At 60.2% G+C, this 56,349-nt stretch carries 56 protein-coding genes and 5 pseudogenes (1 of these 61 only partly in view); 17 read left to right on the top strand and 44 right to left on the bottom strand.

Going from position 1 to position 56,349, the window contains the following annotated elements; genetic code table 11:
• The 15 genes from NKJ37_RS27280 to NKJ37_RS27210 form a co-directional block, all read right to left on the bottom strand.
• Positions 1-58: the beginning of a putative bifunctional diguanylate cyclase/phosphodiesterase gene (locus NKJ37_RS27280; RefSeq protein WP_352775777.1), read on the bottom strand. 1,853 nt of this gene lie to the left of the window's left edge; only the first 58 of its 1,911 coding nucleotides appear in the window; the start codon lies at positions 56-58; its stop codon lies off the left edge, out of view.
• A 294-nt stretch (positions 59-352) separates the two neighbouring features.
• Entirely contained in the window at positions 353-1,534 is a 1,182-nt protein-coding gene (ubiM, locus tag NKJ37_RS27275) for a 5-demethoxyubiquinol-8 5-hydroxylase UbiM (protein WP_352775781.1), read from the bottom strand.
• A gap of 418 nt (positions 1,535-1,952) precedes the next feature.
• Positions 1,953-2,069: a cbb3-type cytochrome oxidase assembly protein CcoS gene (ccoS, locus tag NKJ37_RS27270; RefSeq protein WP_156937847.1), complete on the bottom strand. Its 117-nt coding sequence runs from the start codon at positions 2,067-2,069 to the stop codon at positions 1,953-1,955.
• A gap of 181 nt (positions 2,070-2,250) precedes the next feature.
• A complete protein-coding gene (locus tag NKJ37_RS27265) occupies positions 2,251-2,499 on the bottom strand; it encodes a BON domain-containing protein (RefSeq protein ID WP_023776427.1) in 249 nt (82 codons plus the stop codon).
• Positions 2,468-2,593 (bottom strand): CBS domain-containing protein, encoded by a 126-nt coding sequence (locus NKJ37_RS27260; RefSeq protein WP_245272649.1) that lies wholly within the window; start codon positions 2,591-2,593, stop codon positions 2,468-2,470. The genes NKJ37_RS27265 and NKJ37_RS27260 overlap by 32 nt, the downstream gene beginning before the upstream one ends.
• A 41-nt stretch (positions 2,594-2,634) precedes the next feature.
• Positions 2,635-2,910 carry a CBS domain-containing protein gene (locus NKJ37_RS27255; RefSeq protein WP_245272648.1) on the bottom strand — a complete coding sequence of 92 codons (276 nt, stop codon included), beginning with the start codon at positions 2,908-2,910 and terminating at the stop codon, positions 2,635-2,637.
• Positions 2,911-2,976: 66 nt separating this feature from the next.
• Positions 2,977-3,147 carry a cbb3-type cytochrome oxidase assembly protein CcoS gene (gene ccoS / locus NKJ37_RS27250; RefSeq protein WP_023762793.1) on the bottom strand — a complete coding sequence of 57 codons (171 nt, stop codon included), beginning with the start codon at positions 3,145-3,147 and terminating at the stop codon, positions 2,977-2,979.
• Positions 3,144-5,426: a cation-translocating P-type ATPase gene (locus NKJ37_RS27245; protein ID WP_352775773.1), complete on the bottom strand. Its 2,283-nt coding sequence runs from the start codon at positions 5,424-5,426 to the stop codon at positions 3,144-3,146. Before NKJ37_RS27245 ends, ccoS (NKJ37_RS27250) begins: the two co-directional genes overlap by 4 nt.
• Positions 5,423-5,920 (bottom strand): FixH family protein, encoded by a 498-nt coding sequence (locus NKJ37_RS27240; protein ID WP_352441137.1) that lies wholly within the window; start codon positions 5,918-5,920, stop codon positions 5,423-5,425. Before NKJ37_RS27240 ends, NKJ37_RS27245 begins: the two co-directional genes overlap by 4 nt.
• Positions 5,917-7,476, bottom strand: a complete 1,560-nt coding sequence (gene ccoG / locus NKJ37_RS27235) for a cytochrome c oxidase accessory protein CcoG (protein ID WP_352775770.1) — start codon at positions 7,474-7,476, stop codon at positions 5,917-5,919. Before ccoG ends, NKJ37_RS27240 begins: the two co-directional genes overlap by 4 nt.
• Positions 7,477-7,605: 129 nt before the next feature.
• The gene (gene ccoP, locus NKJ37_RS27230) at positions 7,606-8,469 is read right to left on the bottom strand and encodes a cytochrome-c oxidase, cbb3-type subunit III (RefSeq protein WP_023809313.1); all 864 of its coding nucleotides are present in this window, start codon (positions 8,467-8,469) and stop codon (positions 7,606-7,608) included.
• Between the two features lie 2 nt (positions 8,470-8,471).
• Complete coding sequence (locus NKJ37_RS27225) at positions 8,472-8,621, bottom strand: CcoQ/FixQ family Cbb3-type cytochrome c oxidase assembly chaperone (protein WP_023735812.1); 150 nt, start codon at positions 8,619-8,621, stop codon at positions 8,472-8,474.
• Positions 8,622-8,632: 11 nt separating this feature from the next.
• Positions 8,633-9,364 (bottom strand): cytochrome-c oxidase, cbb3-type subunit II, encoded by a 732-nt coding sequence (ccoO, locus tag NKJ37_RS27220; RefSeq protein ID WP_023735813.1) that lies wholly within the window; start codon positions 9,362-9,364, stop codon positions 8,633-8,635.
• Between the two features lie 11 nt (positions 9,365-9,375).
• Positions 9,376-10,986 (bottom strand): cytochrome-c oxidase, cbb3-type subunit I, encoded by a 1,611-nt coding sequence (gene ccoN, locus NKJ37_RS27215; RefSeq protein WP_352441140.1) that lies wholly within the window; start codon positions 10,984-10,986, stop codon positions 9,376-9,378.
• Between the two features lie 551 nt (positions 10,987-11,537).
• Positions 11,538-12,284 (bottom strand): Crp/Fnr family transcriptional regulator, encoded by a 747-nt coding sequence (locus NKJ37_RS27210; protein WP_352775767.1) that lies wholly within the window; start codon positions 12,282-12,284, stop codon positions 11,538-11,540.
• 154 nt (positions 12,285-12,438) lie between these two features.
• On the opposite strand from NKJ37_RS27210, the gene hemN reads away from it, so the two are divergent.
• Complete coding sequence (gene hemN / locus NKJ37_RS27205; protein ID WP_352441141.1) at positions 12,439-13,788, top strand: oxygen-independent coproporphyrinogen III oxidase; 1,350 nt, start codon at positions 12,439-12,441, stop codon at positions 13,786-13,788.
• 335 nt (positions 13,789-14,123) lie between these two features.
• Here hemN and queE read toward each other — a convergent pair whose 3' ends face one another.
• The 3 genes from queE to queC are packed head-to-tail and all read right to left on the bottom strand — an operon-like array spanning position 14,124 to position 15,909.
• Positions 14,124-14,858 carry a 7-carboxy-7-deazaguanine synthase QueE gene (gene queE / locus NKJ37_RS27200; protein WP_023735817.1) on the bottom strand — a complete coding sequence of 245 codons (735 nt, stop codon included), beginning with the start codon at positions 14,856-14,858 and terminating at the stop codon, positions 14,124-14,126.
• On the bottom strand, positions 14,855-15,211 hold the full coding sequence (gene queD, locus NKJ37_RS27195; protein ID WP_023673552.1) for a 6-carboxytetrahydropterin synthase QueD: 357 nt from the start codon (positions 15,209-15,211) through the stop codon (positions 14,855-14,857). Before queD ends, queE begins: the two co-directional genes overlap by 4 nt.
• On the bottom strand, positions 15,211-15,909 hold the full coding sequence (gene queC / locus NKJ37_RS27190; protein WP_352441142.1) for a 7-cyano-7-deazaguanine synthase QueC: 699 nt from the start codon (positions 15,907-15,909) through the stop codon (positions 15,211-15,213). Before queC ends, queD begins: the two co-directional genes overlap by 1 nt.
• Positions 15,910-16,312: 403 nt before the next feature.
• Between queC and NKJ37_RS27185 the strand changes: the two genes are divergently transcribed.
• A complete protein-coding gene (locus NKJ37_RS27185) occupies positions 16,313-16,702 on the top strand; it encodes a hypothetical protein (RefSeq protein ID WP_352775763.1) in 390 nt (129 codons plus the stop codon).
• Positions 16,703-17,621: 919 nt separating this feature from the next.
• On the opposite strand, the gene NKJ37_RS27180 is transcribed toward NKJ37_RS27185, so the two are convergent.
• From NKJ37_RS27180 to bluB, 5 genes and pseudogenes are all read right to left on the bottom strand, one after another.
• Positions 17,622-17,876, bottom strand: a complete 255-nt coding sequence (locus tag NKJ37_RS27180; RefSeq protein ID WP_023735822.1) for a helix-turn-helix domain-containing protein — start codon at positions 17,874-17,876, stop codon at positions 17,622-17,624.
• A 520-nt stretch (positions 17,877-18,396) separates the two neighbouring features.
• Positions 18,397-20,217, bottom strand: coding sequence for a glutamine--fructose-6-phosphate transaminase (isomerizing) (gene glmS / locus NKJ37_RS27175; protein WP_023809320.1), 1,821 nt, complete (start codon positions 20,215-20,217; stop codon positions 18,397-18,399).
• Positions 20,218-20,499: 282 nt separating this feature from the next.
• Positions 20,500-20,655, bottom strand: coding sequence for a hypothetical protein (locus tag NKJ37_RS27170; RefSeq protein WP_023809321.1), 156 nt, complete (start codon positions 20,653-20,655; stop codon positions 20,500-20,502).
• Positions 20,639-20,815 carry a class I SAM-dependent methyltransferase gene (locus tag NKJ37_RS27165; RefSeq protein WP_023762808.1) on the bottom strand — a complete coding sequence of 59 codons (177 nt, stop codon included), beginning with the start codon at positions 20,813-20,815 and terminating at the stop codon, positions 20,639-20,641. Before NKJ37_RS27165 ends, NKJ37_RS27170 begins: the two co-directional genes overlap by 17 nt.
• Before the next feature lie 315 nt (positions 20,816-21,130).
• Positions 21,131-21,751: pseudogene (gene bluB / locus NKJ37_RS32015) on the bottom strand (5,6-dimethylbenzimidazole synthase).
• Positions 21,752-22,481: 730 nt separating this feature from the next.
• On the opposite strand from bluB, the gene NKJ37_RS27150 reads away from it, so the two are divergent.
• From NKJ37_RS27150 to NKJ37_RS27140, 3 genes are all read left to right on the top strand, one after another.
• Entirely contained in the window at positions 22,482-22,922 is a 441-nt protein-coding gene (locus tag NKJ37_RS27150; protein WP_156934443.1) for a hypothetical protein, read from the top strand.
• Positions 22,919-23,377 (top strand): hypothetical protein, encoded by a 459-nt coding sequence (locus tag NKJ37_RS27145; RefSeq protein WP_023766598.1) that lies wholly within the window; start codon positions 22,919-22,921, stop codon positions 23,375-23,377. Before NKJ37_RS27150 ends, NKJ37_RS27145 begins: the two co-directional genes overlap by 4 nt.
• Positions 23,378-23,831: 454 nt before the next feature.
• Positions 23,832-24,611, top strand: a complete 780-nt coding sequence (locus NKJ37_RS27140; RefSeq protein ID WP_023766597.1) for a Crp/Fnr family transcriptional regulator — start codon at positions 23,832-23,834, stop codon at positions 24,609-24,611.
• A gap of 491 nt (positions 24,612-25,102) precedes the next feature.
• Here NKJ37_RS27140 and NKJ37_RS27135 read toward each other — a convergent pair.
• The 7 genes and pseudogenes from NKJ37_RS27135 to panB all read right to left on the bottom strand — a co-directional run bounded on the left by NKJ37_RS27135 (position 25,103) and on the right by panB (position 30,350).
• Positions 25,103-26,065: pseudogene (locus tag NKJ37_RS27135) on the bottom strand (hypothetical protein).
• A gap of 155 nt (positions 26,066-26,220) precedes the next feature.
• Entirely contained in the window at positions 26,221-26,622 is a 402-nt protein-coding gene (locus tag NKJ37_RS27130; protein WP_245264243.1) for a DUF2285 domain-containing protein, read from the bottom strand.
• A 67-nt stretch (positions 26,623-26,689) separates the two neighbouring features.
• Positions 26,690-27,064 (bottom strand): transcriptional regulator domain-containing protein, encoded by a 375-nt coding sequence (locus tag NKJ37_RS27125; protein ID WP_350314065.1) that lies wholly within the window; start codon positions 27,062-27,064, stop codon positions 26,690-26,692.
• A 22-nt stretch (positions 27,065-27,086) separates the two neighbouring features.
• Positions 27,087-27,719 (bottom strand): acyl-homoserine-lactone synthase, encoded by a 633-nt coding sequence (locus NKJ37_RS27120; protein ID WP_023766595.1) that lies wholly within the window; start codon positions 27,717-27,719, stop codon positions 27,087-27,089.
• Positions 27,720-27,812: 93 nt separating this feature from the next.
• Positions 27,813-28,538 (bottom strand): LuxR family transcriptional regulator, encoded by a 726-nt coding sequence (locus tag NKJ37_RS27115; RefSeq protein WP_023766594.1) that lies wholly within the window; start codon positions 28,536-28,538, stop codon positions 27,813-27,815.
• Positions 28,539-28,630: 92 nt separating this feature from the next.
• Positions 28,631-29,424, bottom strand: a pseudogene (gene panC / locus NKJ37_RS27110) (pantoate--beta-alanine ligase).
• A 65-nt stretch (positions 29,425-29,489) separates the two neighbouring features.
• Positions 29,490-30,350: a 3-methyl-2-oxobutanoate hydroxymethyltransferase gene (gene panB / locus NKJ37_RS27105; protein WP_023766592.1), complete on the bottom strand. Its 861-nt coding sequence runs from the start codon at positions 30,348-30,350 to the stop codon at positions 29,490-29,492.
• Positions 30,351-30,523: 173 nt separating this feature from the next.
• On the opposite strand from panB, the gene NKJ37_RS27100 reads away from it, so the two are divergent.
• From NKJ37_RS27100 to groL, 11 genes are all read left to right on the top strand, one after another.
• Positions 30,524-31,492: an NUDIX hydrolase gene (locus NKJ37_RS27100; RefSeq protein WP_023735838.1), complete on the top strand. Its 969-nt coding sequence runs from the start codon at positions 30,524-30,526 to the stop codon at positions 31,490-31,492.
• A 67-nt stretch (positions 31,493-31,559) separates the two neighbouring features.
• Complete coding sequence (nadA, locus tag NKJ37_RS27095) at positions 31,560-32,534, top strand: quinolinate synthase NadA (protein WP_023766591.1); 975 nt, start codon at positions 31,560-31,562, stop codon at positions 32,532-32,534.
• Positions 32,531-34,072: an L-aspartate oxidase gene (locus NKJ37_RS27090; RefSeq protein ID WP_352775757.1), complete on the top strand. Its 1,542-nt coding sequence runs from the start codon at positions 32,531-32,533 to the stop codon at positions 34,070-34,072. The genes nadA and NKJ37_RS27090 overlap by 4 nt, the downstream gene beginning before the upstream one ends.
• Complete coding sequence (nadC, locus tag NKJ37_RS27085; RefSeq protein ID WP_023766589.1) at positions 34,072-34,926, top strand: carboxylating nicotinate-nucleotide diphosphorylase; 855 nt, start codon at positions 34,072-34,074, stop codon at positions 34,924-34,926. Before NKJ37_RS27090 ends, nadC begins: the two co-directional genes overlap by 1 nt.
• Before the next feature lie 94 nt (positions 34,927-35,020).
• Positions 35,021-36,019 (top strand): biotin synthase BioB, encoded by a 999-nt coding sequence (gene bioB, locus NKJ37_RS27080; RefSeq protein WP_050592767.1) that lies wholly within the window; start codon positions 35,021-35,023, stop codon positions 36,017-36,019.
• Entirely contained in the window at positions 36,016-37,164 is a 1,149-nt protein-coding gene (locus NKJ37_RS27075) for an 8-amino-7-oxononanoate synthase (protein ID WP_352775754.1), read from the top strand. Before bioB ends, NKJ37_RS27075 begins: the two co-directional genes overlap by 4 nt.
• A complete protein-coding gene (gene bioD / locus NKJ37_RS27070) occupies positions 37,161-37,796 on the top strand; it encodes a dethiobiotin synthase (protein WP_023735844.1) in 636 nt (211 codons plus the stop codon). The genes NKJ37_RS27075 and bioD overlap by 4 nt, the downstream gene beginning before the upstream one ends.
• A complete protein-coding gene (locus tag NKJ37_RS27065; protein ID WP_023766586.1) occupies positions 37,796-39,061 on the top strand; it encodes an adenosylmethionine--8-amino-7-oxononanoate transaminase in 1,266 nt (421 codons plus the stop codon). The genes bioD and NKJ37_RS27065 overlap by 1 nt, the downstream gene beginning before the upstream one ends.
• Complete coding sequence (gene bioZ / locus NKJ37_RS27060; RefSeq protein WP_023766585.1) at positions 39,058-40,041, top strand: 3-oxopimeloyl-[acyl-carrier-protein] synthase BioZ; 984 nt, start codon at positions 39,058-39,060, stop codon at positions 40,039-40,041. Before NKJ37_RS27065 ends, bioZ begins: the two co-directional genes overlap by 4 nt.
• Before the next feature lie 430 nt (positions 40,042-40,471).
• Positions 40,472-40,768, top strand: coding sequence for a co-chaperone GroES (gene groES / locus NKJ37_RS27055; RefSeq protein WP_019863563.1), 297 nt, complete (start codon positions 40,472-40,474; stop codon positions 40,766-40,768).
• A gap of 63 nt (positions 40,769-40,831) precedes the next feature.
• On the top strand, positions 40,832-42,499 hold the full coding sequence (gene groL / locus NKJ37_RS27050; RefSeq protein ID WP_023766583.1) for a chaperonin GroEL: 1,668 nt from the start codon (positions 40,832-40,834) through the stop codon (positions 42,497-42,499).
• A gap of 1,035 nt (positions 42,500-43,534) precedes the next feature.
• Here the strand turns inward: groL and NKJ37_RS27040 are convergent.
• The 14 genes and pseudogenes from NKJ37_RS27040 to NKJ37_RS26975 form a co-directional block, all read right to left on the bottom strand.
• On the bottom strand, positions 43,535-43,876 hold the full coding sequence (locus NKJ37_RS27040) for a hypothetical protein (RefSeq protein ID WP_352775784.1): 342 nt from the start codon (positions 43,874-43,876) through the stop codon (positions 43,535-43,537).
• Positions 43,877-43,889: 13 nt separating this feature from the next.
• A pseudogene (locus tag NKJ37_RS27035) lies at positions 43,890-44,045 on the bottom strand (IS6 family transposase); the annotation flags it as partial.
• A gap of 26 nt (positions 44,046-44,071) precedes the next feature.
• Positions 44,072-44,758, bottom strand: coding sequence for a response regulator (locus NKJ37_RS27030; protein WP_023814396.1), 687 nt, complete (start codon positions 44,756-44,758; stop codon positions 44,072-44,074).
• A gap of 720 nt (positions 44,759-45,478) precedes the next feature.
• The gene (virB11, locus tag NKJ37_RS27025; protein WP_023737143.1) at positions 45,479-46,519 is read right to left on the bottom strand and encodes a P-type DNA transfer ATPase VirB11; all 1,041 of its coding nucleotides are present in this window, start codon (positions 46,517-46,519) and stop codon (positions 45,479-45,481) included.
• Complete coding sequence (gene virB10 / locus NKJ37_RS27020) at positions 46,503-47,639, bottom strand: type IV secretion system protein VirB10 (RefSeq protein WP_031249470.1); 1,137 nt, start codon at positions 47,637-47,639, stop codon at positions 46,503-46,505. The genes virB11 and virB10 overlap by 17 nt, the downstream gene beginning before the upstream one ends.
• Positions 47,632-48,516, bottom strand: a complete 885-nt coding sequence (locus NKJ37_RS27015) for a TrbG/VirB9 family P-type conjugative transfer protein (RefSeq protein ID WP_023814399.1) — start codon at positions 48,514-48,516, stop codon at positions 47,632-47,634. The genes virB10 and NKJ37_RS27015 overlap by 8 nt, the downstream gene beginning before the upstream one ends.
• Positions 48,513-49,226 carry a type IV secretion system protein VirB8 gene (locus NKJ37_RS27010; RefSeq protein ID WP_031214019.1) on the bottom strand — a complete coding sequence of 238 codons (714 nt, stop codon included), beginning with the start codon at positions 49,224-49,226 and terminating at the stop codon, positions 48,513-48,515. The genes NKJ37_RS27015 and NKJ37_RS27010 overlap by 4 nt, the downstream gene beginning before the upstream one ends.
• Positions 49,223-49,381 carry a type IV secretion system lipoprotein VirB7 gene (locus tag NKJ37_RS27005; RefSeq protein WP_081731114.1) on the bottom strand — a complete coding sequence of 53 codons (159 nt, stop codon included), beginning with the start codon at positions 49,379-49,381 and terminating at the stop codon, positions 49,223-49,225. Before NKJ37_RS27005 ends, NKJ37_RS27010 begins: the two co-directional genes overlap by 4 nt.
• Before the next feature lie 27 nt (positions 49,382-49,408).
• Positions 49,409-50,296 (bottom strand): type IV secretion system protein, encoded by an 888-nt coding sequence (locus NKJ37_RS27000; protein WP_023737139.1) that lies wholly within the window; start codon positions 50,294-50,296, stop codon positions 49,409-49,411.
• Between the two features lie 55 nt (positions 50,297-50,351).
• Entirely contained in the window at positions 50,352-51,035 is a 684-nt protein-coding gene (locus tag NKJ37_RS26995) for a TrbJ/VirB5 family protein (RefSeq protein ID WP_023737138.1), read from the bottom strand.
• 13 nt (positions 51,036-51,048) lie between these two features.
• Positions 51,049-53,418: a type IV secretion/conjugal transfer ATPase VirB4 gene (gene virB4 / locus NKJ37_RS26990; RefSeq protein ID WP_023737137.1), complete on the bottom strand. Its 2,370-nt coding sequence runs from the start codon at positions 53,416-53,418 to the stop codon at positions 51,049-51,051.
• Positions 53,418-53,744 (bottom strand): type IV secretion system protein VirB3, encoded by a 327-nt coding sequence (locus NKJ37_RS26985; protein ID WP_023679584.1) that lies wholly within the window; start codon positions 53,742-53,744, stop codon positions 53,418-53,420. Before NKJ37_RS26985 ends, virB4 begins: the two co-directional genes overlap by 1 nt.
• Entirely contained in the window at positions 53,744-54,049 is a 306-nt protein-coding gene (gene virB2, locus NKJ37_RS26980) for a pilin major subunit VirB2 (protein WP_023673707.1), read from the bottom strand. Before virB2 ends, NKJ37_RS26985 begins: the two co-directional genes overlap by 1 nt.
• A 74-nt stretch (positions 54,050-54,123) precedes the next feature.
• Positions 54,124-54,909: a type IV secretion system lytic transglycosylase VirB1 gene (locus tag NKJ37_RS26975; protein ID WP_023766572.1), complete on the bottom strand. Its 786-nt coding sequence runs from the start codon at positions 54,907-54,909 to the stop codon at positions 54,124-54,126.
• A 1,291-nt stretch (positions 54,910-56,200) separates the two neighbouring features.
• Between NKJ37_RS26975 and NKJ37_RS26970 the strand changes: the two are divergent.
• Positions 56,201-56,349: pseudogene (locus tag NKJ37_RS26970) on the top strand (DNA-binding response regulator); the annotation flags it as partial.

Below are 56,349 nucleotides of genomic sequence, written 5' to 3'. Positions count from 1 at the left end.
CAAGCTGATCCTGACGGATTTTGGCCTCCAGCGATTCTTCTTCCTTTTGGGGTGCCATGAATGGACCAGCTTGCTTGCGTCGTTGTTCGCGAGGACCAAACCTATGCAAGCCCACTGAAGGACGGGTTAACTACCCAGCGAGGGTAACCAGTGCGCTCACCATGCTTCGGGTCACACCTTTGGCTTAGCATTGCCGAATCATCAAGGCTTCGCCCGCGCGCGTGCCTTGATCCGAATCATGCCATGATCGGCAACGTCACCAGGAGACAGCCTTGCCCCGCGACGACGCGCGCCAGCAAGACAAGGAAGCCTCGCCGAGACAGCGTTCCAGAGCGGCAGCGCTCTGTGCGATTCACCGCCTGAGCATGGCCGAAATGCCATGGCGGACAAAGGGAAGATGTTGGGCAAAGCGGAGCCCAGCATGTCTTGCAAGCCGTGCCGCCGAGTGCTCGCTTGAGTAGAGACCGACAAGCATGTTGGTGGCATGATAGAGCGGCCCCGCCGACAGCCGCAGCCGGCTTTCGTATCTGCCGAGCATGTCGGGATCGGCAATGTCGCGGCGGGCGCGACATGCTGTCAGTATTTTATGAGCGAGTTGCTTCTGGCCGCCGAGGCCGATGTTGAAGCCATGCGCGGTCACCGGGTGCATGCCAATGGCAGCGTCTCCGATCAGTGCCGCACTCGGAGCCGAGAACTTGTGCGCCCAGGTCGTGACCAGCGGATAGGCATGGCGGGTGCTTGCCAGGGTCATCTGCCCGAGGCGTCCTCGACACCGGTTCATCAATTCCATGAGGAACAATTCGTCATCGAGAGCAGACAGTCTGTCGGCCTCGCTTGAGCGCAAAGTCAGAAGCAGCGACGACAGGCCTTCCATGAGCGGCAACATCGCTATGGTCTGATGGTGGTCGAACCATTCGACCGCGATCTGGTGATGGACGCGCTCGTGCCTCACTCGGCAAATCAGCATGGAGTGGCCAAGCGGATGGATGTTGGCGCCAATGCCGAGCAGGTCGCGCATCGCGGACAAACGCGAATCCGCTGCTACGAGCAGCCGAGCGGCCAATTGCCTGCCATCAGAAAGCGTTATGACCGCCTCGTCTTCGCTATTTGTTCCATTGACGACCGAGTTGCCGCACAGCAGCCGGGCATGATCCTGGAAGTGGACAATTTTGAACAGGGCATCGCGGATCCGACAATTTGGGACCAGAAATCCGAGTGGTTCCCCAGATCCGCTGGGAGCATCGAAGCTCAGGGCGAAAGGGCTGGATCCGTTGAGCACGCGCGCGCCATGAAGCGGTGATTTGTCCGATGCGGGGATGGCATCCCAGGCGCCGAGCTCGCGAAGGATTCTCACTGATGCGTGGGTCAGCGCGATCTCGCGACCGTCGAAAGCCGGATTCGCCAGGCTGTCGAGCGACTGCCGTTCAACCACTGCCACCTTGAGTCGGCTCCAGGCGAGCGATGCTGCGAAGGCAAGTCCGACCGGCCCAGCTCCGACGACAATGATGTCGAATGTGTCGACATAGCCGGCCATCAGCGTGCCGCCATAGCGGCTATCTTCGATACGAAGCGCTCTTGAAGCATCGCAATCACCCACGGTTTGTCGCTCATCTCCCCAACTCGATAGACATGCGTTCTCCGTTGGAAGCCTGGTCAATGAAACCATGCCGATGAAGAGATAACGCTGATCTGGATCAACCAGGCTCGACAAACCCGGCAGCGGCGGGTTCACGGTCGAGTGGTCGATTGCCGTGAAAACGTCTGCATGTCTGGGCATTCTGAATGGTCGGCTTCCCAATCGCGTGCCCCTCCTGGCCAAAGGCTCGGCAACGCATTGTGGCTGATCCGTTCTTCGCACGCGCGCCGATATCGTCATGACGCGGGCAATCGCCAGCAAAGATTCGGTCGACTGACGACCAGCATCCGCACAGTCGTTGGCGCCGCCAACCGGTTCAGCCTCGCGGCTCTTCCCGATCGATAAGGACCCGCTCGGCGGAGCCGGAGAGATCTTCGTATTGGCCGCTCTTCAAGATCCACAGGAAGCCCCGGTCCAAGCCCCACCAAAACAGGCAGCGGCCACCGCATTTCCGTCAGGACGGGCGTCTTGCTGCCGACAGCGTGCTCTCCGACCATAACGCGCTAGACGCCGAAGGAACTCGCCGACGGCCTCATGTCCAAGTGATGTGGGAAGGGAGCAGAACCAAAGGGACTCTGCTTGGCGTCCCCGCTTTTTTCGCAGCTATGAAACCATCACTGAGAACGGATCCGTACTGAGGAGGAGGCGGTCCTTGACTTGCCCGACGCGGCAACCTTCTCAGCCGCAACGATCGCTGCCTTCCGCTGACGCTCGTCGACAATCGCCCCCTTCAGTTCGACAAGGCCGTCGCTGACCCTCACATCGATCAAGTCACCACCGCTCCAGGTTTGTGGCTGCAGTTCGGCAAGGATAGCCTTGCGGATCAGTTCGTCATCGGGTGGCGTGGTTCCCTGTTTCGGCATGGCGGATCAGGACAAGCAGCAAATCAGTTCGCGTGATGATGCCGACGACCCTTTCCCGATCGACAATCGGGACATTGTTGATGCGGTGTTGCATCATGAGGTCGACAGGAGGCGCCCAGATGAGGTGTGTGGTCATCACCTGATGGATGATCCGTCCATTCGAGCGCACACATAGTCATTGGCGGTTGTGCCCGGGCCAAGATCAAGCTCCAGCCAGCGCGGACGCACACGCTGGGTTCCGAGTTCCTCTCGGCGCAAGAAGTCGCTTTTGCTTACAATGCCAACCAAGGTGCCGTCGCTGGTCGTTACCGGCAGGCAGCTGACTTTGCTTGAAAGCATGACCGCTTCGGCGATCGTCGCGTTCGCATGCGTCGTGATGACTGGCTTTGTCATTAAGGATTCGGCTTGCATCCTCACCCTCCTGATCTTTCGTCGGACGACGATAGGACATCCCGACCCGCGGCGCGTTGATCTGAGTCACTTGGAACGAGTGGCATTCTCCGCGCCGTCGTCGCTGTCGATGAGAATGCGCTCCGCCGCGCCATCGAGATCCTCGTACTGGCCGCTTCTCAACGCCCAAAGGAAGCCGGACAGGCCGAGTGCGCCAAGGAATAGCGCTACGGGGATGAGGTAGACGAGCGTCGTCATGACGATTGAGCCAAGGCGCCGGCCCGCGCGGGCCTGTCTTGCCGCGCAAATACGGACGACGCACCCGTTGCGAAGCCTTGCAGACGCATGGCATTTCCAACCACGAGCAATGACGAGGCTGACATCGCGACCGCGGCGATAAGAGGCGTAACATCGCCCAGAATGGCGATCGGAACGGCAACAGCATTATAAACGATCGCAATTGTTATGTTCTGTCGGATCAGGCTTCCCGCCTCGCGCGATACGTCAACAGCCAGCGGGACCGCCAAGAGGCTTTCGCGCAGGAAAACGAAGTCGGCTGCATTGCGGCCAATGTCGGCGGCGGTGGCGGGTGCGATCGAGACATGCGCAGCGCTCAGCGCCGGCGTATCGTTGAGCCCCTCGCCAACCATCAGAACCTTGTGCCCGTCCCTCGCCAGCGTCTCGATGCGTTCAACCTTGCCGGACGGCAGCAGGCAGGGAACGAAATCATCGACACCAAGCCCGTCCGCAACCTCGGCGCAGGCTTTCGCGGTGTCGCCCGACAGCATCTCCACGCACATACCAGCGTTGTGCAGTTGATCGATGGCTGCCCTGGCGTCGACGCGCAGCGCATCCTCGAAATCGAAGGTCGCGACAATGATCCCGTCTTTGGTCAGAACCGTCCCGCCATAGCCATGTCTGCCTTCGCGGCCGGTGCGGGCTTTCCATCCTCCGCGTCGACCCAGCCGCCAGGTGCTACCGGTCGCTGTGGCTTCGATCCCGAAACCCGGGTGCTCGGTGACGGCATCGAATTTGTGCTGCCCGCCAAGGCGGGCAAAACCGGCTATGGCCTTTGAAAACGGGTGACGCGAGTGCGCAGCCATGTCTCCCGCGATTGCCAGCATGGCCGGATCAATCGAGTCCGCATTGACCAGCCGGGGCTGGCCGAGGGTGAGCGTTCCGGTCTTGTCGAACACCGCTCTATCAATCGTCGCCAGGCGCTCCATGGCCGAACCGTCCTTGACCATGATGCCGTTCTCGAACAGGCGCCGCGCCGCGACCACCTGGACGATCGGTACGGCGAGGCCGAGCGCGCACGGGCATGTGATGATGAGAACGGCAATGGCGATGGTTATCGCCCGGTGCCAGTCACCGGTCGCCGCCATCCAGCCAAGGAACGTCGCGAAGGCTGTGAGATGAACCACCGGGGCATAGAGCGCTGAAACACGATCGGCGATCCGGCGATAATGCGCGCGGCCGCCCTCTGCGGCTTCCATGAGCCGAACCATTTCCGCCAGAAACGAATCTTTCGCGGCGGCTGTCGCCTCGATCGTCAGCGGGCCGGTTAGGTTGAGGATACCGGCCTGAACGGCTTCGCCTGCTGCAACGCTTCGAGGCGTGCTCTCGCCGGAAACCAACGAGCAGTCCAGATCCGAGGCCCCTTGAATGATCTTGCCGTCGACGGGGATTCTCTCGCCGGCTGCGATCAGCAACTGCATTCCTGGTTCGATCTCGCTAACCGGCAGGTAGTCGCGCGCACCGTCGGCGCGCAGCACCATGGCGCCACGCGCGGCCAGCTGCGACAGGCCTTTCACGGCGGTCCGGGCGCGCTCCCGCATGACGTGATCCAGCGTGCGGCCGATCAACAGGAAGAACAGCAGCGACACCGACGCGTCGAAATAGGCGTGGTCGCCATGGGTGATCGTCTCGTAAAGGCTCATGGCGTAGGCAAGCGACACGCCGACCGCGATCGGCACGTCCATGTTCATGCGACCGTGACGCAAGGCATTCCAGGCCGAGCGGAAGAAGATGCCGCCGGCGAAGGCGAGCGCGGGGATGGCGATCAGTGCCGAGACCCAGTGGAACAGGTCGCGTGTCGCGCCTTCGGCACCGGACCAGACCGAGACCGAAAGCAGCATGATGTTGCCCGCCGCAAAACCCGCAACCGCGACGGCACGGATCAACTCCGAAAGCGTCTTGTCCTTGTCGTCGATCTCCGGGTCGAACAGATGCGCCTGGTAGCCCAGCTGCCCTAACGCGGCGACGAATGGTGGAACGTCGTCGCCTCGCCAGCGGACCGATACCCGCTTCGTTGACAGGTTGACGCGAACGGCCTCGACGTGATCGAGTTTTCCCAACGCCGTCTCGATCGCCTGGATGCAGGCACCGCAGCGAACGGCCGGTATCGAAAGGTCGGTCTGACGAAGATCATCGCCAAGCGATCGGCTCGCCAGCCTGATTTCCTGGCTGGATGGCAGGACCGAGGTGGCGCTGACCAAATCCAGCGCCATTTCGGCGCCCGGCGCGCAGCAGCTCACTTCAGCGCTCCATGGGAAATCATGATCCTGCGCACGTCGCGATATGGTCTTGCCAGACCGGCATCGGCGTCGATTTCGACGATCCAGACACCGTCCTTCGGCATATGCTGGGCGGCGAATTCCTGACCCGAGGCGAGGACGAGCTTGATGGATTCATCCTCTTTTTCGTAAGCGGGATGGCGAAACAGCGCCTTCACGCCATGCAAGGGAACCGGTTTGCCGGCGGCGTCGATGAGGCCGTAGCGGACTTCACCCGATGCGATGGTCAGCTTGCCGGTCCAGCCGAGGGCTGCCTGCGCCCGCCCTTCCTCGGCCTTCCTGTTGAACTGCTGGCTCGCCACATAGGTGTTTTCGACGACCAGGCCGGTCCAGCTCGTGTTGGCAAGCGTCGCCATGGTCAGATTGACCGCGATGACCACACCGAAAAAGGCCAGGATGATGGCCAACATGTGCCTGCCGGTGAATTCGCGGGTTTTTTGTGTTCTGGCGCTCATCTGGCAGTCTCCGGCGCGTTGAAGGTGGCGGTGTACTCGTTCGACTCGAAGCTGGCTCTGTCCTCGACGCGGAACTTGAAGGTCTGTGCCGGAGCGCGGATCTGGTCCGCCGGCTGGCGAACGAAGACCCTCAGCATTTTCAGGCGATCGGGTTCGACCGGGATGGCGAAGGAGCGGCCTGCCGGGATGTCGTCGCCGACGACGACCATGTCAGCGCCTTCAAGGCCCTGCATGGTTACGACGATCGTCCTCGGCTCGGGGATCATGTTGAGCAGCTTGACGGTGTAGCCGTTGCGGATCGAGCCGTCGGAGAGCGTCACGAATTGTGGATTGCGGTCGTGCAGGACATTGATTTCGAGCCGGTCGCGCGTCAGCAGCGAGTAGAGGAGGCCCAGGCCGATCAGCGACCACATAGCCATGTAGACATAGGTGCGTGGCCGAAAGATCTTGCGGATGTGGAAATGCGCCACTCTGTCCGAAAACAGGCCGTCATCCGTCCTGACCAGCGCCGGATTGACTGAGCTGGACCCGCCTGCAGTCGCCAGCATCATGTTGGCGTTGTAGTCGGAGAGCGTCGCATAGGCGATCAGCCCACGCTCCTTGCCGAGCTTGTCCATGACGCCGTCACAGGCGTCGATGCAGAGCGCGCAGGTAAGGCATTCGAGCTGCTGGCCATCGCGAATGTCGATCCCCATCGGACAGACAGCGACGCAGGCATTGCAGTCAACGCAATCGCCGACCGGCTGCCCTGCGGCCTGGACCTTCTTGGCATGGCGTGTGCGCGGTTCGCCCCGCCAGTCATTGTAGGTGACGGTGAGCGAACTTTCATCGAGCATGGCTGCCTGGATGCGCGGCCATGGGCACATATAGGTGCAGACCTGCTCGCGCATCAGCCCGCCGAACGTGTAGGTCGTCGCCGTTAGCACGGCGACGGTGATGTAGGCGACGGGGGCTGCGGTGCCGGTGAAGAGTTCGCCGAGCAGCGCTGGCGCGTCGGCGAAATAAAAGATCCAGGCGCCGCCCGTCAGCGCGCCTATGATCAGCCAGATGGCGTGTTTCGATACCCGCAGCACGAGTTTGCGGGGGGTCCAGAGACCGGCATCAAGCTTGATACGAGCGTTGCGGTCGCCCTCTATCGCGCGCTCGACGACCAGGAACAGGTCGACCCATACGGTCTGCGGGCATGTGTAGCCACACCAGGCACGGCCGACAGTCGACGTGATCAGGAAAAGACCGACGCCGGCCATGACCAGAAGGCCGGCGACATAGTAGAATTCCTGCGGCCATATCTCGATGAAGAAGAAATAGAAACGCCGGTTGGCGACATCGAGCAGCACGGCCTGGTCCGGGCTAAACGAGCCCCGATCGCAGCGCAGCCACGGCGTCAGATAGTAGATGCCGAGCGTGACCGCCATCACCAGCCATTTGAACTGGCGAAAGCTGCCCGAGGCCCGCTTCGGGAAGATCTTCTTGCGCGCAGCGTACATTGGCTGACGCACCTTGGCGGAGTTGACCGGCGTGGGTTCGATCCTTTCTATTTGCGTGTTATCAAGCACGAGAAGCTCCAGTCACCAGCGACGATTTCGCCGGAAACCGACTCATCGGTTCTGGATGATGCCGAGGCCCGGCTTGCGCCGGGCCTCGTCGCTTGGCGGGAGGGGGAGGACGAGAATAGGCTTCTGCTCCTATTCTCCGCCGCCAAGCGAATGGATGTAGACCGCCAGTTCCTTGACCTTGGTCTCGCCGAGGCGCGCGCCCCAGGCCGGCATCACGCCCTGTTTCGGCGCGGTGACCTGGGCGGCGATGGCCGCTTCGCCTGACCCGTAGAGCCAGATGGCGTCGGTCAGATCTGGAGCGCCGAGTTCCTTGTTGCCTTTTGCATTGTCGCCGTGACAGGCCACGCAATTTTCGGCGAAGACCTTGGCGCCGGGCGCGACCAACGATTGATCGCCGACAGTGCCGGACAGGCTGGCAACGTAGGTGCTGACCTGTTTGATCTGATCGGCGGTGATGATGTCGCCAAAGGCCGGCATTTCCGACAGGCGCGTAGCCGGGTCGGAGGCGAAGCGGATGCCATGAGCGATCGTCTGCTGGATCTGGTCCACCTCGCCGCCCCACAGCCAGTCGTCGTCATTTAGGTTCGGAAAGCCCTTGGACCCCTGGGCGCCGGAACCGTGGCACTGCACGCAATTGACCTTGAACGCGGCGGCGCCGGCAGCGACGGCGAATTCGCGCAGCGTGTCATCCGCAGCAATCTCCGAAACACTTTTCGACTCTATTGCGGCGACATATTTGCCCTTTGCCGCTTCGGCCGCGGACAACTCGTTCTTGACTTCGTTGCGGCTGGAATAGCCAAGTACGCCCTTTGTCGCGGAGTGCAACAGCGGCCATGCCGGGTAGGCAATTGTGTAACCGATCGCCCAGACTATGGTCATGTAGAAGGTGATGACCCACCAGCGCGGGAGCGGGTTGTTGAGCTCGCGAATGCCGTCCCACTCATGACCGGTCGTCGAGATGCCGGAAACCTCGTCAATGTGATCGCTGCTCATGATCAGTCCTCCTTCAGAGGAATTTGAGCTGCTTCGCCGGCTTGCCTGCGGCTGCCGGGGCGAAGTGCAAAGGCAACGGATCCGATGAAGAAAAGAGCGATGGCAAGCAGGCCCCAGCTGTCAGCAAACTCCCGCATGAAATTGTACGTCATCGCAATTGTCCTCAGCGGTAGCCGGCGGTCTCATCGTAGTTCTTGAAATCGACAAGCGTGCCGAGCATCTGGAGATAAGAAACCAGGGCGTCCATTTCGGTGACTTGCTGCGGATCACCGTCGAAATCGCCGATCCTGGCCTTGGGGTAGCGGGCCTCGAGGCCGGACGTGTCGGCATTGGGATCAGCCTGCGCCATCAAATCAGCATTGGCGTTAGCGACCATGTCGTCGGAGTAGGGAACGCCGACGCGCCTGTTGGCAACCAGATGCGTCGAGAAATCCTTCACCGCGATCGGCGTATCCTTCAGAAAGCCATAGCTCGGCATGATGGATTCCGGCACCACGGAACGAGGGTCCGTGAGGTGCTCGACATGCCAAAGATTTGAGTAGCGATCGCCAACCCGAGCGAGGTCCGGTCCGGTGCGCTTCGATCCCCACTGGAAGGGATGATCATACATCGACTCGGCCGCCAGGCTGTAATGCCCATAGCGCTCGACCTCGTCACGGAACGGGCGGATCATCTGGCTATGGCAGAGATAGCATCCCTCACGCACATAGATGTTGCGCCCGACGAGTTCGAGCGGCGAGTAGGGCCGCATGCCTTCGACCTTCTCGATCGTGTTGTCGAGATAGAAGAGCGGCGCGATCTCGACGATGCCGCCGATTGTCACGACCAGCAGCGACCCGAGGAGAAGAAGTGTAGCGTTCTTCTCGATGACCGCGTGTCTGTTCATCAACCTCATTTTCTGTCTCATCATCGCGCAAGCTGGAGGGCGGGAACGGAGCCGGGCATCGGATCCTCCTCGCGCCGGTAGCCAAGGATGGTCATGGCGATGTTCCACGCCATGATCAGGGCGCCGGAAAGGTACATGGCTCCGCCGATGGCGCGCATGATGTAGTAGGGGTGCATGGCGGCCACGGTTTCGGCGAAGGAGTAGACCAGGAAGCCCTGCTCGTCGTATTCGCGCCACATCAGGCCCTGCATGATGCCGGACACCCACATGACCGACGCGTAGACAACGATGCCAAGCGTCGCCAGCCAGAAGTGCCAGGTAACGAGGCGCAGCGAGTAGAGCCGTTCACGGTTCCACAGCTTCGGCACCATGTAATAAAGCGCGCCGAACGAGATCATGCCGACCCAGCCGAGTGCGCCCGAATGGACGTGTCCGATGGTCCAGTCGGTATAGTGCGACAGCGAGTTGACCGTCTTGATCGACATCATCGGGCCCTCGAAGGTGGACATGCCGTAGAAGGCGATGGCCATCACCATCATGCGGATGATCGGATCGGTGCGGAGCTTGTCCCAGGCGCCCGACAGCGTCATCAGGCCATTGATCATGCCGCCCCATGACGGCATCCACAGCATGATCGAGAACACCATGCCGAGCGTCTGCGCCCAATCGGGCAAGGCGGTGTAGTGCAAATGATGGGGTCCAGCCCAGATGTAGAGAAAGATGATTGCCCAGAAATGGACGATCGACAGCCGGTAGGAATAGACCGGCCGGTTCGCCTGCTTGGGCACGAAATAATACATCATGCCGAGAAAGCCGGCGGTCAGAAAGAAGCCCACGGCGTTGTGGCCATACCACCATTGCGTCAGAGCGTCCTGGACCCCGGAGAAAGCCGAATAGCTCTTCGAGCCCAGGAAGGAGGCGGGCATGGAGAGGTTGTTGACCACATGCAGCATCGCGATGGTGACGATGAAGGACAGGTAGAACCAGTTAGCGACGTAGATGTGGGGTTCCTTGCGCTTCAGGATCGTGCCGAGGAACAGGATGAGATAGGCGACCCAGACAATGGTCAGCCAGATGTCCACATACCATTCGGGCTCGGCGTATTCGCGGCTCTCGGTGATGCCGAGCAGGTAGCCAGTCGCTGCCATGACGATGAAGAGCTGGTAGCCCCAGAACACGAACCAGCCGAGATCGCCGCCGAACAGCCGGGCGCGGCAGGTGCGTTGCACGACATAGAGAGACGTGCAAAGCAGCGCGTTGCCGCCGAAGGCGAAGACGACTCCCGACGTATGCAGTGGCCGCAAACGGCCAAAGTTGAACCAGGGCTGGATGTTGAGATCGGGATAGGCAAGCTGCAGCGCGATGACCACGCCGACAAGCATGCCGATGACACCCCAGAACATGGTGGCGATGGCGCCATAGCGGATTGGCCCGTCCATGTAAGCGGACGGGTCGATCGGCGCGGCAGGCTTGAACTCAGTGTTGCGCAACAGGATCGCAGTGAAGCCAGCCAAGGCGAAGAACAAGACCCACATATGCTGGCGAAAGGGTTCATCCACCCCAGCGCCAGCGGCCACCAAAGCCGCGAATGCGAACAGGCTTAGAAGCACGATTTCTTTGCCGAATTTCATCGCAAGCCCCGATTTCCAATTCCGGCGGATGCCAAACCGCGGTGCCTTATTGCGCAGCCGTCGCCTGCTCGCCCTGATCCATGTCAGAGCCGCACCATTTTGCTTCGAGCAGCATCGAGTTCGGTGCGATCAGACTGTGTCGAATGTGGAAGTGCAGCACCGGCCGACGGTTTATGGACAGGCCCGGCGTCCCCAGTCGGGGCCCGGGTAGGAGGCGACCGCGGGCGTGTGGGGAAGCGCACCTTCTGTGACGCTGGTAAGCAGGCCGATGCCTTACCGAACGTCGATCGTTTCAATGCCTTGGAACAGCCAGCGCCAGCGTTGCGCTGCCTTCGCGACATTTATAGTTTGGGGAGACGGCGATTTTCGCCTGCGTATGAGGCATATTGACTTCGGCCAAGTGTGGATGCTTCGCCGACGAGCCGAAACGCAACTGGCGTATACGATCGGATGGAGAACGGGCTGTCGCTACGCGATGTCTTCTGAGCCCAACGCGAGCATGCCCTGCCCCGAATGAAGTAAGTGGCGTGGGCCATGCAGCTCCGTGTCATTCAAACGGCTATTGCGCCTCGGCCGCCGCAGCGCCGTTCCAGCCGGCTCATGCTGTCCACGGTGACGCGGCGGTTGTTCTCGATCCGAATCACGCCGTCCATTCTCAGGCTGGTCAGCTGACGGCTCACGGTCTCGTTTGTGATGCCAAGGAAATCAGATATGTCGGCACGCGTCATCGGCAGCTCGAAGCATGCCGACATAGCCGCCGGGTCAACATTGGAGTCGATGTTCCGGGCAATCATGAGGAGAAAGCTCGCCACCTTCTCTGGTGCGGTCTTGCGCCCCAGAGTCACCATCCATTCGCGGGCCTCGTCAAGTTCGTTCAGCGCCTGCTTGAGCAGGCAATGCACAAATTCGGGTGACTGCTTCATCATCCGTTCGATGGCCGCTCTCGGAAACGAGCACAGCGAGACAGCTGTTGCCGCTTCCGCATTGATCGCACTTTTCATCTTGAAGGGCCGTCCCAGAAAATCCGGCGCGAACTGGAGACCGACGATCTGCTGGCGGCCGTCCGAAAGGCTCTTCGTGAGCTTCACCACGCCTGAAAGCACGTTTGAATAACAGTCCACCGCCTCGGCGTCGCCGATCAGTTCGACCCCCGGCTCGATATTGTGCCGCGACGACGTCTTGGCGAGCTGAGCCAAATCGTCTGGCTCGAGCGCGCCACAGACACCGCGGCGCCGTGCCTCGCAAGGCAGGCAAAGAACGGGAATGCCGGAACTGTGAATATCCTGCCGTAATGTCATTCGATCGCTCTACCGGTCCAGTGCGGGCAGGATAGCAATCCACGGTAGAAAAATCCTTGCGGCAGTTTGTCCGTGCTGAAGGTTGATCGAAATCAGGGCTTAGGCTCATCCAAGCATCCACAGTTCGGGCGACGCAAACACGGTGGACCACGACATGCGACAAAAGCTAGCTGCCAGATTTGGCGAGAACGTCCCGCGCTATACCAGTTATCCGACTGCGCCCCATTTCCATGCGGGCGTCGATGCCGTCGTTTACCGAGGCTGGTTGGAGGCGCTCGAAGGTGGTGACGAGATATCGCTTTACCTGCATATTCCCTATTGCGACAGGCTCTGCTGGTTCTGCGCGTGCCATACCAAACAGACCCGCCACTACGAGCCGGTGGCCGCTTATCTGCGCTCGCTGTATGCGGAGATCGCCACGGTTGGCGGCCTTGTTACCGGCAAGGGCCGAGTTCGCGCGGTTCATTTCGGCGGCGGTTCCCCGACGATGCTGGAACCTGAGGATATTGTGGCGCTGGGAAGCGTCCTGCGCAACAGCTTCGCCTTTCTTCCCGGCGCCAAGATCAGCGTTGAAATCGAACCCAATGATATGGACGATGCCCGCCTCGATGCGCTTGCCGAAATCGGCACGACCCGTGCGAGCCTCGGCGTCCAGGACTTCGATCCGAAGGTTCAGAAGGCAATCAACCGCGAGCAGAGCTTTTTGCAGACCAAAGCGGTAGTCGACGGTGTTCGTTCGCGCGGCGTCGAATCGGTCAATCTAGACCTGCTCTACGGCTTGCCGCACCAGACGAGGGAGAGCGTCTCCTCCACCGTCGCGCAGGCGCTGACCTTGGAACCCGACAGGATAGTGCTTTTTGGCTACGCCCATGTGCCGTGGTTCAAGAAACATCAGACCATGATAGACGAGGCATGGCTGCCCGGTCCCGCGGAGAGATTTGCTCAATTGCAACTGGCGGCGCGGGCGATCGTGGACCAGGGGTACGAAGCAATCGGCCTCGACCATTTCGCCAAACCCGGCGATGCCCTGGCCCTTGCCGCCCGCGCCGGAACACTGCACCGGAACTTTCAGGGTTACACCGACGATTGCTGCGAAACCTTGATTGGGCTAGGCCCATCGTCCATCAGCCAGTTTCGGCAGGGCTATGCGCAGAACATGCCTTCGACCAGCGAATATCGATGCACGGTTGATGACGGCGGGCTGGCCGCTGTTCGGGGTATCGCACTTTCCAACGACGACCGCGTTCGCGGCTGGATCATCGAACGTTTGATGTGCGACTTCGCCTTCTCGGCCATCGATCTGGTGGAACGCTTCGGCGAGGCCGGCCAGAGGCTCCTCCTTCAGTCAAGTTCCATGGCCCTCCACGATCCGGTTCGATTGCTTGAACTTGATGGCGACAGATTCGTTGTGCCGGCTGAAAGTCGCCCTTTCGTCCGAAGCATCGCGGCCAGGTTCGACAAATATTTCGAAACTGGAACGGCCAGGCACTCGGCGGCAGTCTGAGCACCGCAGAGGAACGGTCATGGCTCTCACTCGATCGTGAACCGATTGCGATCGTTTTCCACTGTTGACCGGCGACCGTCGGCCGAGACGGTTCGAAGCGGACCAGACGCGTCTTGGCATGGCGACGATGTCGCCCGCTCATGCCCTGCCTGTGAGATCATGGTTGTCGGCGACAGCTCCCTTCGACCTTGCAAGGAGAATGCAAGGTGCCGTGCAAGCGGCTGACAACACTTGGGCCGGTGGCAGAAGTCCGCAAGCACCCCGGCAGCGCGGTCAACGTTGAACCACCCGTTCACCCGAATATGCCGGTGCAGTTCCGGTGGAAAGGGCCTGGCCTAGACGGCTCTCTTGTTACCCCAGAGCATAACGTGCAGCTGCGGTAGCACGCGGGCTTCGAACCATTTGTCGCGGGTCACGCTGTCAACCAGCCACTCCATGCGCTTCAATATTCCGTCAAGGTCGACGGGCGCGTCATCATTTGCCGGGTGTGGCGGCGTGTGATTGCCGGGTTGCAGATAGATCGGAAGTTGCGGAAATTGCGCAGCGGCGTCTTTCGCGTAGGCGTAGTCCCTTTCGTCGAAAACAATGAGCTTGAGCACGATTTGGGGCTTGCCTTGTGCCGCCTGGAGGCACGCCTCGACAGCGGCCCAATCTGTCGTCATTTGGCTTGACGGCGGCTTTGGGCTGAGGATCAGCACGTCAAGGTGCGCAAACCAGTCCCTGGCAAGCGAACCTTGGGTTTCCAGCGCAAAACGGTAACCGTCACCATGGCCTCGGTCGATGAGCGCGCCGAGCGGCTGGATGGCCGGATTGCCGCCTGACAGTGACACCATAAGCGGGCGGCCACCGGAAAGCGCAAGCACATTTTTCCACACCGCGCCGACGGACATCATCTCCCATTCATGGCGGAATTGATTGTCCACAGCATGCAGGCTGTCGCACCAGGAACAGCGAAAGTCACACCCGCCGGTTCTGACGAAGATCGTCGGCAAACCTATGAGCACGCCCTCGCCCTGGATCGTCGGCCCGAAAATCTCGCTAACGCGGATTGCGGGATGCGTATTGGTCATGGCCGGTATTCCGCCCAGGTTTTCGGCGTTTCGCTCACCCGCACGGCCGCGGTTTCGCTCAGGCGTGCCTTGCACCAGTCGTAGAAATGTCTGGCCAGATATTCCGCCGTGACTTGCTCGTGTCCCAGCACGTCGTTGAGATGTCGGTGGTCGAAGCTCTCGTCGATGTAGCGTTTGAATGGCGCCAAATCGTGGTAGTCGCGCACGAAGCCGTGATCGTCCAGTCCATCCGCTGAAAGCTCCACTTCGACGATGTAGTTATGTCCGTGCAGGCGCGCGCATTGGTGATCGGGTGGCAATGAGGTGAGCTGATGCGAGGCTGAGAAGTGGAATTCCTTGGTGATGCGGAACATTACGCGGTGGTCCTTCGCAGCGCTCCGAGCCAGAAGTCGGAGTCCTCGTACTCGGTTGGGTCCGGGTGCCCGGCGATGTGGAACGCCTCACGCCGCTCGACGCAGGTCCCGCACCTCCCGCAATGACGCTCGGCGCCCTTGTAACAGGACCAGGTCTGCGCAAAGGGCGTGCCGTATGTGGCTCCATCCCTAACAATGTCCGCCTTCGTCAGGTTCACATAGGGTGCATAAAGGCGAATCTGCGCGTAGCCGTCGAGCGCGTGGTCCTGCATCATCTGGAAAGCATCGATGAAGGCCGGACGGCAATCGGGATAGACAATATGATCCCCACCATGCACGGCCGTCGCCACCGCGTCAGCGTCTTGCGCTGCGGCGAGGCCGAAGGCAATGGCCAACATGATGGCGTTCCGGTTGGGCACCACCGTTACCTTCATCATATCTTCGGCATAGTGCCCATCGGGCACGTCCACATTGTCGGTCAGCGCGGAGCCGGAAAGGCCGCCGCCGATCTCGTGGATATCGATGATTCGCTGCGGGACGCCCAGGCGCTCCGCGCAAAGGGTGGCGAAGCCCAATTCCTTCCTATGCCGTTGGCCGTAATCGAACGATAGCAGGCCGGTAAGCTGGTGCTCCGCTGCCACCTTGTGAGCAAGAGTAACGGAATCCAATCCGCCGGAGCAGACGACGAGAGTCTTCATCGTTGGGTCCTTGTTTTAACCGGGTAGGCTGCGACCGGAGATTTCTCTGCGTTCCAGTACTTCAGGAAAACCATTTTGTGAAGTGAACGGAGACCAGTTTCGTGCGCTTGCGTGCGGTGCGCAAAACGCCCTCGCGGTGAGCTGGAAGGACACGGACTGGTGAGACGTCACGCTTCAGCGGAATGCTCAAGCGAACGCTGCTCGCGGACAAAGTTCTCGACGAGCAGAGCCTGGCGGTTCCGAGCGCCGAGGGACGCCACTGCAACGGTTGCAGGGTACAAGGAGCCCGGATGGCTTGCCGCAAAGATGACCGGCAAACCCTGAATAACCGGTGATGAGCCGACATCTGTGAACAAGCGGTGTGGTCGATTGCAATCACCCATGTCTTGCGCACAGGTACCTTATGTCAGTGGATGAACTGAACTTGATGGTTTTACAGATGGCAGTCGAAAGCGTCCGCTCGCTCTCGTTGAGCTTCGCTGAAAAAGCCGCCGAGATAGCCACCAGGAGCCGCGGCATCCTGCTTTTCGACGTGCGGATCGACGGTGACGCGCAGGTCCAGCGGGTCGCAGCCATCCGATATCACGGCGGCCAATTCGGCGTGCTGGCGTTGGATGTACACGGCCTAGTTACCCACTATTGCATCGTTAACGGTATGTTCTCACATTACATTGCGTCCTTGGAGAGCTGGCACGGGATGCCCCTGTCGATGCAGGCCAAGATGGATGCCAACGGCAATGCCCGTCTCTTCGTAGCCGCGTTGCGGGATGCCGGACATATGCTGGGCACCTAGCATTGGGCGAGAATGCATCTGTGAATTTTGCATGTGCGTCACTGCGATGGCGCCGGCATGATCGTCATGCTCCAAAACGGCTGCGGCCCCCGCGAAGCGGTCGCCGCGATGATGGTGATCAACGGCGTTGCATCGATGCGAGCGTAGACAGAGGTCTCCTCCTGGCATCGAGCGCATGCAAGGAGCTACGCAAGCGCAGCTGCATCAAGTATTTTGAAGGGACGACCTCATGCATGGAGCTTGCGCTGCATACGGGCGGCGCGAGCCGCGTTGCCATCCAGCAGAGAGGGTGCTTGCGGTACTCTCAATGACCCGAGATCGCAAATGGACGTGGGTAAGCACCAGAACTGCAACACCCATGGTGGTCCGCTGGACTCGCTGGAGGAAGCACAAGGTGTCGGCGGGCAGAGCGCAGCGAGTGCCTACCTCGATCTTTCTAGAAGCGCGCCGGCAGCCTGGGCGGGGGGGCTTGGGGTTAGACTGCCGGCGCACGCCACTCACGAAGAGCGGCCCCTTTTCGTGGTTCGAACACCCATAGTCAACCCGGAAACGTGAGGATGCCCGCCATGTTATTTTCAGAGCGGCGCGATGCCGGCCAGTTGGCCGATTCAGCCTAGGAGTAGCCACTCTCGTAGGCCGAGTTGATGCTCAAGCGCCAGCATCGCCTCGCCGAACCACCAAGAGTTCGCCGTTACAATCCTTCGTCGCGAGCCGATGCCCTCGTGCACGTTTCGTAGCACTCCGGGCGGCTACATCGCCTTGTTGTTCGCGAGCCCATGTGAAGGGTTCCTGCATCGGAAAGTTGACGAGATTCTCTTGGCGGTACTGCGCCAGAGGCATCCCAACGGAATCAGCGTCTACAATCAGCCGCAAGCTTCACATCACAAGAGCGGTAGTCCACCCATTGCGGATCATCCGATCAGGCGGCGTCCGAAATGTGCGACTCTGCCTCAAGGATTCCCACAGGTATGGAAAGCGATCTCGCTATCCGATCCCGATATCCCTTGTTGTACCTCAGACCTCGCTCGATGTTTTGAATTTCCTCAGCGGCAAGCCCGCTCGCGACCGTCAGGTCCTCGATCGAATACCCAAGGTGCTCACGATAAGCGCGGACGATGTGGGTCCCCTGCGACATAGCCGTCAAGACTGGTTCGGGAATGCGCGAATCGTTCATAAACATCTCCAAGAACATGGGAGCTCCCTCGGGAGATACCCCCCCGGCGGCGCAGACCAAGCAAATCAAAAAATGGACGTCCATTCAGCCGGACCGGCCTCATCCATGGAATGGGCCGCCTGAATTAGGAGCTGGGTCGGAATATGGCGGCTCACCTCCTTCTAATCAAGAAAGCCAACGGCGAGAATTATTCGCGAAGGATCGCAGGTCGGATGCGCTACAGCCGATCAGGCCATCTCAGGAGGGGGCCATGGAACTCTGAACACCAACTCGAACTCCCGGTACGGACACTGCTTCCTTCGGCCAATCTCCACCGGCGGGGGAGCGAAAGACCCACTCTTGAAAGCCCCCGGCTGCGTGCTGACGTCGGCTCTAGGAAGCTCGATCGCCCTGTGCCCCGATCGACCGGCCGAAAAAAGGGATTCCAAATTCCAGCAAACACTGGTCATCTGGTTTTCATCCGGATCCAGACAAAGGGTAGCTTTCCATCGAGAGCTTCGCCATCTGTACAGGTTCACAATCATTCGACCGTGACCGATTTTGCGAGATTGCGCGGCTGGTCTACATCTGTCCCCATGAAGAGCGCCGTGTGGTAGGCAAGAAGCTGTATCGGCAGCGAGAAGATCATTGGCGCGATAATCTCGTCGACTACCGGCAGCACGAGCGTGTGCATGGTGTCGAGTTTCGATGCGGCTGCCCCATTTTTATCGGTGATGAGTATAATCCGCCCTCCACGGGCAGCCACTTCCTGCATGTTGGAGACGGTCTTGTCGAAAAAGCGGTCATGGGGCGCGATGACGATCACCGGCATGTTCTCATCTATCAATGCGATTGGCCCGTGCTTCAATTCACCCGCTGCATAGCCTTCGGCATGGATGTAGGAAATCTCCTTGAGCTTCAGCGCTCCTTCCATCGCTAGCGGGAAACTGGTGCCACGGCCGAGATACAGGACGTCACGACACTTTGACAGTTCGCGCGACAAGAACTCGATCTCCGGCTGGATGCTGTTGAGTACCTGGCCCATGACGCGCGGCAATTCGGCGAGGCTCCTGACGAGTGCCTGCAGCTCGCCTTCGGGGACGGTCCCGCGGGCTCTGGCGGCGCTGATGGCGAGTGCGGCTAGAACGGCAAGCTGGCAGGTAAAAGCCTTGGTAGAGGCGACGCCGATCTCCGGTCCGGCAAGGATCGGGAAGACCGTATCGGCCTCCCGAGCGATGGTCGATTCGCAGGCATTGACGATAGCGCCAATTTTCAGCCCACGCTCCTTGCAGTACCTCAACGATGCAAGCGTATCGGCGGTTTCGCCGGATTGCGAAATGAAAAGAGCCGCGGACTGCGGCGGCAAAGGGATCTCGCGGTAACGGAATTCAGACGCAACGTCGATTTCAACCGTCAGGCGCGCATAGCGCTCGAACCAGTATTTTCCGATCAGTCCGGCGAGATAGGCGGTCCCGCAGGCAGAGATCGCCAAGCTCGGAACCTTGGCGAAATCGATGCCAGGAACCATGTCGCGACCCTCTATGATTTTGATGTAATGACGAAGAGCATGGGCGATGACCTCGGGCTGCTCGTATATTTCCTTCTCCATGAAGTGGCGATGGCTGCCCTTGTTGGCCAGATCGGCCGCGGCCGTGGAGATATGGCACGGACGCTCGACGGGATGGCCGTCGATATCGAAGATATGGGCGCCCGAATTGCCGACAATGGCCCAGTCGCCGTCCATGAGATAGGTAATTTCATTGGTGAAGGGCGCAAGAGCGATCGCGTCGGAGCCCAGGAACATCTCGCCGTCGCCGTGACCGATCGCCAGCGGTGGTCCGTTGCGCGCCGCCGTGATGGTCGACGGTTCATCTTCGAAGAGGATGGCAAGCGCATAGGCGCCCCTGACGCGTTTCAGCATGGCACGCGTGGCCTCTTGCGGCCTCATGCCCTCGCGGCGGTATCTTGCCAAGAGATGCCCAACGACCTCAGTGTCAGTGTCGGTCTGGAACTCGGCGCCATCCGCCGCCAATTCCTCCTTCAGCTCGGTGAAATTCTCGATGATGCCGTTATGGACGACGGCGACACCGTCGGTAAAGTGCGGGTGCGCATTGCGTTCCGTCGAGGCCCCGTGGGTTGCCCAACGCGTGTGGCCGATGCCGACTTTGCCGCTCAGCGGCTCTTCCTTCAGTCGCCTCTCGAGATTGACGAGCTTGCCCTCGGCGCGCCGGCGGTGCAAGGCACCGTCGATGATCGTCGCAACGCCGGCGGAATCATAGCCGCGATATTCCAAACCCTTCAACGCGCCGATCAACCGATCCGACACCGGCTGTTGCCCAACGATGCCAACAATCCCGCACATGTTCGTCTCCGCATTTTTGCGGGCAGCATCAGCCCACGCGAGACGGATACCCATCCGGCCGCTTTAAGTGGCGGCCTTGTAGTAGTATTCCATGATATTGGTACAATTGATTGTAGTGATCACTACCATCCGCCCCATGGATAGGTCGGCTGCTGTGGGGACCTAAAGTTCTATTCGCGCCTGACGCTCTTATGAGAATCGCAGACTCACCCGCGGCAGGATCACGGCCTCAGAAACGGCCAGCAGGCCTTGGACAGTGGACGGACGACCGGCCTGCGAGCCCTAGTCAGGCAGTCCGGCATGTAGAAGCATTGTGCCGCCGACTTCGGCATCGGCGATGGTCTGTCTCGGCGACAGCCTGAGTTCGCTTCGCGGGCCGCGCGGCTCGCCCAGGACCGTCGTCGTCTGCGCGGCGCCGGTGTCAGTTGACGATGGCATAATGCCCGCCGGGGGCGAGCGCCTCGCGCACGGCACGTGCCAGCCGCGGTCGGTCCGGGACGCCATGGAAAGCGTTGGCCATGAAGACGAGGTCGACGGGGCGTGACACCAGAGTAGCGAGTTCATAGGCGTCGCCGGCGACGAATTCGCAATTGGTCACGCCGGCGCCGGTAGCGGCGCTGCGTGGCCTCCAGCTGGTCGGCGTCGATGTCTATGGCGACGACATGGCGGGCGACCGTGGCGATCGGCACAGCCGTCGCCGCAGCAGAGGTCGACCACCTCCATGCCCGGCTTCAGCCCGGTTGCCGCCAGCGCCATCTTCGCTGCGGTCCGGTTTGTCAGTGCTCTTTCCTAGCCTTGGCAAGAACACGAACTTCGGCTTCGGTCCGGAATGGCAATGTACCCCGATGGCGAAGGGCGACCCGATCTGCGTCAAGCTCATCGCCAGGGAAGAGACGAAGTGATGGGCACCCCCCTACCGCTGATTACCACCGGCGGCCGCCTCGCGTTCCAAGGTGGGCATGTCGTGCTCCTCGCAGGCTAGCCGAGGCAGAAATAACCGATCAGCGTCCACTCGGGCGGCGTGTCGAGAATCTCGGCCATCTCGGTCACATCGAGGATCGACACCCAGCCCATGCCGATGCCTTCCGCCCGCGCCGCTAGCCACAGTGTGTGCACCGCCATGACGGCCGAATAGTCGATGGTCGCCGGCATGGTTATGCGACCGAGCCCAAGGCCTTGTCCGGTCGTGCGGTCGGCGAAAACCGCGAACTGACAGGGCGCCTCGTTGAGACCGGCAAGCTTCAGCCGGGCATAGAGTGCAGCGCGCTCTCCCGAAAAGCACGTGAGCGCCTCGGCATTGCAGCGTTCGAAGCAGTCTCTCACCGGCGGTGCGCCGCTCGAGGCTGTCGACCACTACGAAGCGCAAGGGCTGGCTGAGGCCAACGCAGGGCGCAATGCTGGCGAGCTCGAGCAGCCGTTCCAGCTTGCCCTCCGGCAGAGCCGTCGGCTCGAAGCGCCGCACATCCCTGCGCCAGCGCAGCAGCGTGATCAGCCCGGCCCGAAAATCGTCGGCGAAATCGGGAGGTGACGGCATGGCGGTCTCGTTCGGGGCTAGGGATTGCAGTAGGGAGTACGGTGTGGATTGCCAGCTGCCTATTGCCCAAGCTGGCTTGTTGCGTCCGACAAGCGCGCCATGCGGCCCTAACCGCAAACGATAAAAAAATGTTTCCTGGTGGGCGGCGCTATTACGATGCAATCCAGCAAACCAGTTTCGATCAGCTCGCACGGCGGTGAATCATGTGCCAGGGCCTTTGCTAAATGCGCCATTGACACTCAGGCGCACCCGTATCGCTCACCAAGCCTCGGAATGCGGAGAACGTCGGCCTAGAACGCGGCGACGGCGACAGGCGTCTCAGCTTGCATATACTCGTTCCTGCCGCACCGCCTGTAACTCATTTTGCTTCCGACCACGTCGGCCTCGATGTCCCCGAAGGTTCCCCAGGTCATTCGGCAGATACCATCGTCTGACGTCATAGCGCCGGACCAGCACCAGCTGCCCAATTTCATGGGCATTGCTGAGCTTCCAGTCGCCCGCAGTTTCGCCTTCCACCAGTGTCAGGCATCACCCAATTGGGACTCATCCCTCTCACAGTCAATTCGCGGTTGACTTATTTGTCTCCGGCGAAGTGCGACAGCTGCTCGTATCCAGCAGCGTGAGCGATAGTTGATCAAATGCTGCCAATGAGTTTTGATACTGCAATCTTTAGACAGCCGCCTACCATGAATGTGCCATCGCGTTTCGGCGATCGAAGGAGCGAAGCCGGGTGTCCAGTCGTCACTACATATTCCCGGAGAACAGCGAACCTCTGCGGCTATCGCGGCGGCTTGTAGAGGGAATGATCTTCGGAAAGGACGCTCTCCCGCAATACGCCGGCACACGCCAGCGGGTCGTCTCGGTGATAGTTGAGAACGAAGGCACCGCGCCGAATCGGATTCTAGATGCCCAAGGAGCCTATTGGGTTTTCGATGCTGCGGGCGATATCCGAAAGGGCCTCACACGGTCGACTAGCGACATTATGAGCGCCACCTTCAATGATTCCGACAACAAGGGAACGGTGGTGGCACTTCAGCCAAAGCTCTCCAAGAAGAGGGCTGAGGAGGAGCACCGCTGGGTAGTGGGCAAGGCCGAACTCGACAGGATTGCCGCAGACATCTGGCCGAAGGTGAAGTCGGACAAGATGAGATCCGCGCAGGGGGTTCGGTGAAGCGACCGCCGCTTACCTATGATGCTCGGCACGCACTCGACGAGGCTACCGCAAATCTGTGGAAGATTTCGCACGCAGTAGCTGAACTTAAGGAGCCTAGCCTGAAGGGCTTTGCCCATGAGGCTCGTTCGAGAGGTGCCGACCGCCCGGAGCACGAACTTCTCTACCAAGCCATCGCCCAGTTGGCAGATCAGCGACTCGAAATTCTGCGACGTCGCAGGACCGGGAAAGGCGTCTGGTATGCCATAGTGGGCGTAATAAAATGGAACGGCGACCACGTAGGCCAGAGCGTAGCCAGGTTCCACGAGAAGTGCGAAGGAAAGCGTTCAGCGGTCGTCGCGGCGAGAAAGCTTCTCGCCGAACATGCCGGTGAATTCGCGGAAAATATGACTGTGGAGGCCGAAGTGCTGACTGACCTTGAATGGCAGGGCAGGCTCCCTGAAGTGGAAGATTGAGGGTCGCGCCATGGCGGGCTACTTGATTTCGGTGTCGCAGATGCGTGGCCAAAGACCGACACATGCTGCCAGGCATATGCATCTGCGGCGGGTTTGACTTTTGATATTGGGATAGGCAGGAAGGCCGCTTGCTGTACAGACGAGCTTATCGGCGAGGTCGAGAATCCTAGTACCGGTCAATGGTAGTGCATCCACAGCAGTCTGATTTCGACAGCCGTCGTCGAGCCGGAGTGCGCACCGCCCTGTGCGGTGAGGCCTCCGTAAGGTCTGGGTATCTGAATGCCGTGTTAGCGCGGGCGCGCCAAACCTTGGCTCGCGCCGGTCAAGGCAGTTAATCAAAAAAATGGGACATCCGGGGTTCGCAGGCATACAGTGTGCCATCGACGGCAACTCTAAGGGCGTCCGTCGGCTGTGAGCGATCAACATGCTTCCGCCCCAATAGGGAGAGGGAGCTATGACAGACTCCAGTTCACAAACTCACACTGCCGCGCAACGCGACACCCGCCAAAATTCCATCTATCGCAATTCGCTGCTGCTTCGAATGTGCTCGGCAGATTTGGCATTGCTGCAACCTCACTTGGAAAGCGTCTCCCTTGGACTGAAGACGCATCTCGAAGTGGCGGGGTCACCAATCAGAACCGTGTACTTCTTCGAGAGCGGTCTCGGGTCAGTGGTGGGCGAACTGCGGCCTGGTATTGAAGCTGAGATCGGAATCATTGGTTGTGAGGGCATGACCGGCTCAGCGCTTATCATGGGCGATGACCGATCAACGCACGATTGTTACGTGCAATTAGAAGCCCGCGCCTTTGTTATCGACGCGGGCCTCTTCACCAAGGCGCTTTTGACAAGCCCAACCCTGCGAACTTTTCTGCTCCGCTACGTTCACTACTTTCACCTCCAGGCAAGCTTCACCGCGCTCAGTAATGCCCGGATGAACATCGTCGATAGGCTCTCAAGATGGCTGGTGATGTGTGATGATCGCGTCGACGGAAACCGCTTGGCGATTACGCACGAGTTCTTATCAGTCATGCTCGGTGTCAGGCGGCCCGGCGTCACCATAGCGCTGCAAATGTTAGAGGGGCAAGGTCTGATACGATCGATGCGAGGAGAGGTCGTTATCCTTGATCGCACGCGTCTGATTGCGCTGGCTGACGGGTCGTATGGCAGGGCTGAAGCCGAATACGCTCGGCTAATCAGCCAACTGCCTTGGCCGCAGGCGCCTGATCGCCAATGAATGTGCTCGAACAGGGAGATGGCCGATCTCCTGCATTGAGGCCATGTCCGGGTAAGCCGCCTAAACAGAGCCTTCACCGCCGACGTTGTCGAGCATCAGATCCAAGACGAAGCTGTCATGCCGGCACCGCTGCATGCGCCGCCCCAGGGAAACCGCCCCTCGCATCCATTCAGGATTCCGAAGCACGATACGGCTGTGCACCACCTTCCGGCCACTGCAAAGGGGACCCGAGATGACTCGGTCCGTAAAGGAGGTTTTCGAAGAGCATCTGAGGCGATATCGAGGAGGATCTTGGGGCGCACTGCCGTCTAACCTCGATTAAGCAGGCATTCATGCGCTGGTTGGAGCAATGGCGAGACTCATTGCACCAGCCCAGTTCAAGGCATGTGCGGACAACCGCTTTGGGCGCCGAACAGATCGATTGGCGGCATAGCCTTATCTTGCCTCACAAGACTTGTGGTCCGGGAAGGCTGTTTCGGGACTTTTCGAAATCAGCGGATCACAGGCTCGCCATGGAAGCGGCGGCGTGATGGAGGAGAAACCCCGAAGCCAACTTCCATCATCAGCCGTGGCCTGTGCGCCGGCACGGTGCCCATATGGAACCCGAACGGATCCTCGACGAAACCGAAACCGGCCTCGCCGGTCAGCGTGACCGGGCTCTGCTTGCCGTACACGTCCAGAATCTCTTGCGCGGGATGGCCGACGACAAGCGTAAGTTGGTGCTTGAGGGCGCGGCGATCATGGCTGCCGCGGACATAGACATGCGGGCCGGTCCCCTCGTCGACGGGCACCAGATAGAAAAAGAACTTCAGCATCCGCCAGTCGTCCAGATCGAAGTGGTATTTGCCGAGCGAAGCCAGGTTCTTGTCGGCGTCCGACGCCTGGCCGGTCGGGAAGCTCCACCAGACGCGCGTTGTGATCAGCGTCGCCTGGCCGCCGAGATAGTGCGCGGCAATATCCATGAGCAGCGGATCGTTTTGGATGGCAACGGCCAAGTTACAGCCCAGAATGCGCTCGAAATAATGAATGACCGCTGAGCAACGGACGGCCAAACCGCGCCTCAGCCACCGCATGCTCCGCCGGCATGAATTCGTGCCGAAACAAGGTGTGCACCTGGCGAATGCGGCTACATCTTCAGCCACCATTGTTGGCAGGACGAGGCCGGGAAAAAGCCCATCCATTCGCAGCGCGTCGACAACGTCCTGGCAATTGATACCGGCAAACATCGTGTCCTGGGCTCTTTGCGACCTTCGGACCGGCTTTGCACCACGCCAGTGCATTCTCCGTGCCGGCATGGTGCGCGCCAACATGAACATGGGCAGCCACGCCGGGTTCTCGCGAATATCCGACAGGTAGGTCGGAATGCGTACGGCTATGCGACGCAGCATGCTGCCGTTTCGCGCGATCGTCTCAAGGCTTGCCGCGCCGGCTTTGTCGGGGTTCATAACGGTCATCGGGATCCTCAAGGCATGAATGCACTCATCGACGAAGGTTGGGTCCCAGTGCTTCGCCGCGGAAGAACTAGGCGCTTGCCACGTTTTGTGCAACGCACAATTGCACTCAGAAATGGAGGTTGCGCGTTCGAATAAGACAATCGCAACCGCCCCAATTACCTCAGGAACTGTCTGTAGCCGCCGCCCATCAGGTAGCGGCCACGTTGGATGGCGCGACGTACCTGATCGCGAAGATGGCCACCTGGATGACGCCAATCTTCTTCGACGCGGCGTGTCCCGAACAAGGCAATGGCGACCTCCTGATGAGATGCTCCGGCAAGCGAGCCATCCAAAGCCTGGAGTACGATACGCAGACGCGCTCCGCGGTGTTCCGGCGGAAAGCAAGCAGCTGACAGGCGGGCGCAACCATTGACGTGGTTCAAGAACTGAAGGGCAGCGACATGGAACTTGAGGTGCTGCGGCTGAACGATCGCGTCGACATATAGCCGCAACGGGCGGAGGACGGACGCACCGGAAACGGCGATCTGCAGACTCCGGCAGTTCTCCCTCAGCAGCACGTGCTGCACGCCCGCAGCTGTCAGCAGGATGTCCTTGCAGCATGAGAGCGAAGAAAGGTGAAGCGGTTCAAAATCGTGGTCGAGCCCAAGCGGCTCCGCGGCCGCTCGTAGAATACAGGCGCAATCGCGCGGATCCCAAAAGACCCTCGCCGATGTAGCGTCCGAAAGTGGCGCGTCGGCGAAAAAGAAGGCTCCATTGTCTTAGGAGAGCTGATCCTGTCGTCAACTCGATTATCTGCATGTCGCCTTGGGGTCCGACAATGCAGGCGGACGGTGCCATTTTGGCGTGGTCGCGCTGGAATTGTGGATTGCGCCGAAGAAACTCCCAGGCCCAGCCAGTGCGTGGCAATCGTCTGGCATAGTGGTAAGCGTCGTGGCGACGCCAGTCCGGCCAGCATACAAGGCCGACCGTCGCTTCCTTGGACAGACCAGCATCCTTCATGGCTCAGGTGTCCACTATAGCGCTATGCCGACGGGCCTAGAACCGGTTGCCACAGTACCGGTCCAATCAGACGTCCCCTGCTGCGGATGCGCAAAAGGCTCGCGTGGGAAATCTCGAGAAACCCAGCCACCGCCTCCGTTTTGCCGACGCATTTGGGTTCTCCGATGCGCGACAATGGCCACGTAGCCAGGCGGAGGATCCGCTCCATGCGCGTATCCGTCACCGTTACTATCCGGGTCAGATCCTTGGCCAAGCCGAACTCGATCATGCCCGCGAAGAGCTCGTAGGTCGCCTGGGCCAGCCCGCCCGCAGCCTTGGGCGCCGACGGAGGAAGATCGAGCGCGAAACGACTGCTCTCCCATATGTCGGTGGTCGAGGGCACGACGTCAGCACCCAGCAGCACCGGGAAGGTGTCGCGCAACATTGTGGGTCCGGTGCTGGGCAGAAGACGCACGCAACCGCGAATTCGCCAGTCGGATCCTTTGAGGAGCAGATAGACGGGCTTCAGAGCATCAAACGAATCGGATTCCATCTGGTCTTCGGTATCAACTTCCCAATCGAGCCTTTCCTTGAACACCCGAAACCTGAGCCCGTGCATCTCTTTGAGTTCGCCTGCAAACTCGTTGTAAAAGTCTGGTGTTATCAGTTGCATCATGGTCGCCTCCATGTGGGATGTGTTCCCGCCATCGAAGGGCAAAGCTGACAGCGATGCAGCCTGTAGAGGTTTACAGGTATCGTGGCTGAAGAATCAGGATCTCGTCTGGCCGGAGGCAGCCATGCGTGCAACGGCCTGGTTGATCGTTCGAACGCCAAACTTTGCCTTGGCGTTTTCCAAGTGAAAAGTCACGGTGCGCTTTGAGACGCCGAGAAGCTGGCTGATATCCCAAGCCGACTTGCCGCGCGCCGCCCATTTCAGGCACTCGAACTCCCGCGGGGTGAGCGTTACACCATCCACCACGCGATCATCGGCGAGCCTGCGCCGGACGTGGATATGAAAGTTGATGGCCACCAGCTGCAATGCTTTTTCGTAACGTGCCAGTGACCGCAACAGAAGCGGACGGGACTCGTCGGAAGCAAAGGTCAGGGCAGCAAACCGGCCGAGATGATCATGCATGGACATCGTCAGGCCGCCGCAGATGCCAAACTCAGCCGCACTCTCCAGAATTTGTTGCTGCGAATTCGGCAGACAGTGTCGAGCGCGGTCCACACCCCAATCGAATGTATCCCAGCCTTGCAGCCCGCGCAGGATGACCGGATCAAACCTGTGGTACCGCTGTTGCAGATAACGTGATGTCCAGGATGAAGGATAGTTTGAAATCAATTGGGGGGCGTCGCCGGAGGCCGACGGGTAAGTGAAATAGGCGAATAGCGGGAAGTCGAAGCCGGCTGCAGCGGAGGCCATTGCCTCACAGAGATCGGCAGCATCAACACTTGCAGACAGTTGCTCGACGAAGTTCTCAAACACGCGATGCATTTGCCCTGTGCGTAACCTCCGTTCGCTCAATGCCAGGCAGAGACCTTGTTTTAAATGATCCCGGACGGATACAGCGCGTGCCGAGAACGTGGCTAATCTGTTGAACCAATCCGAAATAGTCTGACGTTGTCTATGAGGCGTGTGCCGCCGAGCCAGGCCGCGACAAGCAACCGTGCCGGTCGATCAAGGCTTGTTATCGGGTGCAGATCTGCCTCCTCGCAAAGTTCCAGGTATTCGACCTCGCGATAGCCTGCAGCCAGAATTGCTGCGCGAGATTCTGCAAGCGTTGGCAGGACGGGTGAGCCGCGCCCAAGCCACTCAGCCGTCTTGAGCAGGACCGATGATAGCTTGGGAGCAACAGCGCGTTGCGCTGGCGAGAGCCGCACATTGCGCGATGATAGCGCAAGACCGTCGGCTTCACGGACTGTCGGACAGGCAACAATGGTGATTGGAATATCCAGATCCCGGGCCATGCGCCTGACCAGGTGAATTTGCTGAAAGTCCTTTTCGCCAAAGAAGCCGAAGTCAGCGCTGGTCTGCAGGAAGAGCTTGGTGACGACGGTCGCCCGCCATCGAAATGTCCCGGCCGGAAGGCACCGCACAGGCCCTCGCTGACACCGGACACCGAAACGGTGGTGGCGAAGCCCGCCGGATACATCTCCTCTGCATCTGGCGCATAAAGCAGGTGCGCGCCAAGCGGTGCCAGTTTGGCGGCATCCTCGTCCTCGGTGCGCCGATACGCGGCAAGATCGGCCTGGCTGTTGAATTGCTTCGGGTTTACGAAGAGCGTCACGATCACACGGTCTGCCTTCTCGAGTGCAGCGCCCACCAGGCTGAGATGGCCCTCATGCAGGACGCCCATGGTTGGCACCACGGCAATCCTCACGCCCTCGCGGCGCCATGCGGCGACGATTTCGCGAAGCTGGTCAGCGCTCCTGACGATCGGCACGCTCACGCTGCTTCTCCGCTTTTGGTGGCTTGCGTGTCGGCGGGCGTGGGCGCATCGGCAAACACGTGCTCGGCGGCCGGAAACTGGCGCTCCTTCACCTCGTGCGCATAGGAAGCGATCGCAGCCGCAGCCGCCTCCCCCAGTTCAGCATAGCGCTTGACGAATTTGGGTCGGAAGTCGCCGAAGAGGCCCAGCATGTCGTCGACGACGAGAATCTGGCCGTCACAGGCTGCCGAGGCACCGATGCCAATGGTCGGGGCCGCCACCTCCCCCGTGATCCGGCGGGCGAGCGCCTCAGGAACCTTCTCCAGGACGATCGCAAAGGCGCCCGCTTCGCTCACGGCAAGTGCGTCGCGCCTGATGCGCTCGGCATCCCCGCCCCTGCCCTGCACGCGGTAGCCACCGATGGTGTTGATGGCCTGCGGCGTCAAGCCGACATGAGCCATGACCGGCACGCCGCGTGCGGCTAGGAAGCCGATCGTCTCTGCCATCGTTTCGCCGCCTTCGAGCTTGACGGCCGTGCAGCCGGTCTCCGCCATGACGCGCGCAGCATTTCGGAAAGCCTGCTCTGGGCTTTCTTCGAAGGAACCGAACGGCAGGTCGACGACCATCAGCGCCTGCTTGATGCCACGGCGAACCGCCTGGCCATGCGTGATCATCATCTCCAGCGTGACACCGAGCGTCGAGGGCAGACCGTGGAGAACCATGCCGACGCTGTCGCCGACGAGCACCACATCACAATGGGGATCGACAAGCCGCGCGACTGGGGTGGTATAGGCGGTAAGGCAGACGAGCGGCGTCCCACCTTTGCGCGAACGAATATCCGGCGGTGTGATCGCCTTGGTATCACCAAACGCGCTCAATGGATCCTCCTTCCCCTACGTTACCAACCGCGGGTGTCGCCTTTCGCACATTTTTGTGCAGGTGCGAAGAGCAAAAAAATGGCCGTGCAGCTGTGGGGTGTTGACGTGCCGACAGGCGCGCTTACACTAAATCGATTAAGTGCCCCCCCGAGCTGGCAAACCAATTCGCGAACATGGACGATCAGGCAATACGACTCAGGAAAGACAGAGCCGCCGTGAATGCCGACGACGTCAAAGTGGACCTGATCGCCTTTGTGGTCGCCGTAAACGACAGTGAACCCTGTGTCCTCACCATCGGCCAGGCGGACACCTTGCCCTCCGGTCCCTTTGCGCTTGAGCACCGATCGCTGCAATCCGGCTTGAGGGGGTGGGTCGAGCAGCAGACCGGCCATCGGCTGGGGTACATTGAGCAACTCTACACGTTCGCTGATCGGGATCGCATCGGCGCCGAGCGCCAGCAGCGCGTCATCTCCATCAGCTATCTTGCATTGACCCGCAAGGAACAGGCAGCGGGCCCGCCCAAGTGCGGATGGCAGAGTTGGTATGAATATTTTCCATGGGAGGACCATCGCTCCGGCACGCCTCCGGTCGTGCTGGATGTTCTGCGACCACGCCTGATTGAATGGGCAAACGGCGTCCGCGATGCGGCCACGCGACGTGAACGCTGGCAGCGGGCGACGATAGCCTTTGGCTTCGACGACCGCCTTTGGAACGAGGAACTCACGCTGCAACGCTATGAGTTAGTTTACGAAGCAGGCTTGGTCCAAGAGGCCGTAAGAGGGCGGGACGGGGCGCCCCCTCCGCTGGTGCCCAGCAAGTCCATGGTCGCCGATCATCGCCGCATCGTGGCGACCGGCATTGCGCGGCTGCGCTCCAAGATCAAATACCGGCCGGTCGTCTTTGAGCTGATGCCGACGGTCTTCACGCTTTTGCAGCTGCAGCGAACCGTGGAGGCGCTCGCCGGCAGGCTCATCCACAAGCCGAACTTTCGCAGACTGATCGAACAGCAGGAACTGGTCGAGGAGACCGGAGAGGCCACTACTGAGACCGGCGGCCGGCCAGCGAAGCTTTTCCGTTTCCGCCACGCCGTTCTCGACGATAGGCTCATCGCCGGGACAAAATTGCCGCTGGCGCGGGGTTGACATCCCTTATACTCACAGCAAGTATATGCTGGTTATTTTCAATTAGAGTATAAGCGGGAGAGGGTTGATGAGCGCCATGCTGCCTGCGGCCGCGTTGCTCTACGAGCGCGTCCGGCGAGTGATCCCGCCGATCGAATGGCCGGCTTTCGTCGACGATATCGAGGCGATCCTTGCACTGAAGCGCGAGCGCAACGCCATCATCCTGGCGCACAACTATCAGACGCCCGAGATTTTCCATTGCGTGGCCGACATCGTCGGCGACAGCTTGGCATTAGCCCGCACGGCTGCGACGATCGAGGCACAAGTCATCGTGCTGGCCGGCGTCCATTTCATGGCCGAAACGGCCAAGCTCCTTAATCCGGACAAGACCGTGCTCATTCCGGATCTCAGCGCCGGTTGCTCGTTGGCGGAATCAATCACGGCAGAAGACGTGCGCTTGATGCGCCAACGTTATCCCGGCGTTCCGATCATTACTTATGTAAACACGTCGGCCGAAGTGAAAGCCGAGTCGGATATCTGCTGTACATCCGGCAACGCCAAGGCGGTCGTCGAATCCCTTGGGGTTCTCCGGGTGATCATGCTGCCGGACGAATATCTGGCCCAGAATATCGCCGCCCAGACCGATGTACAGATCATCGCCTGGAAAGGGCATTGCGAGGTGCATGAGCGCTTTACACCGGCCGACATCCGCGAGTTGCGCGAAAGCCATCCCGGCGTGGTCGTGCTCGCCCATCCCGAATGCCCGCCCGACGTCGTGGCTGAAGCAGATTTTTCCGGCTCGACGGCTGCCATGTCCGACTATGTCGAAGGGCAAAGGCCGCCACGTGTCGTGCTGATGACGGAATGCTCGATGAGCGACAACGTCGCGTTAGCGCACCCAGAGGTCGAGTTCATCCGGCCCTGCAATTTGTGCCCGCACATGAAGCGGATCACGCTTGCCAACATCCGCACGGCGCTCGAGCAGAACCAACATGTCGTAACCATCGAACCCGGGATCGCCGGGCGCGCGCGGCTTGCGGTCGAACGGATGCTGGCAGTTTGAGCGCCGACCTCCGCAGCTTCTTCGGGCGTCCCATCATCATCGGCGGCGGCATCGCCGGACTGATGACCGCGCTTCAACTGTCGCCGGAGCCGGTGCTTCTTCTGTCAAGGTCGCTGCTGGGAGCTGACAATTCGAGCACCTGGGCACAGGGGGGTCTGGCTGCAAGTTTGGGCGAAGACGACGATCCGGCAATGCACCTGGCCGATACGCTTGCTGCCGGGGATGGTCTCTGCGACAGAGACGTGGCGAGCCGCATCCTCCAAGCCGCGCCCAAGGCGATAGAGGGGCTTGCGGCCTTTGGGGTTCCCTTTGACCGCACGCCGAAAGGATCACTGTGCCTCGGATTGGAGGCCGCACACAGCCGACGTCGCATCGTTCATGCGCATGGGGACGGCACCGGGCGTGAGATCATGCGTGCCCTGATCGCGGCTGTGCGTTCCACTCCGTCGATAGTTGTCGTGGAGGGCGTGGAAGCGCGCCGGCTGGCCGTGCGAGAGAATGCGATCCGGGGCGTCTGGGCGAGCTGTTCGATCGGACCTTTCTTCTTCGGCTCACGGCGGGTCGTCCTCGCCACCGGTGGCATCGGGGGACTGTTTCTCGACACCACGAACCCTTGGGGAAGTTGCGGACAAGGCCTTGCACTTGCGGCCCGCGCTGGAGCTGTCCTAGCCGACCTCGAATTCATCCAGTTCCACCCGACCGCGCTTGACGGCCCGGAACGCCCTATGGCGCTGGTCAGCGAGGCTGTCCGAGGCGAAGGTGCTGCCCTGATCGATGAAACCGGCCAGGCTTTTCTCCAGAGCGTGCCAGGGGCGGAACTTGCGCCTCGCGATGTCTTGGCCCGGGCCGTGTGGAACCATCTTGCGGACGGCCACCGTGTTTTTCTCGACGCCCGACAACGGCCCGGCCCGGCATTCGCTCGACATTTCCCGACAATCGCATCAGCCTGTCGTGGAGCGGGCATCAATCCCGCCCGCGATCTCATCCCCATTCGGCCGGCCCAACACTACCACATGGGTGGCGTTGCAGTGGACAGCTCCGGCAGAACCTCCGTCAAGGGGCTGTGGGCCTGCGGCGAAGTCGCTTCGACAGGACTGCATGGCGCCAACAGGCTCGCCAGCAATTCCTTGACAGAAGCCATCGTGTGCGCCCGCTGGGTCGCTGAAAGTGTCGCCGGGACGCCTGCGCGCAGAACAAGGCCTGCGTTTGCCAACGTTTACCCACCGCCCGCTCCGATACCCGTGCGTGTTTTCCTGTCGCGCGCACTCGGCATCGTCCGGGACGGTGAAGGGTTGAAAGCAGCCGCGCGTGCCTTATTGCCGCTCGCCGAAAGCAAGGATGCGGTCTCGGATCCGGCGGCTGTCGGGCTAATGATCGCGGTTGCCGCCTTGTTGCGCGAAGAAAGCCGCGGCGCTCATTACCGGACAGATTTTCCTCATCATGCGACTGCCGCCCGACGGTCCGAAATCACCCTCGAAGCCGCCTTGGCTACAGCGCGGGGACTCGGACACTCGCCAAGTCTCGAAGGGCCGAAGTGATGACACTTTCACCGCTACCCACGGTCGTGCTTGAGCCGCTTGTACGGGCAGCTCTTCTTGAAGATCTTGGCAGAGCCGGCGACTTGACCACGCAGGCCATCGTCCCGAAGGAATACCAAGCGGGAACCGTGTTGGTGGCGCGACAGTCCGGAGTTGTCGCCGGCCTCGATCTGGCGATGCTCGCTTTCGGCTTGATTGATCCTGCTGTCGAAATCTCGGTGGAGCGCGCAGACGGCTGCAATGTCGTGGATGGAGAGATCATTGCATCAGTGGTTGGCCCGGCCCGGGCCATTCTCACAGCCGAAAGGACGGCACTCAATTTTTTGTGCCATCTGAGCGGCATCGCCACGGCAACGGCATCGATCGTCGCTGCGGTTCGTGGGTATGGCGCGAAGATCGTCTGCACCCGCAAGACGACGCCCGGATTGCGGGCAGTCGAAAAGTATGCCGTGCGCGCAGGTGGCGGGTCCAATCACCGCTTCGGTCTGGACGATGCAATTTTGATCAAGGACAACCACATCGCCATCGCAGGCGGCGTCCGCCCAGCGCTCGAGCGAGCACGAAGAGCGGCCGGTCATCTCGTCAAGATCGAAGTCGAGGTCGATACTCTGGCCCAGTTGGAGGAGGTACTTGGCTTCGCTCCCGATGCGGTTCTGCTCGACAACATGTCCCTCCCCGATCTTCGCCGCGCCGTCGCAATGGTCGGTGGCCGCGCTATCACCGAGGCTTCTGGCGGGATCACGTCCCATACAGCGCGGGCGGTTGCCGCGACCGGCGTTGATCTGATTTCGGTCGGCCGACTCATCCACAGCGCGCCGATCCTGGATATCGGCCTCGACCATCGGGGCTCATGATTGTCTGAGTCAGGATTGGGTCAACTGTCCTCTCCGATCGTCAACAGTCAGATAGCAAAGACCCCGCAAGACAGACCGGAGGAACAGCATGGACATGCAAACGGCAAGTTCAACGCAGACATCGCCACAGGCTCAATCCCCTGACCCCGGAGCGTGGACCCTGGAGAAGGCTCAGGCACTTTACCATGCCCCCTTCAACAATCTCCTCTTCCTGGCGCAAACGGTGCACCGCCAGAATTTCGATCCAAACAAGGTCCAGCTCAGCCGGCTGCTCAGCATCAAGACGGGAGGATGCCCGGAGGATTGTGGCTATTGCAGCCAGTCGGCGCGTCACGAAACCGGCCTGAAGGCGTCGAAGCTGATGGAGGTCCGGCGCGTCATCGCCGAGGCGACCAAGGCGCGTGATGCCGGCGCCACGCGTTATTGCATGGGCGCGGCCTGGCGAAACCCCAAGGCGCGCGACATGGATGCGGTGGTGGCGATGGTCGAAGGCGTCAAGGCGCTGGGCATGGAGACCTGCATGACGCTCGGCATGCTCGATCTTGAGCAAGCCGCTCGACTGAAGCAGGCGGGCCTCGACTACTACAACCACAACATCGATACGTCGGAACGCTACTACAGCGAGATCATCAGCACGCGCGGCTATGCCGAGCGGCTCGACACGCTTGAGCAGGTTCGTCGATCCGGCATCAAGGTCTGCTGCGGCGGTATTGTCGGCATGGGCGAAGATCCGGTGGACCGGATCGACATGCTGGTGACGCTGGCGAACCTACCCGAGCCGCCGGAAAGCGTCCCGATCAACATGCTGATCCCGATCGCCGGCACCCCGCTTGCCGAAGCCAAGCCCATCGAGCCGATCGAATTCGTGCGCGTGATCGCCTTGGCGCGCATCATGATGCCGAAATCGCATGTGCGTCTTTCCGCCGGCCGCACCGCCATGACCGACGAGATGCAGGCGCTGTCCTTTTTTGCCGGTGCCAACTCGATTTTCGTCGGCGACACGCTGCTGACGGCGGACAATCCCGGTGAGGACAAGGATAGCCTTCTGTTCCGCCGTCTCGGCATTGAGCCGATGGAACTCGAGGCGCAATGAACGGGGCACCGCTTGCCCGCTATGACGCGACCTTGCAGGGACTGGCCCGCAAGGACCGGCTGCGGACGCTTGCGCCGCGCGCAGGTCTCGATTTCTCGTCGAACGACTATCTCGGGCTGGCCTCGTCCAGGAGACTTGGCGATGCTGTTGTGGCGGCGATTGCGCTGGGCACGCCGGTTGGCGCCACCGGGTCGCGGCTGTTGCGCGGCAATGCACCGGAACACGAGCAGCTCGAGGCAGACGCGGCGGCATTCTTTGGAGCCGACCGCGCGCTGTTCTTCGGCAGCGGCTACATCGCCAACTTCGCTCTGCTGAGCGCCCTGCCGCGGAAGGGCGATCTTTTGGTTCTCGATGAGCTCGCCCATGCCAGCATGCATGAGGGTGCGCAGGCCGGGCGCGCACAGTTCGTGCTGGCCGCGCACAACGATGCCACCGCTGTTGAGGATGCGATCACACGTTGGCGCGCCGCAGGCGGCATGGGATGCGTCTGGATCGCGGTGGAGAGCCTTTACAGCATGGATGGCGACTGCGCGCCTTTGGAGAGCCTGGTCGCGCTTGCCGATCGGCACGGCGCATTCATCGTCATTGACGAGGCGCATTCGACCGGCGTCTGGGGACCGGACGGCCGGGGGCTTGCCGCCGCTTTCGAGGGCCGCGACAACATCGTCGCGCTCCACACCTGCGGCAAGGCGCTCGGCGCATCTGGTGGGCTCGTGACCGGGCCGAGGGCACTGTGCGAGTATCTGATCAACCGTTGCCGGCCATTCATCTACGCCACCGCGCCATCGCCGCTGATGGCAGTGGCAGTGCGCGAAGCACTCGCAATGCTCGCCGACGAGCCTATGCGGCGTGTTCAGCTGCATGAACGCGTTGCCCTCGCCGGCCGCCAGCTGGCCGAGCGCTGCGGCGTGATACCCAGCGGCTCGCAGATCCAGCCCCTCGTAATCGGCGATATCAGGCGCACCATGGCAGTGGCGGCGCGCCTGCAGGCCCGCGGCTTCGACATACGCGGTATTCGTCCTCCGACCGTGCGCACGTCGCGGCTGCGCATCTCACTGACGCTCAATATCGGCGAAGCCGACATTTCCGCCATGGTCGAGGCGCTGGTCGAGGTGTTGGCCCAAACATCACCGGAGGCGGTATGACCCAACGCATCGTCATCACCGGAACCGACACGGGAGTTGGCAAGACCGTGTTTGCGGCTGGGCTCGCCGGTTTGCTCGACGGCTTTTACTGGAAACCGGTGCAATCGGGCCTCGACGGCGAGACCGACAGCGAAGTGGTCGCGCGGCTTGCCGGCTTGCCCTCAGAGCGCGTGCTGCCGGAAGCCTACCGCTTGCGGAGCCCGCTGTCGCCGCATCGTTCGGCCGAGATCGACGGCGTGGCGATCAAGGCTGCCGATCTTGCTTTTCCCGTCCTACCGACGCCGCTCGTCATCGAAGGCTCCGGCGGCCTGATGGTGCCGCTTAACCGGCGCACAAGGCTCATCGACATCTTCGCTGAATGGCGGCTGCCCGTTATTCTGTGCGCCCGCACCACGCTCGGCACCATCAACCACACCTTGCTCTCGATCGAGGCGCTCCGCGCCCGATCCATCCCGTTGGCCGGCATCGCTTTCATCGGCGATGAGATGGCCGATACGCAACGGACCATCGTGGAATTCAGCGGTGCGCCGCAGCTCGGCAGGCTGCCGCACCTCGATCTGCTGACCGGCAAGACACTGAGGGACGCAATGATTGCCGGCTTCGCCTTCGCCTCGATTACTGGAGGTGACTGATGTCGCAGTCTCATGTGTGGCATCCCTTCACCCAGCACGCGCTCGAGCCTGCGATCCCAGAAATCGTCCGGACTGAAGGCGCCTATCTCCGCAGGGCCGACGGCGCCCGCATCCTGGACGCCATCTCCTCCTGGTGGGTCGTCACACATGGCCACCGCCATCCCCGCATCATGAAGGCAATCGAGACAACCGCGTCGAGCCTCGACCAGATTATCTTTGCGGGCTTCACGCACGAGCCGGCAGAGCGCTTGGCCAAGGCGCTTGTCGGCCTCGCTCCCGCTGGACTCGACTGGGTGTTCTATTCCGACAGTGGCTCGACCTCGGTCGAAGTAGCGCTGAAGATGGCGCTCGGTTATTTCCGCAACATCGGCGCCCCACGCTCGCGCATCGTCGTCATGGATCACAGCTATCATGGCGACACGATCGGCACGATGAGCGTCGGTGCGCGTGGCGTGTTCAACGCCGCCTACGAACCCTTGCTGTTCGAGGTCGCCACCATCCCCTTTCCGGCAGCGGGGCGCGAGCAAGAGACGCTGGATCGTTTAGAGGCTGTGACCCGCGATCGACGAGCCGCAGCCTTAATCGTCGAGCCGCTGGTGCTGGGCGCCGGCGGCATGCTGATGTATCCGGCTTCAGTTCTGGCCGAATTGAAGAAGATCACTGAGGCCTCCGGCACGCTGCTGATCGCCGACGAAGTGATGACCGGCTGGGGGCGGACCGGAACCATGTTCGCCTGCGAGCAGGCATCGATCTCTCCAGATATCCTGTGCACCTCGAAAGGCCTGACCGGCGGCGCCATCCCGCTGGCCGTAACGCTTGCCACCGATGCCATCTTCCAGGCTCATTATTCCGAGGACCGGAAGAAGACATTTTTCCATTCGAGCTCCTACACTGCCAACCCGATTGCCTGCGCGGCAGCACTTGCCAATGTCGAGATCTGGCGGGACGAGCCGGTGGCCGAGCGCATTGCGGCCTTGAGCGCAATGCAGGCCACCGGGCTTCGACGCTTTCGCGACAACAGCTTCTTCACCGACTGCCGGGCGACCGGCACGATCGCGGCGCTCGACCTGCGAACCGGTTCCGCAGGTTATCTCGCCGAGATCGGACCGAAACTGCGCGCTTTCTTCCTCGAGCGAGGGCTACTTGTGCGCCCGCTCGGCAATGTCCTCTACCTTCTGCCACCCTATTGCATCACCGGCGACGAGCTCGAGCGACTCTATGACGCCATTGAGGAGGCGGGCGAACGCTTCGGGTCCAGGCCATGAGCAAGTCGTCGCGCATTCTCGGGTTTGGCCATCATGCGCCTGGGCGAAAGGTGGCGAATGCCGAAATCGAGAGCAATCTCGGTCTTGATCCAGGCTGGATCGAAAGGCGTACCGGGATACGGTCGCGCTTCTGGGCAACCGACGAAGACACGCTGTCTGGTCTTGCTGCGCAGGCCGGCGACATGGCGCTGGCGAACGCCGGTATTGCGCGCCACGACATCGGTCTGCTGTTGCTTGCCACCTCGACGCCCGACCATCTTCTGCCGCCGAGCGCGCCGCTGGTCGCACACAAGCTTGGCCTTGGCAGCGCAGGCGCGGTGGATCTGACAGGCGCCTGCGCCGGCTTCATCTATGCGCTGATGTTTGCGGACGGATTTACCCGCCTGCACGGCAAAGCGAGCCTTGTTATCGCCGCCAATATCCTCAGCCGCCGCATCAATCCAGCCGAGCGCGCAAGCTCGGTCCTGTTTGCCGATGCCGCCGGCGCCCTGGTGATCGGTCAGTGCGATGATGCTGATCGGGGCATTCTCGGTGCCTCGGTGGCTTCGGACGGCTCGCGATACGGGCTGATCCAGATTCCCGCAGGAGGAAGCAACAAGCCGTTCCACGGTGACCTCGATCTCGCGCAAACCCGAATGAGGATGACGGACGGCCGCGAAGTGTTCGCAAAGGCCGTCGAGATGATGACCAATTGCTCGATAAGCGCGCTAGCCGCTGCCGGAGTGCGGCCACACGATCTCGGCCGGTTCGTGCCCCATCAGGCCAATACTCGGATTTTCGACGCGGTCGGGAGGAACCTCGGCATCGCGGACCAAGCAATTGTCAAGACGATTGCCGAATACGGCAACTCTTCGGCCGCGACGATCCCGCTGTCGCTCTCGCTCGCCAACCAGACGGAGCCATTCCAGCCTGGAGAGAAAATCCTTCTGTCGGCGGCGGGTGCGGGTCTCAGCGGCGGCGCTCTCGTGGTTGGAATCTAGCCGGCCGGCTCACGCGCGCAGGACTGGTCATGAATGGGAATAGGGCAACAGAACCAATGCCAAAATGGCCTTCTGAAGCTCGACATGACCGAGCTGACGCAGCACGACCCCGTGCGAGCCTCTGGATGAGATCAAATGCATCACCTGTTGCATCATTCGTGCCATCTGAATAAAGCTCAAATACAAAGGGTGAGCCGCCCCATATATGTCTGATACCCGACATTGTTCACATAAAAGGCTCGATGCTTACACGCTCTTTGCTCTCTTCTCTTTGCTGCCTGCTCTTTTCTCTTTGCTCTTTGCTCTTTCGTCTTGACTAGCAGGAGCATGCGGCTTATCTCATTGCCGCGTTAGCACTCGCTTCCGCTGAGTGCTAAGCACGCTCCGGCAACGGAGAACCGTTCAACATCCGCACCAAGGACATCCAAAAATGGCAAAGTCGAATTTCCGGCCGCTGCATGACCGCGTGGTCGTTCGCCGGGTCGAATCCGAATCCAAGACCGCCGGCGGGATCATCATCCCGGATACGGCGAAGGAAAAGCCGCAGGAAGGCGAGATCATCGCCGTCGGCTCCGGCGCTCGTGACGAAGCAGGCAAGCTGGTCCCGCTGGACGTCAAGGCCGGCGACCGCATCCTGTTCGGCAAGTGGTCGGGTACCGAAGTCAAGCTCAATGGCGAAGACCTTCTGATCATGAAGGAATCCGACATTATGGGCATTATCGGCTGATATCAGGCCTTTCCTTCGCACCATCAAATCTGAATTTCGGGCGAGATGCCCAGGAGTAAAAAAATGGCTGCCAAAGACGTAAAATTCTCCCGCGATGCCCGTGAGCGCATGCTTCACGGCATCAACATCCTCGCCGACGCGGTGAAGGTCACCCTCGGCCCCAAGGGCCGCAACGTCGTCATCGACAAGTCGTTCGGCGCACCGCGCATCACCAAGGACGGGGTCACCGTCGCCAAGGAAATCGAACTTTCCGACAAGTTCGAAAACATGGGCGCGCAGATGATCCGCGAAGTTGCTTCGAAGACCAACGACATCGCCGGTGACGGCACCACAACCGCGACCGTTCTGGCGCAGTCGATCGTCCAGGAAGGCAACAAGGCCGTTGCCGCCGGCATGAACCCGATGGACCTGAAGCGCGGCATCGATCTGGCCGTGACCGAAGTCGTCGCGGCGCTCGGCAAGGCTGCCAAGAAGATCAAGACCTCCGAGGAAGTTGCCCAGGTCGGCACGATCGCCGGCAATGGCGACGAGTCGGTCGGCAAGATGATCGCCGAAGCGATGCAGAAGGTCGGCAACGAAGGCGTCATCACGGTTGAGGAAGCCAAGACCGCCGAGACTGAACTCGAGGTCGTCGAAGGCATGCAGTTCGACCGCGGCTATCTCTCGCCCTACTTCGTCACCAACGCCGACAAGATGGTTGCCGAGCTCGAGGACGTCTACATCCTCCTGCACGAGAAGAAGCTGTCCAACCTGCAGGCGATGCTGCCGGTTCTCGAAGCCGTCGTGCAGACCTCGAAGCCGCTGCTCATCATCTCGGAAGACGTCGAAGGCGAGGCCCTGGCCACGCTGGTCGTCAACAAGCTGCGTGGCGGCCTGAAGATCGCCGCCGTCAAGGCGCCGGGCTTCGGTGATCGCCGCAAGGCCATGCTGGAAGACATCGCCATCCTCACCGGTGGCCAGGTCATCTCGGAAGACCTCGGCATCAAGCTCGAGAACGTCGGCCTCAACATGCTCGGCCGCGCCAAGAAGGTGTCGATCTCCAAGGAGAACACCACCATCGTCGACGGCGCCGGCAAGAAGGCCGAGATCCAGGGCCGCGTTGCCCAGATCAAGCAGCAGATCGAAGAGACCACTTCGGACTACGACAAGGAGAAGCTGCAGGAACGTCTGGCGAAGCTCGCCGGCGGCGTTGCGGTGATCCGCGTCGGCGGTGCCACGGAAGTCGAAGTCAAGGAAAAGAAGGACCGCGTCGATGACGCCCTCAACGCGACCCGCGCGGCCGTCGAAGAAGGCATCGTTGCAGGCGGCGGCGTCGCTCTCCTGCGCGCTTCGGCCGACATCAAGGTCACCGGCGTCAATGCCGACCAGGCCGCCGGCATCAACATCGTTCGTCGTGCGCTGCAGGCTCCGGCCCGCCAGATCGCGGCCAACGCCGGTGCGGAAGCATCGATCGTTGCCGGCAAGATCCTTGAGAACAAGGGCGCGACCTTCGGCTACAACGCCCAGACCGGCGAATATGGCGACATGATCGCCATGGGTATCGTCGATCCGGTCAAGGTTGTCCGTACGGCTCTCCAGGACGCGGCCTCGGTCGCCGGCCTGCTGGTCACCACCGAAGCCATGATCGCGGAGGCTCCGAAGAAGGAGTCGGCTGGCGGCGGCGGCATGCCTGGCGGCATGGGCGGCGGCGGTATGGGCGGCATGGGCGGCATGGGCGGCATGGATTTCTAATCCAGCCCCTATCAACCTACAGCGGAAAGGGCGGCAGCAATGCCGCCCTTTCCTTGTGTGCCGAACATGATCGACAACTTGGAGTGCGTCCCGAGGATCTCGTCAGAATTAGGATCTTGTCCGATCGAGCAATTCGCGGGCTCAACCTGGTCAAACCGGCGCCCCCTACGAACTGCCCGATCCTTGAGGATTCCGCTGCGCGACAATCACGATGATTCATTCAGTTGGTAGCTATAGGCGGTGAATCATGAGGGGCATTGAGGAGCGTGGCAAGGCGCCCATCTCGGCATTTAACCCCATCGAGCGTGATATCCGAGACAATTCTCTCATCGGACCGGCGGCTGGCGTTGAAGGACCCGGTGAATCATCCTGTTCTATAGTGGAGCAGACGCGCTCTGAGCCTCAAGATCAAGCGTTTCCTCCTCTGAGTATCCTTGATCTGCCGCTGGACATTCTCGTTGATATTGCTGAGCGGCTCAGCCCGATGGATCTGCTGAGGTGTCGCACACAAATCAAGAGCTGCGTGTCGCCGCGATGATAGTCGCAACGCCTCAAGAAAGGCGGATCCAGGTTCAGGCTCGTCGTCGTGGCCGAGAGGCCTCGTGACCCCGACGACTGCGCTTCGGCCTTGTGGGGCCTCGGAGCGGGCGTGGCAGCGCTTGCACCTGAGCTCCAGCGGCGTCTCATCCTGCTTGAGCCCAGGTCTCAGACCATTGCCCTGGAGGGCCTCGGAGCAGGCGTGGGTGGCCTTTGGCCAACCTCCAGCGGCTTGTCTGCGGATTTCACTAAATTGGGACAGCCGTTTTAGTAAATCGCGAACAAGCGTTTCGCTAAGTCGCGGGCAACGGAAGCGATCGAGTTCCGGTTGCCTTTGCTGTTAGGAGTGATTGATTTCGGTTATTTCGCTGAAACGCTGAAACGCCATATCCAGCTTTTCCAACGGTAAATTGGGCACTGTCCAATACTTTATTTCTTGAGAAATCCAACGTTTTTGCCGCGCAGTGACGTTCGGACATAGCAAGGCCTGTCCCATACCTATGAATACGTTTGGCTGAAGCAGACCGATGGCTGCGCGTCGAAGCCGAAGCCGTCGAGTTCGCGGACAAACGGGAACTGCGCGATCCTGCTCGACATGAGCGTGTCGAGCTGGTCGCGGATGGCCGTCAACTTCAGCCGATCCAGGATTGCGATCAGCAGGTCATGATCTAGCGTCGTCATCACCAGCTCCCTCCGACCACCGCTTCGTACTCGGCGAGTGGCCGCAGCAAGGTGGCCGGGGGTGATCTTGATGCGCTCGGCGCGCACCGGCCCTTCGAAGCCGGCAACGCCGACAAAAGGCTCTGTCGCAAACCTGGAAATGGGGGTGTGAACGGCCATTTCGGCCTGTCCGTCAGGCAGCGAGGATATCGAAACAGCGATCGACAGACTTGTAGTCATACCTCGCCTGTCGCTTGCCAATCATGTGGATCATCTCGATGCCGGAGAGGATAACCACGGCGCTCGCCTGCGACTTGAAGCCGATGGATCGAATGCGGCGCTTGATACGCAGTCTGTTCTTTCAATTTAGACCAACTATGCGGATGCCGCCTCAGTCAATTCAAGAAGGTAACCAATGCCGCGCACGGTCGTGATCCGTGGCGTTGCACCTGACCTACTCAGGTGTCCACGTAAGCGATAGATTCCGACTTCAAGCGCGTTGGCAGATACCTCGTCGTTGAACGAATAGAGGTGATCTTCCAACTGCGCACGAGGCACGATGCGGCCTGCACGGATAAGCAGATGCTCTAAAATACATAGTTCGCGGCGTGCGATCTTCAGAGGATGACCCGAGACGGAAACCTGTCGGCCGATCGGATCGAAATTGAGATTGCCAAATACAACGATGGGGTCGGTCACCTGTGTCGACCGGCGCAGAATGGCTCTCATTCTGGCGATGAGCTCATCGAAAGAGACGGGCTTGAGCAGAAAGTCGTCCGCGCCACCGTTGAAAATCGCAATTCGCTTCTCGAGATCGTTGATGCTACTCATAATGAGGGTCGGAACTGAATGCCCGTCGCTCCTTAGTTGTCTCAGCCAGCCCAAGCCATCGCCATCTGGCAGAGCCAACTCCAGCAGGAGAATTTCATAGGTTGCGCAACAGAATGCCCTCGACGCCTGTTCCAGGTTGCCAACTACATCAACGGCAAAACCGCTATCCCCGAGCGCAGCTCGCACGGCGCGCGTAAGATCCACGTGATGATCAATGAGCAGCGTTCGCATTTCAAGTCCTATCAAGGTAGGACAGGTCACCGTCCGCTGTAAGACCGGGGCGACAGCAGAAGTCGCGCAACTCTTCGTAGTCTTCGTAACGCTCTTTCCGATGGGTGATCGCGGGAGAATGCAAGCCGCACGCCTGCAATAGTCGGGGATGGAACACGTGAAGACCTGTTGACGGGCTGAAACCGTCGGTCGGCCAGCCCACAATGCCACCGACTCTGCCTGCGATTTCTCTGCGCATCGATCCTCCTATATGGGTTGCGTCGCAAACTCCAGCTGAGGTCGCAAGGGCAGGTTGCGGCTTTGTTCATGGAGAGGACCCCCTAGAGGCAATACCGGGAGGATTCCCTGTATAGCACTTCCCGATTTACCAACCGGTCATTCCGAACCACGTTCGGCGGCTTTGAAGACGCTCATTGAGCGCGGCTAGGTAAATCAAGGGTACGACCTGCCGGGTGTCGATGCCGCTTTTGAAGCAGGCATCGGCACTAGCTCGCTGAGCGTCGCCCGCGCAATTCAGCGGACGCGCTCGATACACCCAGTCGAATCGTGCCGCAGCTTGCCGCGCCGACAGGGCGGCCGAAGAGTTCAGGCTTGTGACCGAAGGGCTACGCCCAGTCGTCCTCCCATAATCAACCTCGGTCAAATCAAAGTGACGTTGAATCTGAACAAGTTGCGCCATCATATCACAAACGACTTACCGATCCCCGACGTGCTCTAGCCTTAGTGCTTGTTAAGAAGATCGGCTACTGTCTCTCCGCGTCGCCGGGCATCGGCGGCGAGCCACACCTCCCCCACCTCATACACGTCGCCGTGGGTACGGAACGGCACAATGACGTCAATGGCAGCCGACAGCAGATCAAGAAGCGTGTGGTCTTCCACAGCAGCTCCTTGCGGGCTGCTCTTGACGAGTGAAAAGAGCTTTTTAAAGCCTTGGACCGGATCCGCCCCATGAATCGTCGATATTGATCCCGCATGGCCGGAGACGACTTCGCTAAGGTAGGCCCAAGCAGCATCATCGCGCATCTCGCCAAGCAATATTCGATCAGGGCGCATGCGCAAGCTGGCTTGCAACAGTTGCTCGGCTGTCACCGCACCTACGCCTGCTCGGTCCTTCGGATAGAGTAACCGGACATGATTCTCGTGCGGGATTGCAAGTTCGAGCGTGTCCTCGATACTTATGAGCCTCTCTTGCGGGGGTATAGCGTTGATCAAAGTCTTGCTCATTGTCGTTTTGCCGCTACCAGTAGGTCCGCAAAGCAGCATCGTGAGCCGCCCGCAAACGCACGCTCGCAAAAATTGCTCCAAGTCACCATGGTCGTAGTGCTGAAGAATCGTTTCGTCCTGCCGCTCTTGGCGCTCCTTTCGTGACCGCCATTGATTCCAACGCGAGTATTCGTAGCGAGAAGAAACTTCCTTGAGTTCGGTCACACGACTTGAGGGACGCCGTATGGTCAGGCTTATTGTTCCTGAGGGAACAGCGGGCGGCAAACAGATCTGCAGCCGCTCTCCGTTCGGCAGCTCAGTCGCACAGAGGGGGCTTTGCGGTCCGACATCTTGCTTGCGCAGCGCTCCAGCGAGGATCGCGATGTCCTCCAGATCGTCATAAGATAGCGGTAGCGGATGTTTCGTGAAAACGCCGGCCTGTCGGACAAAGGCTTCCCCAGGCCGGTTGATAGCGACCTCTTCGGTCCTTGGCTCCTCAAGCCATTTCAGAACAGGGTTGAGAAGCAAACGCAATTGAGGGTCAGCCTCCGGTCGCATTGTTGTCTCTCCGGCGTTGGCGATGTTGGGGGGGGGCTGGCGCCACGGCGGTCGCTCTAAGATCGTATACATCTGAGAAATCGAGGTCCCGAGCCACAAAGATGGATACAGCATCTCCCTGGTTTTTCTTCAGAGTTGGCGGAACGTTGATCGTTGCTCTAAGGGTCGTCTCAACGGCTTGTCCGGCGTTGCTCTGGAAGCTGTTGATACCGCTTCCTCCACCTGAGCTGCCAGCGTATTGACCGGCGGCCTGAAACGCGCCTTGAATGACGCTCATGAGCATTGCTCCGCCAAAGCGCTGCCAGAAGTGATTATCCACCGTGCCAGGCATTCCGGAGCGGCCGAGCTCGTCAGCGCCCGGCGATGCTAGCGAAACGAGGGCATGGTCAGGCGTTTCGATGCGCGTCCACAGCACGAAGACACGCGCATCCCCCTGTTGGAGACCACGCTGGATCTCGCCAATCACGGTCGTCCCGCGATCCAAAAGCACCACGTTGTTGGTGGCGCCGCGGACGTCTTTAGGTAAGACGCACTTCACATAACCCGGTAAATTTGTGTCGACTGCCGTTTGCAAAATGCAGGGGATGATCGTTCCTTGAGTAATCACGAGATCAGGGTGCGGCAAAAGTGTGGCCCGGCTTGGCTCCTGTATATCTGGCTTCAATCGCGCCGACAGATCGCCAGCGTCTGAAATCTCATCCGAGGTCACGGGAGCATCCCTATGGTTGTCTTCGCTCCGCTGACCGTCGTTGGGCATTTTACTGCTGCCACTGTAGGCGAAAATTGGTGTTTCCTCCGGCGGCGGATCAGCTGAAGTCGGCGTGGATGGCGCAGGATCTCCTGCCTGCGCCGCCTGTACGGCTGCTGGAACTTCGGGAGCAATCTCAATCGGCACGGGGCGGAATGGTTCGGCGTCGGCGACAATTGGAGGTTTTGGCTGAGTTGGTTCGTCTTGTGTGCTGGTACGACCTCCGAGCCAGATGAGTGATAGAGATGAGATGAGAACAAGAGCAGCGACGGCCAACTTCTGCAATCCCGAAACATGCCGGCGGGCCGGCTCCGAGACCATCGATCCGGAGGCATGGACATCATGTCCCGACTGTGGGCCGGTTTCATTCATCGGCCGAGCCTTTCAAAACGCGCCACACGTCGGGTGTCACTGTACCGGTCCCTGGCGCTCGTCCCACAGGGTCATAAGCCCTGTTGAAAATGGACAAGACCGTATTGCCATCTCTCAGACGCCATTCCCGGGCGACTGCGGATACTTCAACATAGTCCCCTTTGACCGTGTAATTGGCAGCGGCTTCCTTGCCGTCGGGATTGATAATGTAGAGGGAGGGTATGCGGGAATTGCTTGCGAAGCCAAATACGGTGGTAAAGCCATTATCGAAAACTTCCAGCGGCGACAGCGATCGATCGCCCTTTGCGACGTAGTGAAAATTGCTTTCGTCCGGACTGGTAGTTGCGGCGGGCCGATTCAACAAATCCTGAACTCTCTCGTCGCGCAGCACTTTCGCCCGGGCCTGACCAAGAATCGAGCGCCTTTCTGCGTCCTTTCTCTGAGCAGCAGCCTCATCAGCAGGATAGGTGAACTGCACACTGTAGTATAGGTCAGGTTGCTGCTCATCGAGTTTTGGCATCGCTCTCGTTGAAATACTGAAGACGTATCTCCGTGTGCCGGACTCACTCTCGGCCAGCACGATGACCGGCTGCGGCGGGAGCATCCGGCTAGCCTTAAAAAAGAGATAGTTGGCGCGCGGGAGCGCAGCCAGGTCTTTGCTATTGGAAACGGCCACGGCTGCGACTGTCTCGTTGGCCGCGAATGTGACAACCAGCGTTGCCCCCACTGCGGTAGACAGGCGCACCACTTCGTCAGGACGGTAAGCCAGGTAGCGCATGCGCGCATCATGCTTGCCGGCAAGTGGTGTGTCTTCCGCGGACGCTTCCATCGTTAAGAAGAGTGAACAGACCAGCGCGAGAAACGCTCTTTTTGTCATGGCTGCACATAGCCCAGGTTCGATACGCTATCTTCCGAGCTTTGATAGGAAGTGATGAGTAGACCTCCCGGATTGGTGAGCCTCGATTGCCCAGGCAGACCCGTCAAGCGCTCGTAGCGGATGGTAGCTGTCCAGGTGGTCACTATCGGCATCTGCCCATCGACAACAAGGGTGCGTTTGTAACGGATCTGTTGAACGTCCGGACTGATGTCGTTTGAAGAAATATGCCCGACCTCGAGCTTGCCGCGCTTGCCGACCGTGACTTGCGGCGAGGTGGGATTCGGATAGTTGAAGAAATCTTGATATTGCTGTCGCACAGCCGGCGCGCTGAAACTGGATACGAGGTCATAGGCGTATTGGGCTGTATCTGCTGTGTACCCCTCGCGCAGGCGTACATATTCCCACAGCGAAGCATTTATGACGGCTCGGTCTTGGGTTGCCGGCAGTCGAGACACTGACACTTCGCTGTCGACGGTCCCATCCGGCCGGACCCAGAGGAACACAGGTACGAGCTTGGCCAACGGGACCATGGCAGCGATGGTAAATGCCTGGGCAACATTTCCTAGGACCGCCGCTGCGGCAAAGGCGATCAGGGCCTTTGACAGGCGCCGCGCAGACTTCGCTCGTGACGTTTGAAACGCTTCCACCTTCTTATAGTGGGCGGCTAGCGTTTCTCTCTCCACCAGAAGGGCATGTTCAGGAAATTTCACTTTGGCTCTTCCGCGCATTCGACCTGAAGATCCTCAGGGGTGGTTTCCCATTGTCCCACGTTCAGTTGGAATGGGGCACCCGCGCACGTCGCAAGCCCATGGCTCGTCTTGCAGGCGGCCAAAGCGAGGATTGACAGAAGTAGGCAATATTTCATGTTTTTGGCACCGAGCTTGTCGATTGATTAACCACCCGCCGTTTTGGCAAAGTGGCGATTGAGGCTGTTAAGAGGTCGGTTCGCACCTCCCCAAGAGCCGCCGGCGATGCTGCTGGCGATCGTCGGAAGCGCGACGATCAGAGCGTCACCAGCTAGGAAAAGCATGTCGAGCTCGTAAAGCCCGATGATCTTGGCTGCTGTCGTGCCCGAGAATTTGATCATCAAAAGCATGGCTGCCAGCGAGACTGCTTCGGCAGCGATTACTATCGTTGCAACGATGTTGAGGAGGAGAAGCAGCAGCCCGTACGAGAGCAGTTGGCCGATCCATCTGGTGGCTATGTCTCGAGTGTGATCAAAAAGGTAGCCTACAAGGACCAGGGGGCCGATCGTCAAGAGCACCTTCGTCAGAATTCCAACGGCATCGTAGATCTCGAACGCTGTCCACAGCGCGCCGTAGAAAATCCATTGCGCTCCCTCGAAAGCAAGTATGTCCTGGCCGTTCATAGGCCCAATTTCGGAAGCAATCAGCTGAAAGACATACTGGCTTGAAGCAAACATGAGATCGAGCTTCTGGGGGATTCCGATGAAGGGCAAGTCGCTGCCACTGATGTCGTGAGCCAACCTCGGAATCGTTTCGTCGAAAAGCGCTTCAATGTACTGCTGATAGTTGGCCTGCCCTAAGATAAGGGCGACGACAATCGACACCATGATTACGCGCGAGATACCCCCGCGCGCATCGACTTGACCACGCATGACCAGACAGCCTTGGATTATTATCCAGAGCGTGACACACGCAACCAGAGGCGCACTGACCGCCGCTTGGACGTTTTCAAGCACTTTGTGCAGCCCGGACGTGAAGGCCCCATGAAAGATCGTGTGTATAGTCGTGAATGGCGCGGGAATTTTGAAATTCATGGCGTGAGCCTGATGTGTCCCTGATCAGCGCAGCTGAGCCTGATGAACTCAGCGTTCACGGGAGGAGGTCAAAAATGCGAGCGGTGTCCCGATGTTCGCGACGCTGCGTGGCGGCCTCCTCAGCGGCGTGAAGGCTCCCTTGTGCAGTGGCCATAGTCAGCAGACTCGTGGCCTGGGCATTTTGGATCATCGCATCGTGAATCTGCTTGAGGACCAGACCGTTGGTCACGGTGGCCTGCATAATATTTCCCGAGCGGGAAAGCTGACCAAGCGTGCCGGCGTTATCCTTAAGGCGCTTGTCCATCATGCCCAAAGTGTCGGCTGCAATAGCTGCGGCATTGGCGGCCCCAGCGATTTGTCCCTTTAACAGTTTCGCTTCTGAATCGTCGCCCGTGACTATCCGATTTGGGTCCTCCGCAATGTTACGGGCGATAATCGAAGCTGGCGCCCGAGCATCAAACATCTGCTCCTCCAGCTTATTGCTCGACGGGTAATGATTTCCTTGGTTCAGTGAGCTTAGCACTCCCGTGACAGCGAATGACGAGGTTAGCATTGTCACCATTTCGATCGTCGTAGCGAGCGTCTCGATTGACCTCTCAAGGATCGCCGCATTGGAAATCGCTGTTAAGGTCGATTGTGTTTCTGTTACAGGGTCGGTGACGATCCATTGCGACCGGGCCTGTCCGTGAAGCAGAAGGGAAGCAGCAAGGGTCGTTACTGCAAGTTTGGCAAGTTTCATGAATATTCCTCCGTCAGTCTTGAACTTCATGGTACCGGGCCATGAACTTGTCGAGCCACCCACTTGGGGCGTCTCCGTGCTGGTTGCGAAGCTGGTCGGCAAAGCGCACTGTGTTGGCCCGCCCCGAGAGTACGGCTACGTACTCGCGCATCTGCCCAAGATCGAATTCGCAAACAATACTCCCGCTATCGCGCTTGAGCAAAAACTTGCGGCTGCCGATTGCCATTCCCTGGCGGATTGCCTCGAACTCCTGCGCAGTGCACTTCAAGCCATCGACATACGCAGAGCGGTCCGCCGTCGGTGATGGGTAGAAAATTTTCGTCATACATTGCGCAACGAGACTAGCTCCGAGAGGCGATTCCAGAACGTGTTCAGGCTGCTGCGTTGCGAGTATCAACATGCCGTTGTTTTTGCGGACCGTGAGCAAGAACTTGTCGATAACGGCCGAGAATTGGGGGTTGAGTAGATAGAATCGAAATTCATCGCAGCTCATGACGAACCGACGACCATCGACGATAGCGCCCACTCGATGCAGAAGGTATGCGGCGGCCGGTGCACAGACCTCCTCATATTCCAGGAGCTGCGTCATGTCGAAGCCCGTAATGGAGGCATCCAGCCTTACTTCGTCCACGTCGCCGTCAAAGGCCCATCCAAGCGCCCCCCCTCTACACCACCGCTGCAGCCGTGCTCCTGCGCCCTCGGAGGGGCTGTGCAATAGGAACTCGCGCAGGCCCGCAAGTGAGCGCATAGGGGGTTCGAACGAAAGCTGACGAACAATGCCGCGTTCCAGCCGACGGCTTTCCTCCGGCGAGATCGGACCACGGCCGTCACTCTCGATCAGGGCCATCAACCACTCGCGCAGAAAGTCCCGAGAGGCGGAGGTGTTGTCCAGTCCACGCAGAGGGGCCAAGCCGCTCGGAGCGCCTCTGCGCAACGCAAGATATGTCCCTCCCGTGGCTCGCACCAGCAGTTCACCACCCCGATCCTTGTCGAAGAAGACGATCGCACCATTGCGATCGACCAAGCTTTGCTCAAGCATCGCGAGGACAAAGGTCATCAGCGTCGTCTTGCCTTTGCCAACGGGCCCGAATATTGCCGTCATGCCGACGTCATTCTCATGGGGGATGTAGTCGAAAGAAGTTCCACCGTTTGTGCGAAAGCGCGCAACAGCATTGCCCCAGTGGCCGGAACTGGAACCGCTTGGGAAGTTCTCAAATGAGACGAGCCCGGCAAAATTGTGTGAGGTGATCGCCCCCGGGCGCGTGCGCCACCTGTTGTTCCCCGGAAGTTGGGACCAATATGCGGCCTCCATGCCGATGCCCTCTTGGACGATAACGGCGCCCGCGTCGGCCAGCCGTGCGCGGGCACTTGCTGCGCGATCTGCAAGGCTATTGAGGCTGTCGGCATAGACGCACAGGCTCAGATGATGCGAACCCATCACGAATTCGTTGCTTGCCAGTGCGTCCTCTGCCTCGGCAAGTTCATTGATCTGGGTGAGAGCCTTGTCGCCGGCACTCGTCATCTGGCTGGACTTAAGGCTTAGTTTGGCATGAGCTTGCGGGCGAGTGAGGAAGGAAAAGCTCTGGCTCAGGACAAGCGGGAAGTTGGCGGACAGCAAGGAATTTAGCATGCCCGGCCGCGTCGTCGCCGGATATTCACGGAACGAAAACAATGATCCGACGGAGCTATCCCCGGGCCTTCGAATCTCAAGCGCCCGCTTCCCGCAGATGACCTGGTCAGTGTAGATCGAGGCGCCAAGTGAGCCGGTAACCATCGGAACCGGAAGAAACCGGCAAGTCATCATGAGCCGAAGCGCCTCGCCGATTTCCGTGAAGAGCACGTTGCCTTTCTCACGAATACCCAACCGGCGCAGACCGTAACCGCCGAGTGCGCCAGCAATGATGTGCCAGAGGTCTTCCAGGCTCCGCATTTGGGTGGCTAGATCGTGCTCATTCCGTCTGCGGGACTTGGCAATCCGCAAGCCGATCTTGCCGATTGCGGTGCGGGGGGACACGATCAAAGTGAGGAAGTGATCGTTGCGAAAGAGCTTTCCCGACAGCACACGACGCTCGTAGGCCTCGCTCAGACTGCCAGCGAATGCACTTTGAAACCGGCGCGGCGCCGGCGCCGGCACATCGTTGTGTCTCACAAGATGAGCGTATATCGAGACATTGTCATCGGCGATGTTGCGCAAGAGAGTGTTGAACGCGCGGCAGCGCGAGTTGCGCATCTCAGCGTCTTCCAAATCAAAGGGCACACCGTTCACATGTGCCATGGCCATGATCGATCCGTCTTCCAGAAGGACAACCTGATCGCTTACGTGACCAACATACGGAAGGTAGATCTCGCCAGACCTCTCGGTCCGGCCGCTGGCGCCGAACATTACACCATTCCTCTTCCGCGTTTCGGCACTCTGATCGGATTGGCGCTGACGCTTGCGCCTCCCCAGACCGGCCCGTCCACGCTTCTGCCGGCCGTCTGCAAATAGAGCAGCACGACGCTTGCCGCGTTATAGTCACGCTCAACAACCAGCCGTGCTCCGAACCAGAGTGGCGCGAGAACGATTTCGTAGAGCGGGTTCTGAAGGATAATGATAACAAGCCCAGCCAACATCATGAGCAATCCGGCCAGCGTCAGCGGCACCCCCAGAAACAGTGCGGGGCGCGTCGCCGCCACATAGAGGGTGCTCACTTCCAACCGGTCGCTCATCAGCCACCGCCTATGAGCGCCTTGCCCAGGAAGCTGGCCCCGAACATGATGACGATCCCTCCAACGACACCCGCAACCAGGCCAAGTGAAGCACGACCGAACATCCAAGAGATACCGATGGCTACGAGCCCGAGCACGGCCAGTGATTGTCCAAAGGGCCCAAGTATGAACGTGCAGATATTCTGGACCATCTTGGCAGGATCCGTCCCTCCGGTCACCTGAGCCGCGGCTGGCCCGCTGTAGAAGACCGTCCACGCCGCGCCTGCAGCAGCGGCCGGTACATATTCAGCCGCCATGCGCAGCATGGAAAAAGGCGAAGGAACACGCGTTTTAAGCGCACGAAGTATCTTGAGTGGCGTCATCATTGCATCTCCATGTTTCAATCGAATACGAGTTTGTTCGGGTTCGAGGGTTCCCGTGCTTTCGCAGCCTGGCTGCCTGTCGGATCGGAGGGATCGGCCCCGGAGCGGTCTGGCTGATACGAGCCCCAGATGTCCCAAGAATCTTGGTTGGGCTGCTTCTTTCTATTGGCCTGTTGGCTCTGCTGGAGCAGAGGCGGCACGGCTTTCCGACCGGGTGCCTCAAGGTGCGGCACATCTCGAGCAGTCGGCTCCAGCGTTCTCTCAAGGAGACTTGAGATGTCCTTTGCGGCCGACTCGACCTTGCGTACATAACCGTTGGCGAAGCCATGCGTGACGTCGCCCGTGTTATAGGCCGAGATGGCACGGCGAAGCGCCAGTTGCTGTGCCACAGCAGTGGTGCCGCCGGCATACCGGCTTTCAAGCAGGTGGGCGGCAGCCGAAAGCGAGGCGCAGGGCTCGAAAGCCCTTTCCGGCGTGAGATTGAGCACGGCAAAGTTCTTGCTGTTTATCTGCATCAATCCAACATCGACAGAATGTTGTGCTTCGAGGCGTTCCTTGATGCCCCGCGTGGCTTCCAGGTGGTCTATCCAGCGAAGCTGCTCACCTGTGGTGTTGTCATGAGCCACCAGCGTTTCAAAGCCACTTTCAATCTTGGCAATCGCGGCGAGGGTGGACGGCGCAACCCAGGGGGCGCATTTGCGCGACAGGCTGCGGAACTCACGCGGAGAAAGTGGCGCGGGCTCGGCTGGGAGTGACATGGATGTCATCAGGACGATGGCCAGCGGCCAAGCTGCAATAAACATTCCCTATCACCTACCTTTCCAAGCCGCCGGACGGGTTCTGGCCCTGTCCGGCACGCGCTTATCGGGGAGGTTTGTTACTGTGTGATGTTCAAGTTCAGCTTTTCGGTTTCAATTGAAGCAAAGACAGTGTTCGTATCAGCGTGGGTGAGCATCTTGCGCATGCGTGGGTGGCGCGGGCCCGATCAGCCAGCGACATCCGGAGCATCTTGGTACAATGACTCCTGTACAGGATTGCTCGTCCCGGCCGTCCGTTGCTCCTGGAGTGTGGGCCGCGACTTTGGCGTCATGGATGGTACTTCTGTCAGCGCCAAGCCAAGGACAAAATGGGGAGCTTGGCGGGCTTGTTCAGGCTCGGGATCACCGTGGGGAATCGACTAAGGCGATAAAGCGGCCCAACTTTGCCGGTATGCTGCCGGTCCTTAAAGAGCAGCCATGCGCGGCCCTGCACACTCAGATCATTGCTTGAGACGCGAGCTCGTCCGCGAAGCTGGCTCGAAGGCGCAAATCCGCGGCGGCGAGGGTCAACTGGGAAGACGTGGCGGCGCAGCCCATCCTGGTGCGAGCCTCGTTCAGCTGTTCGGCCGCCGCCGCCAAAGGGTGGATCATGCACAGTCCCATCGGCAGATAACCGCACGTCATTGACGGAGTCCGACGGCGCAATGGACAAGCATAGTGACACGCTCAAGATGGAGGAGTTGCAGTAACTGAGAAATTTTAGCCCGGACGTTCACCGCAACCGGCGACCTGCCGGTCGCCGAACAGCATTTGAGGCCGCCGGCCACCTTGGACGAAGCCGGCTTGGCAGGAGACACACTATTTTGCACAAGGCCGCTGCAGCGAATCACGGTCTTCTTCCGCCGACCGCCTCTCCGATCAAGCCAAACGCCGCGCTGCTCAACCATGTCCGAGCTGGATCCACGAGCCGGAGGATATCGAGATGATCCAGGTCCGCAAACTCCAGGATGACCAGGATGCAAGGGCATAGCAGGAAACTTGGCATCCATGAGGTCGAACTTGAGTGATATTGGCAGGCCTGCACCAACGGGGGAGCTCGAAGCGAAAAAGCGAAGGACCACACGGCAGGGTCATGTCGGCGCTTGGACCTGTCTGGTGGCCACGGGCTGCCTTGGTGCGGTCAATTCGCTGGGGATGAAAAGAACAGGACGAGCACGGCCTCACATTGGCCGCACGCAACGGCGAGTGGTATCAAGGAGCAGCTGTTCTGGGTCGGTGCCCCAGGGTTGCTCGGCAACAGGTTTAGACAAGGGGATTCAAGATTGAAGGTGTGCCGTTGAAACATGTTCTTGTCATTGACGATGATGCCGCAATGCGGCGCCTCATCGCCGAGTATCTCACGATGCATGCCCTGAAGGTAACCGCAGTCCACGATAGCAAGCAGTTTGACTATGTTCTTTCACGTGAGCCAGTCGATCTCGTGGT

This window comes from Mesorhizobium sp. M0140, from assembly GCF_040322475.1.
Classification (GTDB): domain Bacteria; phylum Pseudomonadota; class Alphaproteobacteria; order Rhizobiales; family Rhizobiaceae; genus Mesorhizobium.
The sequence above is the reverse complement of the archived record's forward strand: the minus strand, read 5'-3'. Positions and strand labels throughout refer to the sequence as shown.

Excerpts from the sequence above, each read along its gene's own strand:
- ubiM (WP_352775781.1), bottom strand. The coding sequence starts at position 1,534 with ATGGCCGGCTATGTCGACACATTCGACATCATTGTCGTCGGAGCTGGG.
- NKJ37_RS27265 (WP_023776427.1), bottom strand. The coding sequence starts at position 2,499 with ATGCCGAAACAGGGAACCACGCCACCCGATGACGAACTGATCCGCAAG.
- NKJ37_RS27260 (WP_245272649.1), bottom strand. The coding sequence starts at position 2,593 with ATGCAACACCGCATCAACAATGTCCCGATTGTCGATCGGGAAAGGGTC.
- NKJ37_RS27255 (WP_245272648.1), bottom strand. The coding sequence starts at position 2,910 with ATGCAAGCCGAATCCTTAATGACAAAGCCAGTCATCACGACGCATGCG.
- ccoS (WP_023762793.1), bottom strand. The coding sequence starts at position 3,147 with ATGACGACGCTCGTCTACCTCATCCCCGTAGCGCTATTCCTTGGCGCA.
- NKJ37_RS27240 (WP_352441137.1), bottom strand. The coding sequence starts at position 5,920 with ATGAGCGCCAGAACACAAAAAACCCGCGAATTCACCGGCAGGCACATG.
- ccoP (WP_023809313.1), bottom strand. The coding sequence starts at position 8,469 with ATGAGCAGCGATCACATTGACGAGGTTTCCGGCATCTCGACGACCGGT.
- NKJ37_RS27225 (WP_023735812.1), bottom strand. The coding sequence starts at position 8,621 with ATGACGTACAATTTCATGCGGGAGTTTGCTGACAGCTGGGGCCTGCTT.
- ccoO (WP_023735813.1), bottom strand. The coding sequence starts at position 9,364 with ATGAGGTTGATGAACAGACACGCGGTCATCGAGAAGAACGCTACACTT.
- ccoN (WP_352441140.1), bottom strand. The coding sequence starts at position 10,986 with ATGAAATTCGGCAAAGAAATCGTGCTTCTAAGCCTGTTCGCATTCGCG.
- NKJ37_RS27210 (WP_352775767.1), bottom strand. The coding sequence starts at position 12,284 with ATGACATTACGGCAGGATATTCACAGTTCCGGCATTCCCGTTCTTTGC.
- hemN (WP_352441141.1), top strand. The coding sequence starts at position 12,439 with ATGCGACAAAAGCTAGCTGCCAGATTTGGCGAGAACGTCCCGCGCTAT.
- queE (WP_023735817.1), bottom strand. The coding sequence starts at position 14,858 with ATGACCAATACGCATCCCGCAATCCGCGTTAGCGAGATTTTCGGGCCG.
- queD (WP_023673552.1), bottom strand. The coding sequence starts at position 15,211 with ATGTTCCGCATCACCAAGGAATTCCACTTCTCAGCCTCGCATCAGCTC.
- queC (WP_352441142.1), bottom strand. The coding sequence starts at position 15,909 with ATGAAGACTCTCGTCGTCTGCTCCGGCGGATTGGATTCCGTTACTCTT.
- NKJ37_RS27185 (WP_352775763.1), top strand. The coding sequence starts at position 16,313 with ATGTCAGTGGATGAACTGAACTTGATGGTTTTACAGATGGCAGTCGAA.
- NKJ37_RS27180 (WP_023735822.1), bottom strand. The coding sequence starts at position 17,876 with ATGAACGATTCGCGCATTCCCGAACCAGTCTTGACGGCTATGTCGCAG.
- glmS (WP_023809320.1), bottom strand. The coding sequence starts at position 20,217 with ATGTGCGGGATTGTTGGCATCGTTGGGCAACAGCCGGTGTCGGATCGG.
- NKJ37_RS27170 (WP_023809321.1), bottom strand. The coding sequence starts at position 20,655 with ATGCCATCGTCAACTGACACCGGCGCCGCGCAGACGACGACGGTCCTG.
- NKJ37_RS27140 (WP_023766597.1), top strand. The coding sequence starts at position 23,832 with ATGACAGACTCCAGTTCACAAACTCACACTGCCGCGCAACGCGACACC.
- NKJ37_RS27125 (WP_350314065.1), bottom strand. The coding sequence starts at position 27,064 with ATGAAGGATGCTGGTCTGTCCAAGGAAGCGACGGTCGGCCTTGTATGC.
- NKJ37_RS27120 (WP_023766595.1), bottom strand. The coding sequence starts at position 27,719 with ATGATGCAACTGATAACACCAGACTTTTACAACGAGTTTGCAGGCGAA.
- NKJ37_RS27115 (WP_023766594.1), bottom strand. The coding sequence starts at position 28,538 with ATGCATCGCGTGTTTGAGAACTTCGTCGAGCAACTGTCTGCAAGTGTT.
- NKJ37_RS27100 (WP_023735838.1), top strand. The coding sequence starts at position 30,524 with ATGGACGATCAGGCAATACGACTCAGGAAAGACAGAGCCGCCGTGAAT.
- nadA (WP_023766591.1), top strand. The coding sequence starts at position 31,560 with ATGAGCGCCATGCTGCCTGCGGCCGCGTTGCTCTACGAGCGCGTCCGG.
- nadC (WP_023766589.1), top strand. The coding sequence starts at position 34,072 with ATGACACTTTCACCGCTACCCACGGTCGTGCTTGAGCCGCTTGTACGG.
- bioB (WP_050592767.1), top strand. The coding sequence starts at position 35,021 with ATGCAAACGGCAAGTTCAACGCAGACATCGCCACAGGCTCAATCCCCT.
- NKJ37_RS27075 (WP_352775754.1), top strand. The coding sequence starts at position 36,016 with ATGAACGGGGCACCGCTTGCCCGCTATGACGCGACCTTGCAGGGACTG.
- bioD (WP_023735844.1), top strand. The coding sequence starts at position 37,161 with ATGACCCAACGCATCGTCATCACCGGAACCGACACGGGAGTTGGCAAG.
- NKJ37_RS27065 (WP_023766586.1), top strand. The coding sequence starts at position 37,796 with ATGTCGCAGTCTCATGTGTGGCATCCCTTCACCCAGCACGCGCTCGAG.
- bioZ (WP_023766585.1), top strand. The coding sequence starts at position 39,058 with ATGAGCAAGTCGTCGCGCATTCTCGGGTTTGGCCATCATGCGCCTGGG.
- groES (WP_019863563.1), top strand. The coding sequence starts at position 40,472 with ATGGCAAAGTCGAATTTCCGGCCGCTGCATGACCGCGTGGTCGTTCGC.
- groL (WP_023766583.1), top strand. The coding sequence starts at position 40,832 with ATGGCTGCCAAAGACGTAAAATTCTCCCGCGATGCCCGTGAGCGCATG.
- NKJ37_RS27040 (WP_352775784.1), bottom strand. The coding sequence starts at position 43,876 with ATGGCCGTTCACACCCCCATTTCCAGGTTTGCGACAGAGCCTTTTGTC.
- NKJ37_RS27030 (WP_023814396.1), bottom strand. The coding sequence starts at position 44,758 with ATGCGAACGCTGCTCATTGATCATCACGTGGATCTTACGCGCGCCGTG.
- virB11 (WP_023737143.1), bottom strand. The coding sequence starts at position 46,519 with ATGCGACCGGAGGCTGACCCTCAATTGCGTTTGCTTCTCAACCCTGTT.
- virB10 (WP_031249470.1), bottom strand. The coding sequence starts at position 47,639 with ATGAATGAAACCGGCCCACAGTCGGGACATGATGTCCATGCCTCCGGA.
- NKJ37_RS27015 (WP_023814399.1), bottom strand. The coding sequence starts at position 48,516 with ATGACAAAAAGAGCGTTTCTCGCGCTGGTCTGTTCACTCTTCTTAACG.
- NKJ37_RS27005 (WP_081731114.1), bottom strand. The coding sequence starts at position 49,381 with ATGAAATATTGCCTACTTCTGTCAATCCTCGCTTTGGCCGCCTGCAAG.
- NKJ37_RS27000 (WP_023737139.1), bottom strand. The coding sequence starts at position 50,296 with ATGAATTTCAAAATTCCCGCGCCATTCACGACTATACACACGATCTTT.
- NKJ37_RS26995 (WP_023737138.1), bottom strand. The coding sequence starts at position 51,035 with ATGAAACTTGCCAAACTTGCAGTAACGACCCTTGCTGCTTCCCTTCTG.
- virB4 (WP_023737137.1), bottom strand. The coding sequence starts at position 53,418 with ATGTTCGGCGCCAGCGGCCGGACCGAGAGGTCTGGCGAGATCTACCTT.
- NKJ37_RS26985 (WP_023679584.1), bottom strand. The coding sequence starts at position 53,744 with ATGAGCGACCGGTTGGAAGTGAGCACCCTCTATGTGGCGGCGACGCGC.
- virB2 (WP_023673707.1), bottom strand. The coding sequence starts at position 54,049 with ATGCTGCGCATGGCGGCTGAATATGTACCGGCCGCTGCTGCAGGCGCG.
- NKJ37_RS26975 (WP_023766572.1), bottom strand. The coding sequence starts at position 54,909 with ATGTTTATTGCAGCTTGGCCGCTGGCCATCGTCCTGATGACATCCATG.